26 protein-coding genes, 2 tRNA genes and 2 pseudogenes (1 of these 30 only partly in view) are annotated in these 41886 nt (G+C 71.7%); 12 read left to right on the top strand and 18 right to left on the bottom strand.

Annotated elements, in window-relative coordinates; all coding sequences use genetic code 11:
- The 8 genes and pseudogenes from BM414_RS28640 to BM414_RS31875 form a co-directional block, all read right to left on the bottom strand.
- Window positions 1–699 (bottom strand): superantigen-like protein SSL4 (locus tag BM414_RS28640; RefSeq protein WP_217644872.1); only part of this gene is annotated, 699 nt, incomplete at its 3' end.
- Between the two features lie 214 nt (window positions 700–913).
- Window positions 914–1477 carry a transposase family protein gene (locus BM414_RS21925; protein ID WP_245784899.1) on the bottom strand — a complete coding sequence of 188 codons (564 nt, stop codon included), beginning with the start codon at window positions 1475–1477 and terminating at the stop codon, window positions 914–916.
- A 2-nt stretch (window positions 1478–1479) separates the two neighbouring features.
- On the bottom strand, window positions 1480–2487 hold the full coding sequence (locus tag BM414_RS21920) for a polysaccharide deacetylase family protein (RefSeq protein WP_245784897.1): 1008 nt from the start codon (window positions 2485–2487) through the stop codon (window positions 1480–1482).
- 1060 nt (window positions 2488–3547) lie between these two features.
- Window positions 3548–3721: a hypothetical protein gene (locus tag BM414_RS29595; RefSeq protein WP_175551730.1), complete on the bottom strand. Its 174-nt coding sequence runs from the start codon at window positions 3719–3721 to the stop codon at window positions 3548–3550.
- Between the two features lie 134 nt (window positions 3722–3855).
- Window positions 3856–4035: a hypothetical protein gene (locus BM414_RS29590; RefSeq protein ID WP_175551729.1), complete on the bottom strand. Its 180-nt coding sequence runs from the start codon at window positions 4033–4035 to the stop codon at window positions 3856–3858.
- 33 nt (window positions 4036–4068) lie between these two features.
- Window positions 4069–4275: a hypothetical protein gene (locus BM414_RS29585; RefSeq protein ID WP_175551728.1), complete on the bottom strand. Its 207-nt coding sequence runs from the start codon at window positions 4273–4275 to the stop codon at window positions 4069–4071.
- 339 nt (window positions 4276–4614) lie between these two features.
- The gene (locus BM414_RS21910; protein WP_093582962.1) at window positions 4615–5469 is read right to left on the bottom strand and encodes an SAM-dependent methyltransferase; all 855 of its coding nucleotides are present in this window, start codon (window positions 5467–5469) and stop codon (window positions 4615–4617) included.
- Between the two features lie 133 nt (window positions 5470–5602).
- Window positions 5603–5728, bottom strand: a pseudogene (locus BM414_RS31875) (IS256 family transposase); the annotation flags it as partial.
- A 63-nt stretch (window positions 5729–5791) separates the two neighbouring features.
- On the opposite strand from BM414_RS31875, the gene BM414_RS21905 reads away from it, so the two are divergent.
- Window positions 5792–6621, top strand: a protein-coding gene (locus BM414_RS21905) for an IS5 family transposase (RefSeq protein ID WP_093582960.1) whose coding sequence is annotated in 2 segments (ribosomal slippage) — window positions 5792–6148 and window positions 6151–6621 — 828 coding nt in all. Because the reading frame shifts where the segments join, the coding sequence is not laid out codon by codon here.
- Window positions 6622–6692: 71 nt separating this feature from the next.
- On the opposite strand, the gene BM414_RS21900 is transcribed toward BM414_RS21905, so the two are convergent.
- The 4 genes and pseudogenes from BM414_RS21900 to BM414_RS28625 all read right to left on the bottom strand — a co-directional run bounded on the left by BM414_RS21900 (window position 6693) and on the right by BM414_RS28625 (window position 10190).
- Window positions 6693–7622 carry a transposase family protein gene (locus tag BM414_RS21900; RefSeq protein WP_245784896.1) on the bottom strand — a complete coding sequence of 310 codons (930 nt, stop codon included), beginning with the start codon at window positions 7620–7622 and terminating at the stop codon, window positions 6693–6695.
- A 131-nt stretch (window positions 7623–7753) separates the two neighbouring features.
- Window positions 7754–8518: pseudogene (locus BM414_RS21895) on the bottom strand (IS701 family transposase); the annotation flags it as partial.
- A 430-nt stretch (window positions 8519–8948) separates the two neighbouring features.
- Window positions 8949–9860, bottom strand: coding sequence for a DUF6338 family protein (locus tag BM414_RS28630; RefSeq protein ID WP_245784895.1), 912 nt, complete (start codon window positions 9858–9860; stop codon window positions 8949–8951).
- 9 nt (window positions 9861–9869) lie between these two features.
- Window positions 9870–10190 (bottom strand): hypothetical protein, encoded by a 321-nt coding sequence (locus tag BM414_RS28625; protein ID WP_139245981.1) that lies wholly within the window; start codon window positions 10188–10190, stop codon window positions 9870–9872.
- Between the two features lie 475 nt (window positions 10191–10665).
- On the opposite strand from BM414_RS28625, the gene BM414_RS21890 reads away from it, so the two are divergent.
- A protein-coding gene (locus tag BM414_RS21890; RefSeq protein WP_093582955.1) for an IS3 family transposase occupies window positions 10666–11831 on the top strand; the annotation gives its coding sequence in 2 pieces (ribosomal slippage) (window positions 10666–10960 and window positions 10960–11831; 1167 coding nt in all).
- Window positions 11832–12622: 791 nt separating this feature from the next.
- Here the strand turns inward: BM414_RS21890 and BM414_RS31480 are convergent.
- The 5 genes from BM414_RS31480 to BM414_RS29580 form a co-directional block, all read right to left on the bottom strand.
- On the bottom strand, window positions 12623–16240 hold the full coding sequence (locus BM414_RS31480) for an alpha-amylase family glycosyl hydrolase (protein ID WP_217644871.1): 3618 nt from the start codon (window positions 16238–16240) through the stop codon (window positions 12623–12625).
- Window positions 16176–17180, bottom strand: a complete 1005-nt coding sequence (locus BM414_RS21875) for a caspase family protein (RefSeq protein ID WP_093582951.1) — start codon at window positions 17178–17180, stop codon at window positions 16176–16178. The genes BM414_RS31480 and BM414_RS21875 overlap by 65 nt, the downstream gene beginning before the upstream one ends.
- 36 nt (window positions 17181–17216) lie before the next feature.
- On the bottom strand, window positions 17217–17915 hold the full coding sequence (locus BM414_RS21870) for a zinc metalloprotease (RefSeq protein WP_093582949.1): 699 nt from the start codon (window positions 17913–17915) through the stop codon (window positions 17217–17219).
- Window positions 17916–18035: 120 nt separating this feature from the next.
- Window positions 18036–19034, bottom strand: coding sequence for a DDE-type integrase/transposase/recombinase (locus BM414_RS21865; RefSeq protein WP_093582947.1), 999 nt, complete (start codon window positions 19032–19034; stop codon window positions 18036–18038).
- On the bottom strand, window positions 19031–19198 hold the full coding sequence (locus BM414_RS29580; protein ID WP_175551727.1) for a hypothetical protein: 168 nt from the start codon (window positions 19196–19198) through the stop codon (window positions 19031–19033). The genes BM414_RS21865 and BM414_RS29580 overlap by 4 nt, the downstream gene beginning before the upstream one ends.
- A gap of 360 nt (window positions 19199–19558) precedes the next feature.
- On the opposite strand from BM414_RS29580, the gene BM414_RS21855 reads away from it, so the two are divergent.
- The 5 genes from BM414_RS21855 to BM414_RS21835 are packed head-to-tail and all read left to right on the top strand — an operon-like array spanning window position 19559 to window position 36485.
- Complete coding sequence (locus BM414_RS21855; protein ID WP_093582945.1) at window positions 19559–21733, top strand: hypothetical protein; 2175 nt, start codon at window positions 19559–19561, stop codon at window positions 21731–21733.
- A complete protein-coding gene (locus tag BM414_RS21850) occupies window positions 21733–31005 on the top strand; it encodes a DUF6603 domain-containing protein (protein WP_139245980.1) in 9273 nt (3090 codons plus the stop codon). The genes BM414_RS21855 and BM414_RS21850 overlap by 1 nt, the downstream gene beginning before the upstream one ends.
- Before the next feature lie 28 nt (window positions 31006–31033).
- A complete protein-coding gene (locus tag BM414_RS21845) occupies window positions 31034–32221 on the top strand; it encodes a hypothetical protein (protein WP_093582941.1) in 1188 nt (395 codons plus the stop codon).
- 5 nt (window positions 32222–32226) lie between these two features.
- Complete coding sequence (locus BM414_RS21840) at window positions 32227–33156, top strand: hypothetical protein (protein ID WP_093582939.1); 930 nt, start codon at window positions 32227–32229, stop codon at window positions 33154–33156.
- On the top strand, window positions 33153–36485 hold the full coding sequence (locus BM414_RS21835) for a DUF3892 domain-containing protein (RefSeq protein WP_093582937.1): 3333 nt from the start codon (window positions 33153–33155) through the stop codon (window positions 36483–36485). The genes BM414_RS21840 and BM414_RS21835 overlap by 4 nt, the downstream gene beginning before the upstream one ends.
- A 625-nt stretch (window positions 36486–37110) precedes the next feature.
- Here BM414_RS21835 and BM414_RS21825 read toward each other — a convergent pair.
- A tRNA-Gly gene (locus BM414_RS21825) sits at window positions 37111–37184 on the bottom strand.
- Between the two features lie 45 nt (window positions 37185–37229).
- Between BM414_RS21825 and BM414_RS21820 the strand changes: the two genes are divergently transcribed.
- The 5 genes from BM414_RS21820 to BM414_RS21800 form a co-directional block, all read left to right on the top strand.
- Window positions 37230–38693: an amidase gene (locus BM414_RS21820; protein WP_093582935.1), complete on the top strand. Its 1464-nt coding sequence runs from the start codon at window positions 37230–37232 to the stop codon at window positions 38691–38693.
- Between the two features lie 14 nt (window positions 38694–38707).
- Window positions 38708–38781: transfer RNA gene (locus BM414_RS21815), tRNA-Pro, on the top strand.
- Window positions 38782–38867: 86 nt separating this feature from the next.
- A complete protein-coding gene (gene tig / locus BM414_RS21810; RefSeq protein WP_093582933.1) occupies window positions 38868–40367 on the top strand; it encodes a trigger factor in 1500 nt (499 codons plus the stop codon).
- Window positions 40368–40629: 262 nt separating this feature from the next.
- Window positions 40630–41265: an ATP-dependent Clp protease proteolytic subunit gene (locus BM414_RS21805; protein ID WP_425432366.1), complete on the top strand. Its 636-nt coding sequence runs from the start codon at window positions 40630–40632 to the stop codon at window positions 41263–41265.
- A gap of 17 nt (window positions 41266–41282) precedes the next feature.
- A protein-coding gene (locus tag BM414_RS21800) for an ATP-dependent Clp protease proteolytic subunit (RefSeq protein WP_093582931.1) crosses the window boundary here: on the top strand, window positions 41283–41886 show its 5' portion. Its footprint extends 26 nt past the window's final position; the window shows 604 of its 630 coding nt (coding positions 1–604); its start codon is at window positions 41283–41285; the stop codon falls past the right edge of the window.

Raw genomic sequence — 41886 nt, 5'->3', positions numbered from 1 at the left:
CGTGTACGGCGTCACCGTGGTGGTCACCGTCTCGCGGGGCTGGGTCGTCGTCGTCACCGTCTCCATCGGCGTGGTGGTCGTGGTGATCACCGTCGTCTGGGTGGTGGTGGTGTCGATCTCGGTCCGGTCACACCGCTCCACCGTCTGGTTGGCGTTGGCGTTGTTGACCCGGCGGCAGTTGATCGGTGCCCCCGGCGCGGTCGTGGTCACCGACTGGCCCCGGCGGATCTCCTGCTGCACCACCGGCGGTCCGGATGGCACGTCCTCGGAGACGACGGTCGCCGGCCCGGCGTCGCGGTCCGCCTGGGTGACCGTCGGCGTGCCCGGGACGTCGACGGTGGTCGACGTCGGCTCTCCGACGTTCTCGGTGCGCTCGGAGATTGTCGGTTCGCCGACGGGCACGGTCTCGGTGACCGAGGTCGGCTCCCCGACCGGTTGGGGCTCGCTGGTGGTCACCGTCGGGGTGCCGGAGGGGGTCGGCGGACCGTCGACCGAGGTGACCACCGTGCACCGCTGGTTGTCCTGCTGATTCACAGTGGGGGTCGCGGTACCGGGGCCCGAGAACGTGCCACCCGCCGCCGTGCAGATCTGCTGGCGGGTGTGGGTGACGTTGTGATCGGCGAGCGCAGACCCCGCCGGGATCACGGTGAGGGCCGCGGCGAGCACGGCCAGGGACGTAAGACGTCGACGCATGGTCATGTGCCTACGCGACCGGTGGCGCCACAGCCCATGTCACGCGATGAGAAACGATGCTGTACCGGAACGACGCTGGGTGCGCCCTAACAGCGCGTGGAAGATGAAACCACAGTCCGTCATGGGTAACTGTCTATAGGGCCCGATGATCGGCAATCTCCTAACGCCCTCGTGCGTAAATTGCGGCGAGCGGTCGTTCACCTGGTCAGGGCTGGTTCGATCACCGGGCGCTGCCGGCCAGTGGAGCTCTCGGCTGGCGGCGAGGCTGGGCAGGTCGTGGTGCTCGTTCCTGGCTGGAGACCAGTCCGGCGACCGCGGGCAGGAGCGTGTCCACGTGCTCGCGTCGGCCCAGGTGACGGGACAGGGCTCGCCAGTTCTTCAGGTGGCTGATGCCGTGCTCGACACGGATCCGCTTGGACGCGTGAGCTCGGCGTTCGGCCTCGTGCGCCGCGGCCACGGCGGAAAAGACCGGGATCTGGTTCTTCCGCCGGGCCGGTCGCGGCGTGATGACCGCGCCGGCGGTCCGGGTGCTCAGCCCCTGGTAGCCGGCGTCGGCGAGCAGGGTGACACCGGGGATGAGGGCCAGCAGCTCGATCAGGCCGGCCTGACGAACCTGGGTCGAATCGTGGATGGAGCCGGAGCGGGTCTGCCCGCAGCACAGCAGCCGCCCGGCAGGGTCGGTGATCACCAGGGCGTCGACGGTGGTGGCGCGGGCCCTGCCCGAACGGCGCTGCCCGGTCTCGGCTCGAACTCCTGTAGCGAGCCGTGGGACGAGACCGGACAGGGTCAGGCCAGGAAGGACTCCCAGCCGTCGGCCGGGGGCGTGCCCACCGGCAGGGTGCGGAGCCGGTCGAGGACGGCGGGGTCTTGCACGTCCAGCCAGGCCACCAGCTGACGGAAGGACACCAGGTGCACCTCGGGCCGGGCGGCGATGGCCCGCAGCGCGTCCTCCACCGCGTCCATGTAGATCCCGCCGTTCCACTGCTCGAAGTGGTTGCCGACGAACAGCGGGGCACGGTTGGTGGTGTAGGCCCGCTCGAAGCCGGCCAGATAGGCGTCGGTGGCCTGCTGGCGCCAGGTGTCATACATCGCCGGGTCGCCGGCCGTGTCCCCCTGGGTCTGCCGGTACATGAGGTTGTAGTCCATGGCGAGCGCGCTGGCGCTCTGGCTGGGGTCGGACGTCGGGAAGGGCACCGACGGCAGCGGAAAGTCCCACAGGCCCAGCTTCTTTGCGGGCCACACCTGCTGACCGCCGGGTGAGCTGGCGTCGTATCTCCACCCCAGTGCGGCCGCGGCGGGCAGCAAGCCGTCCTGGCCCTGCAGGCAGGGGGTGCGGCCGCCGATCAGCTCGACGTCGTAGTCGAAGGGCAGCGGCGGCAGGTCGCTGCGGCCGGTGGTGGTCTTCCAGGTCTGCACGAACCGCTTGGCCTGGGCGATCTCGCTGGCCCAGTCCTCCGGGGACCAGAGCCGGACGCCGTTCTCGCCGCAGGAGTGACCGTTGAAGTGGGTGCCGATCTCGTGCCCGTCCAGCCAGGCCAGGCGGACCTCGGCCATCGTGTCCAGCACCTCCTGGGTCGTCAGGAAGCCGATGTCGGAGGAGCCCACCGGATGCCGTGGCGGGGCGTAGCGCATCCGGGCATCGGCCGGCAGGGCGTAGACGCCGCTGAGGAAGAAGGTCATCGACGCGCCGAGCTCCTGCGCCAGCGTCCGGAACCGGGGGAACTGGCCGGTGGACAGATTGGCCGCGCCGTCCCAGGAGAAGACCACGAACTGGGGCGGCCGCTCGCCGGGCACCAACCTGCGCGGAACCGGCTGGTGGGGTTGCGGGCCGGTGTCGGCGGTCGATCCGTCGCCGATCAGCCGTACGGCGGGTGTCGGGACCGGGACGGGTTCAGGAGGCGGGACCGCCGAGGAGGGAGCAGGCGCGGATGTCCCCGCGACGGCCGTCGTGAACGAGCGGCCCGCGACGCCGCAGCCGGCGGCGGCGAGCGTGGACGCGCCCGCCCAGCCCAGCAGTGCCCGTCGGCTCAGCTCCCGCACGCGTCGTCACAAGTTGCACTCATGCATCCCCATCCCCCAAGGCCCGTGCCCGCGCCATCCATGCTGCCGCCGTCCATGCTGCGGTGGCTCCGTGACACGCCAGCGGCCCTCAGGGCCACCGGAACCTCGCCCGGCCTCCCGCCCACCTCCGACGGAGCAGCGGCATGCCGTGGCCGTGGCCGTGGCCGAGGCCGCGGCGGCACCGTCCCGGGCGGCTGGGACGGTCAGCGACCGGCGTCCAGCACCCCTCAGACCACTCGCGCGGCGACGCGCGAAAGGCGGCGCCGAAGCGCTGGCTGCAGTGGCTGATGTCGGCGAATGCCCATCAACGGGCGACGCCTCCGATGGTGACCCGAGCCGAGTCCGGAGAGGCAAGCCGCTGGCGCCCGGTGGAGGCGCCGATCGACGATCCACTGGGCTGATGTCCGGTCATGGCCCCTGCTCCCAGACGTCGTGAAGGTGCCGGTGGAAATCGCGCCGCAGCGACACCGACAACGGGAGAGGTCGCGGTCGAGATCCAGAACAAGATCGTCCCGGCCTGAGTATTTCAGGAACCGACTCCATCGAACCCCGCGCATCCCACCTGTGGCGATGCAGTGAGCGGATCGTCGTCGCCCGTGCCGAGGTCTGCGTTCGGCCTCGACCGCGGCGGCATCGAGGCTGTCGAGCGCTGTCGCCGGACTCATCGTGCTGTCTGCACTCAAAGCGGCGGACTCATCGGTACGAGGGCAGGCCTGCGCGGAACGCCCCCGATGCAGCATGGCTCAGTCGGCTTGATGAGGGTGGCTGGTGGGCTGCACCGCACCGCGCAGCGTCACGGCGGCACATCGCCATGGGCCAGCTGCTCCATCATCGCGGTTCTCTGCCCGACCTCCTCGCGCAACGCGGTCAGCCGGGCGTGCTCGTCGCGCAGCCAGAACACCCCGAGCAGGAAACCAGCCGCCAGCAGAACCAGTGCCGTGAACACCGTGAGCAGGAGAACCACCACCGGTTGCCCCCCGGTCGCGCGTCCTAGCCCGTGTACCGGTCCAGGTCCATCCGGTACAGCTAGCCCGCCTGGTGCAGATACTCGTCGAGCGCGCCGAACTCCGCCAACCGCGCCATTTGGCCGCGGGCGCCATCTCACTGCCTGACGAGCACGTACCAGCTGCTCTGCAGCCCGGGCCAGGTCACCCAGATCCGCAACGAATACGACAAGGGCGCCCAGGCGTCCTCACTGGCACCCAGGGCGTCGGCACCGCCCTCGACGCCGCCGAGCAGACCCCCACCGTCGTCACCGACGAAGACGAGGAGATCGACCACGATTCCCGGGGAGCCCGACGAGCTGGTGCACGCCTACGCCATCACCGTCCACCGCGAGCCGGGCAGCGCATAGCCCTGCGTCGCCATCCCGATCACCACCAGCGCCTGGATGCTGCAACGCAACCGACCCCACCCCGCCGTCACCGGCACCGAGCAACTCGTCGTCCTGATCGGCTCGCTCAAAGCCCTCAGCAGGCCGTGCGCGCTACCGGCTCCGGACGCCGACACGCTCTCGCCCACCCGCTCCACCACCCGGTGCGACGCAGGCCGTCCCCATCCCCGACCACCAGCGGATGACACCTGCAGAGCAGACCCCGAGGGCTGACCCCGCCGGCTCAGCACACGTCTATCCGTGCAGATGTCGTTGCTCAACTGCCTGGTCGCAGCCGCCCCGGCGCGCAAGCGGGTGATCACCTGCGATGAGGTGCAAGTGACCTATACGTGGCGGGAGGCTGAGCGGACTGACACCTCTCGAGCAGCCTGAACCCGCTCCCAGGGTCGGGGATTCGGCTCTGACCTTTCAGGCGTCCTACAGCCCGTCCTGTCCCCAAGCGGCCCACTCAGGGATAGCCCCCGGCATCAGGCCTTACGGCCCACAGCAGCGGCGATGCACCGTTGGACCTGATTGAGCGGACGCAGCCGGGGGCCGTCGGGCCACCACAGGTCGCAGAGCTCCAGCTCGCCCTGCCGGTCGGGACCGGGCGGGACGATGTCTAGGCCGGGCAGGAACCCGGTGATCTGGGCGCGTGTGCGGAACACTCCTGAGCGCATCGGGCTGTGCAGGAAGACCTGCTCCATGCGCCGCGCCAGTGGGCTGAGCTCATCGGTCTGAGGATCGAAGAAGTGCGCGATCACCACAAAGCCGCCGACGGGTAGAGCGTCGATGTACTGTCGCATGAGCTCGGCGCCGTCGTCTCCGGCGTAGTGGTGCAGTGTTCCCACCTGCAGTAGCGCCAGCGGCTGGGAGAAGTCGAGGTGGCTGCGGATGGTCTCGTTCCCGAGTACCCGGGCCGGCTGAAAAATGTCGGCGTCCACAACATGGCACAACTCGTCGTCGGCGAGTAGCGCTTCGCTCTGCGCGACAACCGCCGGGTCGTTATCGACGTAGACGACTCGGGTCGCGGGGGCAATCCGGCGTGCAATCTGGTGGGTGTTATCCGCGGTGGGCAATCCCGAGCCGCAGTCGAGGAATTGGCGGATACCGCCCTGGTCGGTGAGGAACCGCACGGCCCGACCCAGGAATCTACGGTTGGACCAAGCCAGGTCGTTGACCTCGGGTGCGACTTTGCGCACTTGCTCGAGTACCTGGCGATCGATCTCAAAGTTGTCGGTGCCCCCGAGGGCAGCGTCGTAGACGCGGGCGATGCTCGCCCGGGCAGACTGGTCGCCCAACGGCGCGGCGCTCGATGCCTCCGAGGCTTTGGGAGAGTCCATGGCCGCCTCGCATGCTCCTCGTCGTACCTAGTGCCCCGTTGGTCGACATGCTCGCAGGTTCCTCCCGTGATCGGTGTCATGTCTCCGGGCGTGGTGTAGCTCGCGACCGTGGGGGACGGTTTTGCCGGTTGGACTATGACGCGATCAGTGCCGGCTGCGCCACCTCCTCGGCCGGCTCGGGTCGGTTGAGAAGTGCCATGGAGCCCTCGAAGAGGTAGCGGCGGTCGGAGACCTTCCATTCGTCGTGCGCCTTCAGAAGACGTTGCGGAAGTGGGTCCTCGGGCTCTGTCCGCTGACGAGGTGTCGGCGCAGGTTGCCGGGCATGTCGTCATCGGCGTCTTCCCCGCCGCCGCGGTTGATCAGTGACGAGCTGTGGGCGCTGGTCGAGCCGCTGATCCCACCGCGCAAGCCGGCGGTGCACGGCCGCACCGGTCGGCCGCGTACCTCGGATCGGGACGTCCTCGAGGGCATCGCGTTCGTGCTCTCTACCGGGATCGGCTGGGCCAAGCTGCCGGTCGAGCTGGGCTACGGGTCGGGCTGGACCTGCTGGCGGCGGATGCACGAGTGGGCCGAGGCCGGTGTCTTCGATCGGCTGCACGTCGCCGTGCTCAACCAGCTCGGCGAGCGCGGTGAGCTGGACTGGTCCCGGGCCAGCCTCGACAGCGTCAGCGTCCGCGCGACAAGGGGGGTGAGCTGACCGGCCCCAACCCCACCGACCGGGGCAAGGCCGGCAGCGAGTACCACCTGCTCGTCGACGCCACCGGGCTGCCACTCAACGTCGCCGTCTCCGGCGCCAACCGGCACCACAGCATGCTCGTCGAGCCGATTCTGGACTCCATGCCGGCGATCAGGCGCGGCGGCCGCGGACATCCCCGCCGCCGACCGGTCAAGCTGCACGCCGACAAGGGCTCTGACGATCCGCGGGTCCGCCGCTACCTGCGCCGCCGTGGGATCACCGCCCGGATCGCCCGCATCGGACGGGACTCCAGCGCTCGCCTGGGCCGGCACCGCTGGGTCGTGGAACGCACGCTGGGCTGGCTGCTGTCCTACAAACGCCTGGCGCTGCGCTACGACCGCAGCGCCGTGACCATCACCGCGCTGGCCCGCCTCGCCGTCACGCTGATCTGCGCCCGACGGCTATCAACCAACTAATGCCACGTCCTTTTACGACCTCGTGCATGGTAAGCGGCGGGCGATCGTTGACCTGCTCGGGGCCAGTGCGATCACGCGGCGGTGCCGGCCGGTAAAGCCTTCGTCGAGCGATGGAGCGGTTCGGGGCGTGGGGCTCGTTCCTGGCTGGATACCAGTCCGGCGACCGCACGCAGGATGGTGTCGAAGTCTTCGCGTCGGCCGAGGTGACGCGAGAGGGCTCGCCAGTTCTTCAGGTGGCTGATGCCGTGCTCGACCCGGATGCGCTTGGACGCGTGAGCCCTGCGTTCCGCCTCGTGTGCCGCGGCGACGGCGGGGAAGATCTGGATCTGGTTCTTCCGCCGGGCCGGCCGCGGAGTGATGACCGCGCCGGCGGTCTGGGTGCTCAGCCCCTGGTAGCCGGCGTCGGCCAGCAGGGTGACCCCCGGGGTGAGGGCCAGCAGCTCCACGAGGCCGGCCTGGCGAACCGGGGTCAGGTCATGGATCGAGCCCGGACGAGTCTGCCCGCAGAACAGCAGCCGCCCTTCCGCGTCGGTGATCACCAGCGCCTTGACCGTGTTCGCGCGGGCCTTGCCCGAGACGAACCGAGCCCGGCCGGCCTTGTGGGCCGCTGGGCGGCGCACCCGGACCTCGGTGGCATCGAGCAGACCGACTTGCCCGGTGGCGCCCAGATGAGCGACCACATCGGCCAGCGTGCGCAGCCGGATCCCGCCCTCGACGGTGCAGCCGCGCTCGGCCAGCAGCGGACGCACCTCCCCGACCGCCCGGGTGATCGTCGACCGGGACACCCCGAACCAGCACGCCAAAACGTCGTGAGTGACCCCGTGCCGCAGGTGCACCAGGGTGGCCAGCAACCGGTCGATGAACACCAGCCGGTGCCTTGCACCGGCGCCGACCGCCCGCTGGCGCGGCCGATCGGCCAGCCGCGCGTCCTGGCGTGCCTGCCAGCGCGGCCCTAGCTCGGCGACCAGCTCAGCCAGCACTTCCCGGGACAGTCCGGTCACCCGGCGATCGGCGACAGCAGCGGCTCGGGCCAGGCTCCTGGACACACCACGACCCTGCTCCGTCCTTCACGAGCAAGCCGCCCGCTAACCATGCACGAGGTCGTTAGACCCTGAGAGTGCTCCGACAACGGCCGGATGGGCACCCGGGCCCAGTCATAGAACCGGGGACCCTTGGCGCCCTCGCCGGCCGACAATCGGGTCCAGGCCTCCTCGGGCACCGCGGCGGAGAGCGCGTCGACCCGGTACTGGCCGATCCGGCCCTCGGGGTTGCCGACCGTGTACTGGTTGACCGGCACGGCCAGCACGTAGGGCAGGCCGCGCTCCTCCAGGGCCAGGCGCAGGGCGGCGTTTTGCCCGTAGATCTCATCGGCGGTGGCCCAGCCGGCCGGAACTGCGGCGTCCAGCGCGCGGGTCAGCATCGCCAGCGCTAACTCCGGTTTCGTCCGGAACGGCACCTCTGAGCCGATGCCGGCTCCGGCGCACCGGTCCCGATCATCGATCCACGCCTTCGGCAGATACAACTCCCGGTCGAGGAAGGTCCGCCCGGCCGGAGTCACGTAGGCGAGGAACACGCCGATCTGGCAGTTCTCGATCCGCCCGGCGGTGCCGGAGTACTGCCGGCCCACCCCGGCGGACTTGCTGCCCTTCTTCACGAACCCGGTCTCATCGACCGCCAGCACCGCGGCCTCGTCCCCGAGATGCTCAACGACGTAGTTACGCAGGTCATCGCGCACCCGGTCGGCGTTTCAGCCGGCGTGGTTGAGCAGCCGCTACATAGCGTCGGGAGTGGCATCGCCGGCCTGCTCGGCCAGCGTCCAGCCGTTCTTGCGCTCCGTCTGCGACAACAGGCCCCGTAGGTACACCCCAGCTCGGGCCCGTGGTTCGGCACGCGCGAAACCACGGGCCCGATCCGCTCGAGCACCTCATCCAGCCCCACGGCCCAGCCGGCGACTTCGGCCACGGTGACATCCTCGGCCATCCGCCCACCGTGGTCAGCACCCTCGCCTCAGCCAGACAGGTACGCCGAACTTTGCCGAAACAAGTGCGGCTGTAGTGATAAACCGAGAGGTGATCAGATGAGGTTGGAGGGGGGACCTGGGGTCCACCCCTTGCCCGAGCGTCTCGACGGACCGCGGGAGGTGGCTCGCTTCCCGGGCAGCCGAATCGTGGGCCCTTGAAAGCGGCTGTGACCGTCCGTAAGGCCCCGAAGGCTCCTGCTGGCCTCGCTCAGGACGCCAAATCGCGCAGCGAGACATCGATCCTGCAGGTCGTCGGGGAAATCATGCGCTCCTCGACGTTCCCAAGGCGAGTACAGACACCCGTGCTTCAGTCGTCGACCGGCCGGCCCGACATACCCCTGCGGCGCTGCTGGCGTAACGGAGCCGTGCCGACCCCGCCGCGCACGCCGAGTGCCTTCGGTCGAACCCGGTCGCGAAGGCGGGCGAGCGATCCCGCCTTCGTGCCTGTCAGCCCTTGTTTGGCCGAGGGCGGTTTCCCTTGAGCTGCCTGTGGAGTCGATGTGCGGTGCAGCAGGCGCAATGTTCCTCGCTGGGCTGACCTAACGCCGGTCGGAACAGGCGCTATGGGGCGGTACTCAAGCTTCCAGTACTGAATCTCACTTCCAGGGACAACGACACGATCCCACCCATCGAGTCGCTCAAGGCCTGACCCGGCCTCCTGCGGCTGCAGTTTCATCCCGGTGTTTGCAGGGTTGTGCTTAAGGACCATCTCCCTGTCGTCGAGTTCCTTGCCAGTGCTATATCGAGCGACGTAGCCTGCGATATACGGTCCGTTCTTCAGCTTAAGGCTCACCCAAGGGACTTTATCGGCGGGCACTTCCGCTCGCAGCAATTGGTACCAGATCCCGCCGTTGGCCATGTCGCCTCGAGCCCGCTTGCGCAGCAATAAGTCAAACGCAATGGCGAGGGCTAGGGCAAGGACGACCTCCACCACCACCGCTCGGACGATGAGGCGATACTCGTCCTCCACGTAGGTTTGGCCAGACTCAAGCCAGCGTCTGGGGTCGGGCATCCAGGCGGGCTGCAAGATTCGGACTACGGCTAGGATACCCGTAGCAGTGCCGCTGAATGCCAAACTTGCCAACGCAATCCTGCTGGCCTCCCTGAATGTGGTTTCCTCCATGGCTGGGCGTCTGCGTTCTCTCAGTAATTCGAACAGCAACCCTGGCGCCACTAAGAGGAGAAAGGCCGCAAACGTGATGACTGACTCAGGAGTCATGGCCGTGGGTCACACTCGACCCTCGCCCTCGCCGCCCTCTCTGATGCCGTCTGAGCCCGTGACATAGCGATACGGACTTGAGAATCCGTACGTGGACCCCATCTCTACCTTGCTGATTTCAACCGGGACCGCCTCAGTCGTCACCCCAGGCGCCTCCTCGCGCACCGGTTCCGCGGCTTCTCCCTTCTCGTCGTCGCTGAGTGTTGGCTCGACGATGCGCTCAACTGCTACTTTCGCCTCTTTGGCAGCATCCGAGGCGGCGGTTGCTGCCTCTTGCGCTCGTCGAGAGGAGCGCAGAGCCTCGACCTCCGGCGTGTTCTCGTCAGACATGAGTGGGTCCCCCTCGCCGTGGATACCAATGGTTCGGCATTAGCCGTTCGGCGACCCCGCACGGTGCCACCTCACGTGACGGCGGACTAGGGGCACTAGCACCTCGACACGCCAGTCGCAGCGAGACTCGGCGCGCCTTTACAGTTTGTGTCTTGCGTCGCGACGCATGGCTCCAGTAGGCGGATGGAGGAGCCCTCAGGGCCGCCCGAGGCGTCAGTCCGCGCGATAAAGAAGATCCTGCTCCCACGGGCTCGGCGTGGTGCTCCACCCGGCGAGGCGGCGTGTTCTCGGCCGTCAGGCAGTGTCACAAGCAGGAGGCTCTGGTGCATGTCTTCGGCCGGCCCGTGACCGATGCCGCCGGTGCAGCGGACCTTGCGGTTCGGTCCGACGGTGACCAGGGCGGAGCAGGGGACTGCCCCCGGTTCGGTTGACTCCTCGCCTGTGAGGCTGCGGCCTCGCTGGAAGGATCAGCATCGTGCCCAAGCCGTTCCCGGCGGAGTTCCGTCGTGACGTGATCGCCGTGGCCCGCAAGGGCGAGGCGTCGGTCGCCCAGGTGGCCCGGGACTTTGGGATCTCGGAGTCCTGTCTGCAGCGGTGGCTGAAGATCGCCGACCGCGAGGACGGCCTCGCCCCGCCGACCTCGAGCGACCGCGGCGGCGGAAGCACGGACGAGTCCGCGGAGCTGCGCGAGCTGCGCCGGCGCAACAAGCTGCTCGAGCAGGAGAACGAGATCCTGCGGCGGGCGACGGCCTACTTCGCCCGCGACGTCCTCCCACAATGATCTACCCGCTGGTCCGTGAACTCGCCGCCGAGAGGATCCCCGTCGCGATGACCTGCCGGGTGCTGGGCTTCTCCAAGCAGGCCTTCTACAAGTGGTGCGCCGATCCCGTCAGTCGGCGCGACTGGGACGCCGCACACCTGATCAACGCCGCCTACGACATCCACCACGACGATCCGGCGTTCGGCTACCGGTTCATCGCCGATCAGCTGCGCGAACGCGGCCTGACCGCGGGTGAGAACCGGGTCACCCGGCTGTGCTCCCAGCAGCGGATCTGGTCGGTGTTCGCCAACAAGCGGGGCCTGAACCGCAAGGCCGGCCCGCCGGTGCACGACGACCTGGTCGACCGCCAGTTCACCGCAGCGGCACCCAACGCGGTCTGGCTGACCGACATCACCAAGCACCCCACCAGCGAGGGCAAGCTCTACCTCTGCGCCATCAAGGACGTGCACTCCGGGCGGATCGTCGGCTACTCGATGGACGCCCGGATGACCGCGGCGCTGGCCGCGACCGCGCTGCGCAACGCCATCGCCCTGCGGGCACCGACCGGCACGATCGTGCACTCCAACCGCGGCAGTCAGTTCCGCTCGAACGCCTTCGTCACCGCGCTGAAGAACAACGGCCTGATCGGCTCGATGGGCCGCGTCGGCGCCTGCGGCAACAACGCCGCGATGGAGTCCTTCTTCGCCCTCCTGCAGCGCAACGTCCTCGACCGGCAGCGCTGGACCACCCGAGAGGACCTCCGGCTGGCGATCATCACCTGGATCGAGAAGACCTACCACCGGCGCCGCCGGCAACGCCGCCTCGGACGACTCACGCCCATCGAGTTCGAGACACTGACCCGGGCCGCTCACGCGGCCTGACCGCCCCTACCGAACGAGTCAACTGAAGGCGGGGCAGTCCCGTTCGTCCTCCAGCGGGTCACCGGTACCGGGTCGAGCCGCCAGCCCAGAGCCTCAAACAGCCGGGGGGTGGGCGAGGAAGGCGCCCATGTCGACCCACCCGGTGCGCGTGACGTCCCCGACCGGCCTCGCCGCAACCCCGTCCCGCAGGTCGCGCGGAGCGGCGATCGCTCCGCCGTCAGGTAGAGGTGCAGCGTCACCTTCGCCGGATCGAAGATGCCCGCGATGAGGCGTGTCGCCCGCTGCGTGAAGTCGCGGCACAACCGCACGTCGTCCTGCAGTACCAGCACGGGTCGGTCGTCGTCGGCTGCAGCCCGCCGGTCGGCGAGGATCACGTTCCTCCACTGCCATGAGTGGCGGATGCCGTGGGTCGCCTACGTCCATTGCAGCGCGCACCCAAGCGCGGCCACCCATCGGTCCAGCGCCGCGCACAGCCGCGGCAATGCGTCGTTGCAGACGCGTAGCTTCGGCCCGGCGAGGCCCTCGCGCTCGAGGTCAGCGAGTAGGCGCCAGCCCGTCGGGCCGGTCGTATGCCCATGACGATGACGCGGAGCTCCACCCGCATCGCCACCCGCGCGGTACTCACGCCCCCAGTCAAGGATGAAGCGGCACGCGACGGTCGCGGCAACCGCCGACCCGTCGCGCCTGGGCCCTTCCCGTGGTCTCGCTCTGCGGGAAGTCGCCCGGTCCGCACTGTGGACAGGGTCGCCGACCGCGGCTCAGCCGTGACCGGCGACGCACGCCTACCGCGCTCAGGTAAGGGCATAGACCTTGGCCTCCCACGGATAAAGCGGCTCTCGCCCGACCCACTCCGGCGGGACGGCGCGGTCCTGCGTCACCTCCCGCCACAGCTCACCGCTCGGGGTGAGTGGCCAGTTCCCGATGACATACTCGGAGCGCGGGTCCTGCGGCTCGGGAGTGCCCCAGTCGCTGAAGTTGGCGACCGTGACCACTGGCCTCTGACCGGGTGCGCCGCGGCGCCAGGCGAACACACGACGGCCGGCGGTGAGGTCGACGTGGATGAACTCCGTGTCGTTGACCGACAGGGCCTCCGACGTCTGCCGGAGCCGCACCAGCCTGCTCACGTGGCGGAAGACCCGCTGCCTCCACTCCTCGGACAGCCGGTCGAAGTTCACCGGGTCCACCTGCTTGGCAGAGGCGATGGGTAGGTCGTGCTGGTCGGCGAACTCTTCACCCGCGAGGATCATCGGGATGCCCACGGCGGTCAGCAGGCAGACGAAGGCCAGCTTAATCCGCTCTTCGGTGCGCCCGACCCCGTTGTTCACCAGGAAGTCATACAGGCGCTCGTTGCGGTATCCCTCCACGTCGTGGGATGTCACGTAGTTGACCGCCTGGGCGCCGTCCGCGAATCCCAGCTCCCGGCAGTCCACGAGCTTGCGCACCGTTCGCTCGAAGTCATCATCACCCTCGCCGGTCTCGCCCAGGATTGCGGAGCGGATCGCGTGCTTGAACCGCTCGTTCCACAGGGCGTCGAGGCGCCCTTCCCGGACCAGCGCGACCGGGACGGACAATTCCTCGCCGACTACGAGGAACCGCTCGTCGGCGGCGCTGACAGGCAAGCCGGCCGCCACGGCACGGTCGCGCGCGAGCTCTCGGGCGAATCGGGTGAACTCCGCGATGAAGTCGAGGTTCCGCACGTTGTTGACGCTGTCGATCCGAATGCTGTCCATCCGGTTCTCGTGAGCCCACCGCGCAGCGTGGGCCAGCATGAAGCGGCGAGCGGGCTCGACCTCGGTGATTCGGCCTTCGATCGGGTCGTACCCGCGCGTTCGCCACCCGTATTTCCAGAGATCGCCGCCGAAGCCGTCCCGGTCGGACTGCTCCGGGTCCCCGCTGCCCCACTGGACGTGGAAGTCGAGAAAGTTGATCTCCGAATAGGGATCGCGCTGCCCGAACGCCATGACGGCGTCATATCCCACTCGGATGCCATGCCGGTGACATGCGGTGACCAGTCGGGCGAAGTCCCGGCTAGATGTGGGTGAGCTGCTCTGCGGGGGGCAGCCGAGGTCGTGGTCGGGTGCGAAGTAGTTGCTGGTGGCGTAGCCCCAGTCGCGTGTCACCCAACTGTCGGCGACGGGTGCCAGCTCGAGCGTGGTCACCCCTAGATCGACCAGGTGCGCTCGTCCGGGAGCGAGCGCCGCGACGCCGCGAAACGTCCCGGGGGCGGCGTCGGCGTCCACCAGGGCGAGCACGTCCTGGAACGTGCCGGCGGCGACCTCGATACCGCCCTCCGGAGAGCCGCGGGCCCAGCGGGAGGGCAGTTTGTAGTAGACGGTGCGATTATTGGCGGGCAAGGCCAGCAGCCCGCCGTCCCTCGACCAGTCCGGCTCCTCACCGCCGGGATCGCACTCCACGAGCAGCCCGCCGCGGAGCTTGATCACCGATGCGGGCCACCGGTCGTCCTGGGTGTAGGGCGGGGGCAACGGCGGTGACAGCAACCTCCAGTCGACCGTGCTCGCCAGCGGGTCGGTGCGCCATACGGTGAAGCCGGGCCGACCCGGCCTCGTGTCGCCGACCTGGAACCAGTAGTGATAGACCGTGCCCTCGGTGAGGTTGCACGCGGCAGCGGTGACCTGCCAGAGGTCGGGGATCGCTGGATCCGGGGTCAGCGGATGGAACGTCATGTCGTCCAGCGTCGGCGGGTTGCCCGACGCAGGGCGACCGATGACAAGTGTCGGAGGCGGGTCCGTCCGACCGGGGCGCCACAGCACGAACGACCCGAGCCTGCGCCGCGCGATGTCGGTGACCGGACCGCCCGGCGCCATCGACGCGCGGTCAGGGGCATCCGGCGCGAGGTGCTCCAACCGGGAGAGCAGCCGGTCGGCGACGGCGCCCAGTGCGCCCGCTGGCATGCCCAGCCCCGCAGCGATATCGGCGCCGCGCGCCGCCGGCCCACCGGGGGCCGATGTGGCGGACGGCATGCTCGCCGGGGCGTGCGGGGGTCGCGATCTCAGCTGGCCGCGTCCTTCGTGCCTCGTCGGTGGGGGGCCCGCGAGCCGGACGAGAAGGGCCTCCTCCAGGTCACCGAGCTCCTCGTCGACGAGCTCGCGCCACCGCTCTGGCTCCAGACGCGCCCCCGCGTCGGCGATCCGTGCCGCCACCTCCGCCAGTCCCGCGCCATCTGCAGATGAGTCCCCGGGCTGGAGCATCTCCTCGGTCTGCCACTGCAGCCACGGCCCGTTCCCCCACAGCGCCGGGGACACGCACGCGGCGAGAGAGCCGGCCGGCACCACATCCGGTCGGCGCGACGAGGCGTCGACGACCAGCCTCCAGCTGGCCGTGAGCATCGGGGGGATGGTGAACCGGTACGCCGGGTCGGCCACCGGGGTGATCAGGGCTAGCGCCTCCACATCGGGGTGCCGACCGAGGAGCGCGCGCAGCCTGGTGACCACGTCGGCGAGCAGGTCGGCGTTCGCGGCGCCGGCGAGCACCAGGGCGTGCCCGGCGAGGATCCCGAGCATCGGGTCGGCCTCGGGACCGCCGAGCATGTCCACGAGCTCCTGCGCGGGCACCACGCTCCGCCCGTTGACCAGCGCGAGGCGGGCCAGGTCGGTAAGCCGCTGTTGGTCGTGTGCTGGGTCGAAGCCCCGCCCCAGTCGTGACTGCAGGACCGTCGCGCGGGCGAGGTCGACGTGCCACGGTGGCGCGTCGTCGCGAGGGTCTTCCGCACCTAGAACGAACACTTGGGTCTGCCAGTGCGGAGCGGCGACGACCAACTGTTCCAGCCTGCCCCAGGGCGCCGCGTCGAGTCGCAACCGGTACGCGCCCGGGGTGACCTGCACGGTGCAGCCCGCCCACGGGTCCGCCGCTGCGAGGTTGGTACGCGACCGCGTCTCCAGCTCAATGAGCGGCGCTCCGCCGAGGTCGAGGAGCTGCAGGGCACGGGCGGGGTTGCCCCGCGGTGACGTGCCGGTGGGCGACCACGCTCGCGCGAAGACGAAGACCTCGCTCCCGTAGCCGACTCGGGCATGGACCTCGCGGCTGAGCGCCGCGGCGGCGTCCTGGTGGTACTCGTGGCTCTTTGCAGTGTCCGCGAGGGGGGCCGCGGAGGAGAACAGGAGCGGTGGCGCGGTCACGATCACCGTCCCGGCCCCGGGCTCGAGTGCCTGATGCATCTCGTGGATCGCGGAGCCTGACCGAAACTTCACCTTATAGAGACCGGGCTCCAACGCCTGCGCCACTCCGCCGATCCCTCGGGCGCGGAGCCGGAAGCCGTGGTCGATGACGAAGATCTCCGTGCCCGGGGGCGCGGTGGCGAGGAGTTGGACGTCGTCGGGGTGGGCCTCAGATATCGACATCGACGACCCGGCCCTCTCCGACCAGTTCGAGTGTCCGGTAAGGGCCGCCACGCGGGCCGTATCGGTACAGCCCCGGCCCCAGCGCCCACTCCCAGATCCTGCCGGCTCGGCTCACCGATGCCACCTGCGTGAACGATCCGTCCTGCAGCTCGGGGTCCGGGCCGGCGGCGCCGGCGGTGATGCGGATCCGGAACGGAGCCTGGTAGACCGGATTGGCACCGGCGAAGACGATCTCGTTCATACGGTCGTAGGAGAACTTCGGCTCTTGGCGCTCCTGGTCAGGCAGCGCCGTGGTCAGCTCGTTGTAGACGAACCGTTCGAGCCAGCTCCCGGTGATCGCCTGTCCACCCGCCGGTGGGGTCGCGAGCCCGTTCAGCAGGGCGCGGGTGAAGACACCGTGGACTACCCCGCGCTGGTCGGGCCGCTCGCGGGCGGCGCGCGAGAACTCCGTCGCCAAGCCGTAGAAGAACCGGGCCGGCTGCGTGCCGGCGATGTCATCGAGGTGCACGGCCTGCAGCGGCCTCCGCGGGTAGTTCTCGCGGCAGCAATCCATGAACAGCACCACCTCGTCGAAGTAGGGAGACTTGCGGAACCAGTCCGCATAGCGGCGCCCGGGCACGTGGTGACCGGTACGGCCTCGGGCGGCGTTTGCCATCAGCAGCGCCGTCTCCTCAAGATCGGGAGCGAAGCCGTGCCCCGCGAGAAAGAGGTAGAGGCGTCGCCCAATCCGGCCCGTCGTGTCCCCGAGCTCGACAAGATCATCGATGGCGTTGCGAAGAGCCTCCGTCGTGGGCTCTGCTCGATTGGGCCGCGCAGGACGCCGGTAGCAGCTCGAGAGGATGGTGACGACCTGTTCCTCGGGCACCTGCCCGCCCGTGCGCGACTCGAGCCAAGAGGCGAAGTCGCGAGCGTCGTTCTCAGGTCCGTCCAGGTCCCCGAGAGCAGGGTAGTAGGAGACCCCGACAACGATTGCATGGTCATCGTTTGCCATCTGCCCACCTCCGGCGCGAAGTCACCGCCGTCTCGCTCACCCGTAGGCCTCAGGACCGCCGATGAATCGCTTGTCCTGGTCGGACAAGTCCGTGTTGAGCCTGACCTCGAGTCCGTCGAGGGTGAACCGGCGGTCGATCGGGTACATCATAATCGATCGCGGGTCCACGCTGGTGTACACGGTCAGGTCTTTGTTGTAGACATCGAAGAGGTTGTGGTCTACATCTTCCTTGGACCAGTAGTTCGGAGGCCCGGCGTAGTAGGCGTAAACCGCGTCCTTGTTCCACTTGATCCCCCCGGCGGGATTCTGGTGCTCATGGAGGCAGCCGAGAGCATGACCGAACTCGTGCAACACCACGCGGCGGAGCTCCTCCTCCGGGCTCGTCGCGGACAGCCAGCCGAAGTTCATGGTGGGCCGGTCGCCGGTAATCGAGAGGCAGTCCGTGCCGATGTAGGACCAGGAGCCCCGCTCGGTGAAGGAGATGCGGATATCGGCTCTGCGGTCGACACCGTCCCTAAAGAAGAATCTCAACTGGGCGACGTAGTCCTCCCACTGCCGGGCGACGTCTCGAACCCGCTGGTGCAGGATCTCTTCTCCGTCGAGGAAGGACACCGTGACGCCAATGTTGGGTGGCCACAACGAGCCCTTAACGAGAGCCATCCGCTCGTTGGCGGTCTTGGGCGGGACCTTGCGGTCAATGCATACGCGAATGTCACGGAGCTCGATGTCGTCCATGTATGGCCGCCTTCCCTCGGACTCGGCCGCGGTGCGCGGAAGTCACCGCTAGCGGAGTGCTCCACGGAGTTCTCCCTCCGCCCGCTCTAGCGTCGTGAGGGCGGAGTGCACGGTCAAACCTCAGGTGGTCGCGCCTGCCAAGAGCCGCGATCGGAACTGCCTTCCACCGACCTCGCCCATATCCAGTGGTCCCACGAACCTCTTCGTGAGACCTCGACCACGTCGTCGGCTCTCGGTTGATTGATCACATCCACGCATGCTGTTGCAGTCGACGAGGAAGCGGGCATACGGAGCACCCCGGCTCGGCCATAGCCCCCATGACCTATGCGTGCCTTCACTGTCTGTCAGTCCCATGCGCCCCAGAGCCACGAGGCACGAGGCACGGCGGTCGAGCAGCTTGTTCTGCAGCAGTGCGAAGAAGGACTCCATGGCCGCGTTATCACCGGCTGCGCCGACGCGGCCCATCGATCCGGACAGCTCATGCCGGTTGAGCGCATGGACGAACTTCCGGCTGCGGAACTGCAAGCCGCGATTGGAGTGCACGATGCAGCCGGCCACGTCCGCGCCGTCGGCGTGGTGCCGGGCGACGGCGTTGTTCAGGGCGGTGACCGCGAGCCGCGACTTCACCCGGTCGCTGATGGAGTAGCCGGCGATCCAGTTGGAGTGCACGTCCTTGACCGCGCACAGGTGGAGTTTGCCCCCGGCGGTGCGGTGCTTGGTGATGTCGGTCAGCCACAGCTGGTTGGGCTCCTGCGCGGAGAACACCCGGTTGACCCGGTCGTCGTGCACCGGCGGTCCGGGCCGGGCGCCCTTGCCCCGACTGGGCTTGCCGAACGCGCTCCACCACCGGTTGGCCGCGCAGATCGCCCAGGCGGTGCGCGCGGTCATCGGCTGCCCGTTCGCGGCGGCCTCCTCGAGGAGCAGCTGGTAGCCGAACTCCGGGTCGTCCCGGTGGGCGTCGAACGGCGCGTCGGCCCGGTAGGCGGCGACCAGGTCGCTGGCGGTGACCGGGGCGGTCAGCCACCGGTAGTAGGGCTGGCAGGCAATCTTCAAGACCCGGCGCGTCACCGTCACGGGGATGCCGTTGACGGCGAGCTCTTGGACGAGCGGGTAGATCATTTTCCCGGCAGGTTCGCCTGGGACAGATGGGCCGCCGCGCGGCGCAGGACCTCGTTCTCCTGCCCCAGCAGCCGGATCCGCTTGCGGGCCTCCGGCAGGTCGGCGTTCTCCGCCGCCGTGGTGCCGGGCTTGACCCGTCTTCGACGTCGGGGGCCTTCATCCACTTCGTCAGGCAGGACTCGCTGATCCCGAAGTCGGCCGAGATCTTGTTCAGGTGCTGGCCCGGCTTACGGTTGCGGGCGAACTTCACGACGTCGTCGCGGAACTCCTTGGGGTAGGGCTTGGGCACGGTGAACACCCTTTCAGCGGCACCTCCAGGCACCACAGATCAGATGTCACCTGGTCGTGCAGCAATCCCCAGTACATGTCCCGCAGTCCATGTCAAGACGTGACATTCCGACCACGAGTGCGACAGCATTGGAACTACGGATCAGAAGGTTAGGGGTTCGAATCGCTTCGAATGAGCCAGACGTAACGACGCGCGCGACCGACGAGTTCGAGCGCGGGACCACAGGGGCGGGTGCATGCCGACGACGCTTGTGTCAGGTCTACTGGCGGCGGCCGGGCTCGCGGCCGCTCCGCTGCCGATCGGTCCCGCCGCGCGGAACGCGGACTTCCTGCCGGAGACGCCAATCGTGTTGACGATCGGCAGCCTGGTCAAGACTGGAGCCGGAGCGACCGCCATACCGGATCGGGATCGTCCGCTCCTGCAGGTGGTGCTCGGTCCGGAGGCGACGCCGCTGGGCGTGGCCGATCGGCTGTACGACCTAGCTCGCAACACGTTGCCGGCCGTGGACCGCGGGAAGTTGCCAAAGGTCGTCGACATGGCCGTACTGCTGTTGCGGCGACTGGGGTGGGACTCGGTGGCGGCCATGGACGCCAACTGGAACGTCGGCGCGCTGGTGCCCCTGCCCGTCCAGCACGTCGCGGCGGGCTGGGTGCTCGACGTCGGGGAGCTGACGGCGCCAGCCGGGGGGATCACCGACTACTCCCGGATCGGTAGGGTCGCGCGCCTATTGACTGGCGCTGATCCCTTGCGGCCCCCGGCGGACCAGGGCCCGGACCGGCTCCGCGCCCGGGTCGCCGCCGACCTGCTGACCGCGATCGGGCCGGCACCCGTCACGACGCTGCCGGGTATCGGCGCCGCCCTCGCGGAACGGCTGCGCCGCAACCCTTACGACGCGGTGATCTACACGGTCGAGGTGCTGCGGGCGCTGCAGGCTACTGGGCAACCGCCCGTCGATCGTCGAGCGGAGCTGGCGACCGCCTTGGTCGCAGCGTTGCGGGACCCGGAGCTGGACCTGGTCTCTGCGACCACCGGTGGGCACGGCGTGCTCCGTGCCTGCTTCACCGTGCTCGCGGCCGGTGCGTCGCGCGACCGGCTCGGCGCGGCGCTGCTGCAGCCGAAAGACGCCCAGCAGCGATACTTCGGGCTGGACCAGCGGCTGCCGGCCCGTGCGAAGGTCGAGCCGCCCCTCTCGGCGCCCGGGCTGCCGCGATCCAGCAAAGCTGCGATGGCCCTCGGGCGGCGCATCGAGGTCGGCGCCGACAGCGCGAAGCAGAAGAGGGACCAGAGCGTCTGGTTCGGCCCCGCCGTGCCCGGCGTGCTCAAGCCCGGGGACGTCTACGCCGCCTACCGTGCCTCGATCGGACGGCCCGGCCCGTCGGCAGGACCCGCGGCGACGGTGGCCGACAAGATTTTCGCCGCGAGGATCGCGGCGTCGCTCGCCATCGCTCCGCTGGAGGGACAGCTCGATGGGGTCCGGATGGCCGACATGGCATTGCTCTCCTTCGGCTGCCAGCAGTGGTCGTTGCACGTTAATAAGGAAGGTCCGGCGCTGCTGGAGCGGCTGCGAGCCCGCGAGCCGCTGCTGTTCGACCTGCACTTCGGCATGCACGGCCTCGCGGTGGCGATCTGCGACAGCAAGGGACGGATCGCCACGGACCCCGTCCAAACGGTCGTCGCGGACAACCCGCTGGCGTTCACGGGCGGTGCAGCCAACGCAATAGAGGAGTACTACCCCTCGTTTGCGACGGTGCTGCGGCTCACCGCCGGCGCCGATCCCGCCAACCTGCCCGAAGGCGAGCTGGCGCCGATCAAGGGCAAGAACCGTGGCCGGTTCGAGCTGCTCGGCTGGACGGTCGAGCTGGACAAAAACGGCGCGGAGACCCTCCGGCGCCGAGCTGCACCGGATTGGGCAGCTCGGTTCCGGTTGGCCATGACGACGACCCCCGAGGTCTGGACGACGCAGATGCAGCAGGCTGCGTTCCGCTTCACGCGCCTGATCGGCGAGGTCACCGTGACGGCCGGTCAATCGTGGTGCGGTCATCGGCACGAGTTGACCGAGCTGCTCTCCTCCGAGGGGGCCGCCGCCATCGCGGCCGATGTGCACATCAATGCCCCGTCGGCGCTCGTCGACCTCAACGCCGACAACATCATCACGGCCGCGTGGAACCGGGTCCAGGCGGCGCTGACCACGGAGGCGGGCTCGGTCGCCGCCGCCGTCGCCGCCGCGCACGTACCGGGGACCAATCGCCTCAACGACGCGACGCTGCAGCGCTTCCTGCTGGTCCTGGGCGGCCGGCGCAGCCGCCGCGGCGTCTCACCGGACAAGCGGCTCGGGTACGTGATGTCCCTGCTCGACAAGACACCCGACGGGCTCAGCGCCCGCCCGGGCTCGTTCGCCGGATGGCGGTGATGGCCCTTGACGCGGTAACCGCGGCCGGGACCGCACTCGGCGTGCTGGTCAACGGGCGGATCTCGGCCGACTTTTTCGCCGATCCGGCCGGTCATGTAGGCCGCCTGTTGTCCGACCGCGCGCAGCGCACCGCGTTGCTCGAGCTGTTGCCGGCGCTGCTGCCCAGCACCGGGCCGGCGGGAGCGCGCTACGTCCTAGTCCAGGAAGGTCCGCTGCAGGTCCTGATCACGGTTGACAGCTCCGATCTGCCCGCAGCGCCGGTCGTCGTGCTGGGGGTGGCCGCCGAGCTCGTCGACCGCACCGACGGGGTGACGGTATCTCTAGCGGTGCCCCTCGTGCGCGGATCGGGGAACACCGCGGTCTCGGTCGCGGCCTCCGTCGAGGTCCCCGCCCGCCTGGAGGTTCGGCTGGAGCTCCCCGGCGCGGTCGGCACCGTGGCCGCCGGCGCCGAGCTGGTGGCGCCGCCGCACGCCGACCGGTGCCGCTTCGTCCTGCGGATCGAGCGACCCGGGGCCCCGGTCGTCGAGTTCGACCCGCTCTCCGGTGCTGCCGTCGGCACGCTGCTGGCCGGAGTCGTGCAGCTGCTGCTCGGGTTCGTCGGACCCGAGGTGCCGGAGCAGGTGCGGATCGTCGCCGCCCACCTCCCGGGCCTGCTAGGCCTTGGTGACGACGTTCCTCCGCTCCCGCTCGTGCCCGGCGGCGAGGCCTTCCGGGCGTGGGTGGCCCGGCTGGTCGGTGCGCCGGGCGGCGCGGAACTGCCGCTGCGTGCCTGGCTCGACCATCTCGCCGGGCTCCTCGGCACCGAGGTGTCGGCGGGCGCGGGAGTGCCGACCGAGGCCGCTCCCGCCGTGGTGCGGCTGTTCGAGCTGGCCGACGTCGCGATCGACTTGGCGGTAGCGGTCCGCGCGGCCGCGCCGCCCACGCCCGCTGCCGTCCTCGTGAACCTGCAGGTGCGCTGGGCGTCCCCCACCATCGACGCGGCCGTCGTGGCCGCGGCGCGGGTGCTCACCCTGCCGCTGGACGCCGAGCTTCCACCGGGGCTGCTGGACTCTGTGGAGATCGTCGTCCACGCACCCCGGGGTGCCGGACCGCTGTACGCCGCCGGACCGGTGGCCGATCCGGATTTCCGGGTGGGCGGGGTGCGGGCCGGGTTGCGCTGGGCCGGCGACCGGATCGAGCCGCTACTGGCGCTGAACGAGGTCCGCGTCCGTCCCCAACCGGGAGCCCCGCCGGTCGAGATCGCGCTCCTGGACCTCTCCAGCGTCGACGCGCTCGTCGGCGGTGCGGCGACAGCTCTCGCCGACGCGTTTGTTGCCGGCACCGGTGCCGGCAACACCGCGGAGGCGGTGCTGACCCTGATGGGGCTGGCGCGGCCCGCGGGTGCTCCGGCGGTCGATGCCGCGCTCCTCATCTCCGATCCTGTGCAGGCACTGTCCCGCTACTACCGGGCGCTGCGCGCCGACGCCGCCGGCTTCGCCCCGCTCGTGCGCGCCGTATGGGCCCTGCTCGGTGGCGATCCCGGCGGCCCGCTCGACGCCGTGGCTGTGGAGGGCTCCGCAGCCGGTCCGTGGTTGATCAGGCTCGACCACCTCCCGGCGCCGGCCGGGAGCTTCGTGCGACTCGCCGTGGTCTGCCGGGACGACGGCGGCGGTGGCGCCGGGGACGACGTGCGGATCCGGTTGGGCCTGCGGGCCGACGTCGAGGTGGCGGCGACGCCGACCACCCCGTCGGTGGTCCTGCAGTGGCAGCCGACGCTGGTCGGCGCCGACCTGACCCCGGACGGTGGGGCGGTCGCCGTCGCACCGGGGGCCCAGCGGCTGGAGCTGCGGATCGCCGACCTGCCCGGCCCGGCGGCAGCCGGCGGGGTCACCGTCACCGCGGACACGGTGACGATCACGGTCGACTGGGCACCGGGCGCGTCCGCCAAAGTGGCGGCGACGATTGCGGGCGTCCACCTGGGCGCCGGCGGGGTTACGGTGGATCTCGGCGAGGTGCGTCTGCCCGGCGCGGGCGCGGACTCGCCGGACCTCGGCCTCGGCGCCGGACTCGGCCCGGACGAGCTGTGGGCCGCTGTCCGCATACTGGTCGTCGCCGGCGCCGAGGCGATGGGCGGCTCGATCGGCAGCCTGCTCGCCGCCGTGGCGGGCGCCCCGACCAGCCGGTGGCCGTCGCTGCCGACGGCGCCGCCGCCCGATCCGTTCGACCTGCGGACGCTGCTCGACGATCCGCTGGCGGCGCTGACCCGGTCGGTGCAGGCGATGCTGTTCGACGACGCCATCGGCAGCGACGGCACCCCGTTCCCGGTGACCGCCCTGCAGGTGGTGCAGGCGGTGCTTACCCCGGACGGCGTCGACGGCCCCCCCGGTTCGGTGCCGCCAGTGCAGGGCGCCGGAACGGCGGCGACGCCGTGGTCGGCACCCCTGCACCGCTCGGGGGAGAGTGCGGTCGAGTTCCTGTCCTGGCTCGCGCCCGACGGCCCGCCGTCGAGCTGGCCGTCGGCCGTGCTCGCCGCCGACGCCCCGCCGGCCGCCGTGATCGGTGCCGACCAGGAGGACGACGCCGACGAGGACGGGATCGGGTTCTGGGGAGCCGCCCCGACTGGCGCGGACCTGATAGCGCTGGCACGGCGGCTGCAGCTAGCCGGTGTGCTCGGGGCCGGCCTGGACGGCGTCACGGACGAGGTGGGCGCGGGCCTGATCGACCTGCTGGCCGACGCGTTGGCCGGTTCCGACGGCCTGATCGCGGTCGTGACCGCGCTGCCGGGCTCGCCGGCGTGGACGGAGTTGCTGGTCCAGGCGGACCACGGCCGGATTCCCGCGGCCGTTGAGGCGGTCGCAGCCGTGGCCGGTCTGATCGCCGATGCCCGGTCGGGCGGCGGCGATGTCGTGCTCGTCGCGCTGGACAGTGGGCTGGCCGAGTTGGGCGCGTGGGAGGCGCTGGTCGGGGTCGCTGGTCCGGTCGCGGAGCGGGTGTCCCTGCGTCGACCCGGGATCGACCCGATGCGGGCCGACCTGGGTGCGATCGGGTCGGCCGACGCCTACGTGGTGGACCTGGCCGACGACGGGACGGCCAAGGTCGACGCCGTCGTCGCCCGTCTCCTGCGGGTCGTCGAGCGGGTGCGTGCCGTGCGCACCGCAGGCACGCGCATCGTCCTGGTCGGGCACTCGTACACCGGGGTCGTGGCGGCCGCTTTCGCGGCCGCGCACGCCGACGCGGTCGCCGCGGTGGTGGCACTAGGTGCACCGCTGGCTGGCCCGGACGTGCTCGTGGGCGCGTCGTCGATTGCCGAGGCGGTGCGGCTCGTCGCGGTGCTGGGTGCTAATGGCCTGACCGGCCCGGCCGGCGCCGCCGTCACCTCGCTGGGGGTCCTGCTCGACGGGCAGGTGACCGAGCCCGGTATCGCGCCGGTCCCCCGGCCCTTCCCGGCCGCCGCGTTCGCGCGCGGTGCCGCCGCCCTTCCCGAGGTGAGCGTGCCCGCGGTGGCCGTCGCCGGAGTGGTTCCTGACGATCTGCGGTCTGCTCTGCGGTCGGCCCTGGACACCGCCGCGCCCCCGGCGCGGGCGACCGAGCCGGTCGAGCTGCGGTACGGGATGCGCTTCGGTCTCGTGCTCCCGGCCGCACCGGACGAGCCGGACGTCTCCGTCGACGTGCGCGTGGATGCCGGAGGAGCTCCCGGCGTCGAGGTCCGGGTCCGAATCATCTCCCCGGACGGCTGGGTGCTGGGTGGCCCGGGCGACGGCAGCGTTGCCACGACCCGGGTCCGCTGGGTCGAGATGCGCGGGTGGACCGCCGGCGGCGGCGGGATCGAGCTGGTGCTGCACGACGCGTGGTGGTCGGGGTTCGGGGCAGCGCGGGTGACCCTCGACCACCCGGCCGGAGGGCCGCTGCTGGACGCACTCGTCCAGCAGTGGCGCGCCGCCAGCACGGGTGGGGCGCTCCGTAGGGTGCTCGACGCGCTGATCGATATCGGGCTGGTCGCCCGGGCCGGTGGCCGAGCGACAGTGCTGGCCGACGCGGTGACGGCGCTGGCGACCGATCCGGCGGGCTACCTGGCGCCGCGCCTGCCGGCGTTGCTCGACCGCACCGCCGGTCTCTTCGGTTTGCACAAGGACGCCGGGGCGGCGGCCGGCGTGGGCCCCTGGCGGCTGATCCACCAGCGGCTGCCGGTCGAGCTCGTCGTCACGGCGGCGCCGTGGCGCGCGGAGGTGCGGACCACCGGTGCCGGGCTGCCGGTCGGCCGGACCACCCGCGTGCGGGGCGGGGTGGACGCTACGGCCGGCCCGGCGGCGGCCGCGGCCGGGGAGCTGGTCGTCGACACCGGCGCAACAGTTCTCCGCGCGACGAGCGACGGGCCCGCCGTCACGATCGGCCTGCCCGGTCAGGCCGGGCCGCTGACCCTGCTGCCGGCCGACGCGGCGACGCTGCGGGCCCGGCTGCTGCCGATCGTCCCGTCGGCCGTGGCGGGTGCCGTGCTCGGGACCGTGCTCGGCGAGCTGACCGGGATCGCGCTGCGCCCGATCGCGCCGCTGTTGGACGACCCGCTCGGCTGGTTGCGCGCGTCGCTCAGCTGGGACGGCGCCCTGGACCCGCAGCGGGTCCGGGCGCTGCTCGCCGCGCTCGGCGACCTCACCGGGCTCGACGGCGGGGAGGCGCCGATCGTTCTGCCCGGCGGCGTCGCCGTCGATGCCACCGCCACCGAGTCCGTGGTTCAGCTGTCGATCGGCACGGATCCCCCGTTGTCCACGGGCGACCCGAACGACCCGGTCACGGTCGACCTGGCGGTCGGGATCGGCCTGCCGCCGGTGGGCGCCGCGCGACCCTCGGGCAGCATCACGGCGCGGATCCCCCTGCCCGGCCCGTGGCAGCACCTTGAGATCGCGTTTGCGACCACTGCGACCGGGGTGAGCCTCAGCCTCCGCCCGGAAGTGCTCGGCACCACGATCACACTGCTGCCGACCGTGTCGGGCCTCGACGCGCTCGCCGGTGCCGCGGCCGGTCGGCTGCTGCCCACCGTGTTGGACGAGCTGGTCGCCGGGCTGTCGGCGGAGCCGGGGTCGCACGATGCGCTCGATGCTGCCGTCGCGGTGGCGTCGGCGCTCGGCATAGCCGACGCCGTCACCGGCACGTTCGACGGCGCCGCACTGGCGACGCTGGTGGCGGACGTGCAGTCGGGCGCCCTCACTGGCGACGGGCCCGCGCGCGCTGGCGCGGTAGCCGCGCTGCTCGGGCGGGTGCTTGGGCCGGCCACCGTGCAGCACACCGCCGGGGAACCGACCGTCGGGGTCGTGCTCGCCGGCGGCGCACTCGTCGCGGAGGCCGACCTGGCCGACCCGTTCGGCGTCGGCATCACCGCAACCGGGCTGCAGCTGGGGCTGATCACGGCGGACATCGCGGTGCGCGGCAGCACCGCGGCAGCGTCGGCGCGCCTCACCGTCGCCCCGTCCTTCGACGTCGGGCGCGGTCTCGTCCTCACCCCCGCGCTGGCCGCCGAGGTGACCGCCGCGGGAGTCCGCATCGAGCTGCGGCCGCTCGGCGACGATCAGGTGCTCGTGCCGTTGGCCCCGGCCGCCGCCCTGCCCGGCCCGCAGCAGCTGGCCGTGCTGGCCCGGCGGCTCGCGGTCCCGGTGGCCGTCCGGCTCGCGATCGAGGTGCTCGACCCCCGCCCGGCGCCCGCCGGCACCCAGGGCATGGACCGCCAACTGTGGGCCGGCGGCCCCACCGCGGCCGATCTCGTGGTCGCCGCCGGGGTCGCCACCCGCACCGCCACCGGCCTCGAGGTCCTGCCCGGTGGGCCGCAGCCCGCCGGCCTGGCTCGCGGTGTCGTCGACGTCCTACGCGGCCAGGAGGTCGCGCTCGGCGACACCGGTCTCGCCGTCGGACTGGCGGTGGACGGTGACGTCGTCGGCCTGGCCCTGCACGGCGCGGTCGCTGTCCCGGCCAGTGACCTCGTGGTCGCCGTGCGACTCGGCGTGCCGCCCGAGGCCGGACCCGGCTGGGACCCGACCGGTATGGGGCTGCAGGTCCTGCTGCTCTCGCTTCCCGCGGCGGGCGATCCGGTGGTGATGCCCCGCCTGCGGCTAGGTGGGGTGGGCCTGGCCCTGTCCCGGGCCGACGGCGCTCCGCTCATCGACACGACGGTGCTGCGGATCGGCGCGATCGCCGGCACCGTGCTTGTGACCGTGCCGCTGACCGGCCCGGGCGCGCTGTCGCCCAGCGACACCTTCCGGGGCGCTGTCGAGCTGACCGACATCGGGCTCCCGATCGCCGCGGGCGGGAACGGCGGCAACCCCGTGGCCGCATCGCTCCTGCAGAGTCGGGGGCCCGGGGACGCGACGCCGGCAAACCCGCCGGTCTCGATACTCGTCGGCACCACCGACGGCGGCCTGGTCGTCCGGTTCGCCGGCCAGCCATCCGTGCGGATCCCCGTCCACCGCACGTTCGGGCCGCTGACCATCGAAGAGTTGGCGTTCGGATTCGAGGGCGCGCCGGCCCCCGTGCACGGGCGGGTGGGCATCGGCGTGACGGGCGGCATTGCCGTTGGCCCGCTCGCCATCGGGGTCCAGGACCTCACGCTCGAGGTACCCCTCGGCGCCCCCGCGGACCTGGAGAAGTGGGGCCTGGACCTGGCCGGGCTCGCGCTCCGGTTCGAAGCGGGCGTCGTGAATGTCGTCGGTGGACTCCTGCGGACCACCGCCCCTAACGGTACGGTCCAGTACGACGGCTCGCTCGCGGTCAGCGTCGCCGGCCGCACTCTCAGCGCCGTCGGCAGCTACGCCCGACCCGTCGACGACATAGGCAGCTACACGTCGCTGTTCGTCTTCGTCTCGGTCCCGTTCCCGCTCGGCGGGCCGCCGTACTTCTTCGTGCTCGGGCTGGCCGGTGGCATCGGGTACAACCGGCGGCTGCGCGTCCCGGACGACCCCCTCGCCGTGCCGACGTTCCCCCTGGTCGCCGCGCTCAGCGGCACGGAGGGCGACCCGATGGCCGCCCTGCGCAGGGTGGCCACGGACGTGCCACCCAGCCGCGGGAGCTTCTGGGTCGCCGGCGGGGTGCGGTTCACCACCTTCGGGCTGCTGCAGGGCACCGCACTTGCCTACGTCGCGCTCGACCGCGGGCTCGAGCTGGGCCTGCTCGGCCTCCTGCAGCTGCAGCTCCCGCCGGGGGCGCCGATCGTCTCCGTCGAGCTGGCGCTCTCGGCCCGGTTCAGCACCGTCGACATGATGCTGTCGGTGCGGGCGGGGCTCACCCGCAACTCGTGGCTGCTGAGCCAGGACTGCCGGCTCACGGGTGGTTTCGCGTTCGTCGCCTGGTTCAACAAGCCGGAGGTGCTGCTGACGATCGGTGGCTACCGCGACGGCTTCCCGGTTCCGGCGCACTGGCCGCGCGTCGATCGGGTGGGGCTGCAGTGGGCGGTCGCCGACGGAATCGTGGTGAAGGGCGGGTCGTACTTCGCGCTCACCCACTCCGCGCTCATGGTCGGGGCCTCGGTCCAGGTGACCGCCCGCTTCGGCCCGATACGCGCCTGGCTCACCGCCGGGTTCGACGCGACGATCACATGGGACCCGTTCGCCTACGACGTCACGGCGTGGATCTCGATCGGAGTCGCGCTGCACATCGAGATCTGCTTCATCGGCTGCATCAGCAAGGACATCGGCGGCGAGCTCGGCGCGTGGCTGCACATCGAGGGACCACCTCTGCACGGGTCGGTCCGGGCGTCCTTCCTCGGGTTCACCATCCCCGTGGAGTTCGGGCAGCACAGCCCGCAACCGTTCCTAACGTGGGCGGAGGTGGTGACCAAGTACCTCAGCACCGGAACGGCGGGCCGACCGGCGACGCCCGTCGCCGTCGCCTCCGGTGTGCGGCCCGGTGCGGGTGAGGCGAAGGGCGGGCCCGCTGATCCGTTGCCCGTCGGTGCCGAGGTCGTCCTCACTGTCGGCTCCACGATGCCCGCGCGGACCTGGCGGCTTGTGGGAGCGACCGCCGGCGAACAGGGCCCGCCCTTCGCCGTCCCCGACCGGGTCGACGTGGTGCCGGCCGGGCCGGCCTTCGCCGCGTCGGCGGGGAGGGTGCGGGCCGTGCTCACGGTCATGGTGCAGCGGTTCAACGGCGTCGACTGGCAGACGCTGCCGGCCGCCGAGCTGGATCGGGCACTGGTCACCGCAGCTCCCGCGGGATTCCCGGCCGCGGTGTGGAGCAGCGCGCTCGCCGTCGACCCGCTGGCCCCGATGGTGACGGCACTGGGTTCGGTGCAGGTGCGGTTCCCCAGCGCGCGGGAGGAACGGACGGGTGCCCTCGGCGCGGCGTCGTCGATCGCGCTGGCGACGCTGGTCGAGGAGACGCCGGTCCGCGGCCTCCCGCTGCCGGCCCCGCCCGTCCCGGCACCGCCGGACAACGCACCGCCGCCCGCCGCCCCGCCGCCGCTCGCCCCGCCGCTGCCTGTCGCACCGGTCGCCGTCTCGTCCCGGCTGCACACGGTGCTGGAGGCCCGGGCCGCGCGGGTGCGCCCCTCCGGTGGACCGGTGCGGCTGGCCGCCGGCGCCGCGGCGGTCTGGGACGTGCCCGGCGCTGCGCGCCTGCGGCTGCGGGGAAGCGGCGGGCGGGTCCGGTTGGTGGCCCTCAGCGGTGCCGGCGGGCCGCTGGCCGACCTGACGCTCCCGGGCCGGCAGGTGCCCGCCCAGGCGCGCAGGCTGTCCGCCGAGGCGTCGCGGATTGTGGTCGTCGGTGGCGCGGACACCGGCCCGGCGGGCTGGCAGTCGCACTCGATGCTCGTGCAGGTCGGCCCGGCGACCCTGCTGGCGCCGGGGGCCACGGTCCTGGCCGCCACCGCGCTGCGCGCCGTCGCGGTCACCCCGGGCGCTGGTGAGGTGCGCCGGCTCCCGGCCTCGGCGGTCGTCGCGACCCAGCCCCGGCTGACCACGATCCTGCCGGCCGGCACCACGGTCGTCATCGTGCAGGCGTTCGCCAGGGCCGGCGCGGCGACCAGCGCCGACGGCGTGTCCGTCCGCCTCGACGACGCGATCGGTGACCCGCAGGAGCTCACGGACGGGTCCCGGCTCGCGCTGGTCGTCGCCGTGGACCTGCCGGAGGCCGTCCAGGTCGTGGTGGACTGCGATGAACGGTGGTGGCCCGCCGGAGTGGTCGGGGTCACCGGCGATCCGGCCACGTGGGCCGATCGGCTCCGGGCCGAACCGGACGCCGTGCTCGTGACCAATCCGGCAGGCAGTCGTTCGGTACCCGTGATCGAGGAGATCGAGGAGCGCACGCGTGGCTAATGAGACGGACGCACCTCCGGTTGGTTCGATGCGCCTCTACGATGCGGTCCGGCCCGGCCTCGTCGACGGGCGCTACCGAGTCCGCGCCCGGCTAGAGGTGAGCGCCGACCACGCCCCCGCGTTGCCGGCCACCCCCGAGGACGCCCGGTACGTCGCAGTCGGCTCGGACCGGTTCGTGCTGCCCGACGACCGGATCGCGTCCGTCCATCCGGCCGCCGGGGCCGAGGGCGCGTTCGGACAGCGGCTGCCGCACGTCGCGCTGCACCGGCTGACCCTGCCGTGGGAGCGGACGGTGGTGGGCCGGCCATGGCTGGCGCTGCTGGTCGTCGCCGAGGGCGACGGGCGGCTCGAGCGGGTGCCGACTGCGCGGGCCGCGGTGGGTGACCAGGCGTTCGCAGCCCTAAATGCCACCGAGCCCGTCGACGGTGACGGGCCACCCGTCACCGTGCTCCGGATGGCCGATCCGGTGACGCTGATGGGGCTGCTCCCGCGCGCTGCGGAGCTCGACCTTCTAACCCACACGCGCCAGGTGAACTTGGCCGACACCGCGCTCGCCGGCGCAGACGACGACGGCTGGTTCGCGGTCGTCACCGCGAACCGGCTCCCCGTCTCCACCGGCGGGTACCACGCGTGCCTGGTCTCGCTCGAGGGGCACGACGCGCTGGTCGCCGGGATCGCGCCGCCGGTGGTGCCGCCGCTCGTCGTGCTGCACAGCTGGGCGTTCACCGTCTCCGCCACGGGTGGCCTCTTCGATGCGCTGTGCGCAGAACTCGACGTGGCGTCCTTCGCCGCCGCGGCCGCGGTCCTGGAGCGCGTCGACCGCGGCGGCGCGGCCGGGTGGGCGACCTACCGCAGCGCGTTCACCGCGGCGGCGCAGGACGGCGGAGGCGACGCGCCACCGGACGTGACCCTCGACGCGGCGTTCGAGCTCGGCCGCCTGCTCGGCGCGGCCGACGGCCAGTTCACCCGCGAGATGGTCGACTGGCACCGGGCCGCCGACGACGCCGACGCGTCCACCGTGAGCCTCCGCGCGATCGACTCAGCGCTCGGCGCCCTGAACCAGGACCCTCCCATGCGCCTGGTCCGCGAGGCCCCAGTGCACGGACGGAGGCCGCTGGACTCGGTGCCGGCCGTGCTGGACCAGGTGGTGCGCCGGACGTTCCGGCGCGGCGACGTGTGGGGTGTTCCGGGATCCGTGGGTGGGGTCCGCCGATGAGGAGCATGATCGACCCACGGGACGTCCTCACGGCCCTCGCCCCGTCAAACCGGCTTCACGCACGGCGGTCGATGGTGGGGCCGGCCGCGCTTACCGCCGCGGGCGTCGGCGCGACCTCGCCGGCACTGCCCGACCACGTCGTCGAACGGTTGGCGGCCTGGCGGCTCCTGCACGACGTGCCGTTCGGCTACTTGGTGCCCGACCCGGCGGCGCTGCCGATGGAGTCGATCAGGTTCTTCCGGATCGACGCGGCGTGGGTGGAGGCGCTCGTGTCCGGGGCGCTGGCCGTCGGCGCGGTTGCGGAACGCGAGCTGGCCCGTGCAACCGACGCCGAACCGCAGGCACGCAGGGCCGCCGACCGCAAGCTCCGCTCGGTGCGCGACCGCGCCCGCGGCCGGACCGCGGCCGCAGAGGTCGACGCCGAGCGGATCGGGGGCGCGGACGAGGTCTGCGGGTTCTTGCTCCGCTCGCTGCTCGTCTCGCAGTTCCCCGGGCTGTCGGTCCGGGCCTACCGCACCACGGCCGTGCCGCTCGGCGCCGACCCGGCCGTCTACGACCAGGAGCATCCCGAGGACGTGGTGCCGTTGCTGCGGATAGAGCGGCTCGCGCCGACCGTCATGATCGTGCTCCTGCAGGGCTCCCCGAAGCTGGTGTGGCTGCAGGAACCCCACCACGGCGTCCAGCAGGGCGTCGACCCGGCTCCCGGCGGAGGTCTCCAGGTCCCCGTGCGGGACGTGACCGGTGCCGTCACCGCAGAGCCACCGGTACCGCTTCCCCTCCGCGGGAACGCCCCGCCGGGGGTCGTCGACGTCGCCACCCTCGTCGAGCGGCTCGACGCGGCACACCCGCTGGGCGGGCCGGGCCGGGGTGGTGCGGGTCTCGGACTGGCATTGCTGCAGCCGCCCGCCCGCCAGCGGTTCGAGGAGGGCCCATGACGACCCTGCTCGTCCCGGTCACCCTCGACGTGCTGGTAGTCCGGCCGGGGGACGACGACACGTGGGCGGAGACCCGCAGCCCTGACCCGGCGCCCGAGCCCGGCAAGCGCCTGCGTCAGAGCCTGGCTCCCGAGCCGTTCACCGATCTCACTAAGGGCCGCAAGCCAGGCGCCTACGTGCAGTGGCTGCTCCCCGACGGGCTCGGCCACGGCGAGCGGGACGGTGACCGCGTGCGGTTCCGGCCGCTGCCCAACCGCTGGCTCCTGGTGCGGCTGTCCGGCCCGACCACACCGGGCCCCCGGGCCGTGCACGCGTGGCTGCTGCCGGACACGTCCACCGAGCAGCCCGCCCGCCTCGACGACGCCCTCGTTGCGACGACGCTGCCACCCGCGGGCGTCCCGCTCGAGGACCCGCTGAGCGCGGCCGGGCCGGGTGACCCCGCCTGGTCGTCGTACTTCGACAACGTTCAGGGCCGCTTCGCGCTCCACGACGATCTCGCGGGGGTGACCGGCCCGGTCGCGTACCTGGTCTGCGGGTGGTATGTCGACCCAGCGGCCGACCCGCTCCACGGTGCGACGGGCGTGGACTTCTGGATGCGGATGGACGCCCTCGGCTGGGACGTCGACCGGGACCGCCCGATGCCGACCGTGCCCGACCAAGTGCTGCTCCACGGTGCCGCGGTGGCGATCGGGTGGCCGGAGCAGCGCTGGCCGGGCGGCGGGGACCTGGGCCTCGAGGACGAGCTCCGCCCATCCGCCGACACGGTCGAACTCGGCATCGGCGAGACGACGACCGAGGCGGTCACGGCCCTGCTCGGGGACGGTGGCACCGCCGGGCGCATGGTGGAGGGCTTCCTCGCGGGCCTGCTCGGCGAGCTCGGCGCGCCCGACGGACCGGCACGGGTCGACGCCGAGCTGCACGCACGCCGGTTCTCGTCGGTGGCGAGCGAGTCCGGAACCGAAGCCATCTGGGACCCCGCCACACCGACCGCCGTGAACCCGGGCACGGGTGGTTTCCGCACGGTGGCGCGGCCGGGCCCGCGCAGCTTCCAGGCCGTGGATCCCACCCTCGTCGTGCGCGGAGGCGGGCGCAGCCTGCGGTTCGGCGGCGACGGACGGTTCGACCCGCTCGATCGCCTGCGGTGCCGGGTGGACGGCGACCAGGTGAGCTCCTTCGGCCCGGCCGGGGGCGATCCCGGAGCGGGGGCCGCCGTGCTGCCCGTCGACGTGTTCGCGACGTTGCGACCGCTGGCCGGGCTGCCCACCGCCTGCGACGCGCTGCTGGTCGAACTCGCCGCACTCGATCCCGGTTCGGCTCCAGACCTCGCGGCCGCGGCGCTCTCGCCGGTGGCGGATATCCGGTCGCGGTGGTGGGGGAGCTGGGATGTCGCGGCTGATCCGGATCTCATGGCCGGCGCGACGGTCGTCGGCCTGCTGCCCAGCCCGGTCGCCGTGGCACCACCCGTGCGGCCATGGGCACCGGTGCACCTTGAGCTGGCCGGTACCTACCTCGGTTCGCCGCGCGCCGTGCACGACTGGGTCCTCGGCGACCACGACTTCACCGAACGCCCCGGCGCCGCAGCGGGCACCGACGGCCGCAGCGTGGCGGGCCGGGTTCTGCTGACGGGCGGAGCGGCGCAGGCCCTGGCCGGTGCGGCCGTCAAGGCCATCGCCGTGGCAGGTGCGGCGGGTGAAGAGATCGCCGAGCAACTCCTCGACGAGATCGGCCCGGACCGCCCGCTGGCGGTCGCGCTCGCCCATCAGGACCTGCTCTCGGGCGTCCTCGAGACGCTGACCGCGCAGCTGCGCCGCGACCCGACCGGGGCGCTGGTGCGGGCACCCGACGTCGAGCCCGGCGACGTCGCCCCGGGCAGGCGGCCCGCCGGCTTCACCGCGCTGCGGGCGGGCCACCTGCGGCTGGACCGGCTCAGGCTGGTCGATGGCTTTGGGCGCTACCTGGAACTGGCACCGGACGCGGTTCGGCGCAGCGAGGGCATGGCCGGCCCGGAACCCGGACTCACCCAGCTTGTGCCCAGGTTCACCGCGCCCGCCCGAGTCCTGCTGCGGTACGTCGACGCGACTGGTGCCACCCGGGACGCCTCCGGCGGTGTTAGCCCGGTGTGCGGCTACCTGACGCCCAGTCCCCTCGACGGCACGCTTGCATTCGCCGACGCCGACGGCCAGAGCCGCGGCCGGCTAGTCCCGGCGACGGGGGGCGCGCTGTGGGAGCCCGAGGCCGGCCGCTCGGCCGCGCTCGGCACCCGGCCGAGCACCGACCTCGCCAACCCGACCCTCGGCGTCCTCGCCGACGCGCTGTTCACCGCGGATCGGGCGGTCCCCGGGCCCGACGGCGCGCTCGCGTCAACGGTCGTGCTGCTCGACACCACCCGATGGACCGTCGACCGCACGGGCCGGGCTGGCACCGAGCACCTGTCGCTGCTCCTCGGACACCCGATCGTGGTGCTGCGGGCAGCCCTGCGGATCGAGATCGAGGACCCGCGCCGACCACCGGAGAACCTCGCCGTCGAGCTGCCCGTGCGGCTCGGTGAACTCACCAGGCGCACCGACGGGCTGCTCGCCTACTTCGCCCACGACGACTGGAGCCACATCCGGGCCGTCCACCCGGCGCTGGTCGACTACGTCGGCGATCTGCCTCCGTTCGTCGACGCGTCGGGCTGGTTCACCGTCCAGCCGCACGTCACCGTGCCGTTGCTGCTGCTCGTCGTACCCGGGGCCGATGTCCACGTGACGACCGGGCTGCTCCCCCGCAAGGAGATCTCGATGGAACGGGAGTGGACCGCGACCGCGCTGGCGCGGCTATCGCCGTCACTGCGCGCGGGTCCGGTCCTGCGCGACGCGGCGGTCAGCCGGCTCCCCGTCCCCTCCGACATCCGTGGCGAGTGGACCTGGCACCGCCGCTCCGATCCGTTCACCTGGGCCGCCGACACGGTTATTCCGGCAACCACTGATGCCCTGCTGCCGGACTACCCACCCCAGTTCAGCGACGGCTGGCTGACCGTCAAACTGCTGCCCAACGCCGTCTACCCGGCGCTGCAACAGTCGAACGAGATCGTATGCGCCCGGCGGCGCGGCGGCCGGATTGAGGGGCTCGGGCTGCGAAACCCGGACGGAGTCGTGGTGGTGTTGAAAGTCGCCGAGGTCATCAGGCTGTTGGGGACGGGGCGGCATGCGTTCTTCACCCGCGATGCGGCAGGCCGGAGGGCCGGCCTGACGGTCGTTCAGCGCCGGGACGGATCCCGCTACCTGCGCAGCGAACAGGACAGAATCGAGCCGAACAACCTGATGCGGCTGCCCGATTGCCCATCCTGAGCAGCAGGTGGAGCACGGGGTACCGCTGGGGTTTATGCGACGCCCACGTCGCGCCGCCCGCGAGGCCCGCGTGGAGGTCCTCCTGACCTGACGGGGCGGTTGGGCGTGGGTGACTCGGGCACGGCCGGACGTGACACCCGTATCGGTTCGCGGCGGAGTCGAGCGCCGCACTGGCCCGGATGAGCTTGTAGTCGCTCAGTGGCTCCAGCTGGGTGCGCAGGTCGTCGGCGGCGGTCACCAGCGTCGCCTTGAGCGCGGTCATGGCCGCAGTGCGGGCCTTGACCGCGGTGTCCCGAGCGATCTTCAGCAGGCGCAGTGACTCGACGTCGCCATCGGCGGTCTTCGGGGTGCCCAGCTTCGCGCCGGCGACACAGAACGAGGCGTCCGCCTGACGGGGGTCACTTCAGCACGGCCTGGCGCTCACCGCGTGACCAGGTTGTGGTCACGAGGCCCCGGGAGAGGTGAACGAGGGCTGCGGCCTGCCTGTATGGGCTGCCCCGCGTGACCAGTTCATGACCAATGGAGGGGAAAACAGGGGTCTGCAGGGGCCTAGAACGGGCCTTCCAGACGGTCCTCCAGCACTCCTTCAGAGGACCTAACAGGCGGCCTGACCTGGATTTTTGCTTGGAGCGGGTGACCGGGATCGAACCGGCATGGCCAGCTTGGAAGGCTGGGGCTCTGCCATTGAGCTACACCCGCGAGGTGCCCGCCCAGCGTAGCGGGTGCGGCCGATAGCGTCCGGGCGTGACCGAGCCCACAGAGCTGGACGCCACCGCACAGGCCGACCTGGTACGCCGCGGGGAGGCCAGCCCCGCCGAGCTGGTCGACGCCGCCATCGCGCGGATCGAGGCCGCCGACGCGCAGCTGTCCGCCGTCATCCGCGACCGCTTCGACGCCGCCCGCGCCGAGGCCGCCGGGACGCTGCCCGACGGGCCGTTCCGCGGCGTGCCGCTGCTGCTCAAGGACATGGGCGCGCACATGGCGGGGGAGGAGACCGCCTACGGCCTGGGCCCGCTACAGCAGGCCGGGATCCGCTGGCGGCGCGACAGCCACCTGGCGACGTTGTTCCGCGCCGCCGGCTTCGTCGTCCTCGGCCGCACCAACGTCCCCGAGCTCGGGACGACGGTCACCACCGAGCCGGCCGCCCACGTGCCGGCCCGCAATCCCTGGGACCCCACCCGCTCGACCGGTGGCTCCAGCGGCGGGTCGGCCGCCGCGGTCGCGGCGGGGTACGTGCCGGTCGCGCACGCCAGCGACGGCGGCGGGTCGATCCGCATCCCCGCCGCCGAGTGCGGGCTGGTCGGGCTCAAGCCCAGCCGGGCGCGGGTCAGCCAGGGCCCCGACGTCGGCGAGGGCTGGGCCGGCGCCACCATCGACGGTGTCGTCACCCGCACGGTCCGCGACACCGCCGCCGTCCTCGACCTGATCGGCCGGCCGATGCCCGGCGACCCCTACGCCGCGCCGCCGCTGCCGCGTCTGCTGCTCGAGGAGGTCGGCGCCCCGGTCGGCCCGCTGAGGGTCGGCCTGGTCGCCTCCCCACTGGACGAGCGCTATCTCGATGACCCCGAGTGCCGGGCCGCCGTCGCCCGGGCCGGCCGGCTGCTCGAGGACCTCGGCTGCGCCGTCGAGGAGGCCTCCCCGGCGGCCCTGTTCGAGGATGACTTCTCCCGGCACTTCAACGCGACCATCGCCGCCGACACCGCCCGCACCCTCGCCGACATGGAGCGGGTAGTCGGCCGGGACATCGCCGACGACGAGCTCGAGCCGCGCAACGCGTACTACCGGCTGACCGGGAACCGGATGACCGCACCGGAGTACCTCACCGCCCGCGCCTGGCTGGGTGCCTGGTCGCGCCGCATGGCGTCCTTCTGGACACCGGCCGAGGACGGCGGCGAGGGCTTCGACCTCCTGGTCACCCCCACCGTGGGCGCCCCGCCGCCGGAGCTCGGCTGGTTCACCGCGGCCGGCCCGCGCGAGGAGGGCCGCCGGATCTCCGCGTTCATCCCCTGGACCGCCCAGTTCAACGTGACCGGGCAGCCGGCGGTCAGCCTGCCGCTGCACACCACCGACGCCGGCCTGCCGGTGGGCGTGCAGCTGGTGGCCGGCGCCGGACGGGAGGACCTGCTGGTGCGGGTGGCGGCCGCGCTGGAGGAGGCCGCGCCGTGGGCAGGACGCCGTCCGGCCGTCGCGTCCGGAGGGCGCGCCTAGACTCGACGCCGCCACGGGGTGTGGCGCAGCTTGGTAGCGCACCCGCTTTGGGAGCGGGGGGCCGTGGGTTCGAATCCCGCCACCCCGACCCCGCCCCCGGCGTCTCTAGACTCGGGGGTCGACCCGGCGCCGGTCCCGGCGTCCCCTTCCGTCGTACCGAGGAGCACTGCCGCTGTGAAGAGCACCATCGAGGAACTGGGCCCCACGCGGGTCCGGATGGCGATCGAGGTGCCGTGGGGGGACCTAGACCACGCCTTCGGTGAGGTCTACAAGGAGCTCAAGACCCAGGTCCGCGTCCCCGGCTTCCGCCCGGGCAAGGTGCCCAACCGCATCCTCGACCAGCGCATCGGCCGCCCGGTCGTCCTCGAGCAGGTCGTCCAGCACGCCATCCCGGAGGTCTACTCCGAGGTCGTCCGCGAGAACCAGGTCCGGGTCCTCGGCCAGCCCGACATCGAGGTCACCCGCCTCGACGACAACGACACCCTGGCGTTCACCGCCGAGGTCGACGTCGCGCCGAAGATCGACCTCCCCGCCCTGGAGGACCTGTCGGTCACCGTCGACGACGTCGAGGTCACCGACGAGGAGATCGACCAGCAGGTCACCGTCATGCGCGAGCGCTTCGCGATGCTGACCGGCGTCGAGCGGGCCGCCCAGGACGGTGACTTCGTGTCCATCGACCTCGAGGCCCGCGTCGGCGACGAGGTGCTCGAGGACGGCACCACCAGCGGCATGTCCTACGAGGTCGGCTCCGGCTCGATCATGGAGGGCCTCGACGACGCCGTCCGCGGGCTGTCGGCCGACGAGTCGGCCACGTTCGAGACCCCGCTGCAGCAGGGACCGCACGCCGGCGAGCAGGCCCAGGTCACCGTCACCGTCCGCTCGGTGAAGGCCAAGGAGCTGCCCGAGCTCGACGACGAGTTCGCCTCCACCGCCAGCGAGTTCGACACCCTCGAGGAGCTGCGCGACGACGTCCGCACCCGGCTCTCGCGGGTGAAGGTCATGCAGCAGGGCGCCCAGGCCCGCGACAAGCTCGTCGAGCACCTGCTCGAGGCCACCGAGGTGCCGATCCCCGAGGGCCTCGTCGACCGCGAGCTGGAGTACCGCGACCAGGCCCTCGGCAACGAGCTCACCAACGCCGGCATGGACTGGGACACGTTCCTGTCGATGTCGGGCACCGAGAGCCGTGAGGCCTACACCGCCGAGCAGCGCAAGAACATCGAGGAGGCCGTCCGCACCCAGTTCGTCCTCGACGCCATCGCCGACGCCCGCGAGATCACCGTCGACAACGACGACCTGTCGGCGCAGATCATGGCGCAGGCCTCGCGCAACCGGATGAGCCCGGAGCAGTACGCCCAGCAGCTGCAGCAGGGCGGCAACATCGCCGAGTTCGTCGCCGACGTCCGCCGGACCAAGGCGCTGGCCCAGCTGCTCGAGCAGACGACGATCACCGACGCCTCGGGCAACGTCGTCGACCTGGAGTCGGTGCGCCCGCAGACGGTCCGCGCGGCCGAAGCGGCCCCGGCCGCCGACGAGTCCGCCACCGACGAGTCCGCCACCGCCCCCACGGACGTCGACTCCGACGACGAGGCGCCCGACGCCGAGGTCGCCGACGCCGTCGCCGTCGAGGCGGTCGAGGGTGCCACCGAGGACACCGAGGACGTCACCAAGGCCTGAGCCGCACCACTCCCCGACGGACGCCGTCCTGCCCCGCGTGCGCGGGGGAGGGCGGCGTCCGTCGTCACCCGGCCCGTCGCGGCGGGGGTCCGCTGCGCCGACGGCGAACAGGGCCCGCGCCGGGACTCCCGGCCCAGGGGTGCGCGTTAGGGTCGACGTGACTCGGGGCGGACGCCGGGGGTACGGCCCGCCAGGGCCGCCGGCCCCGCTCCCCGCCCACCGAGACCGACTCGATCCACCGCCAACGGAGGTCACACCACCCGTGAGCACCGACCCGAACCCGGCGTACAGCCCGCTGATGCGGGGTGCCGCCGGGGGGATGAACCTCAACGACTCGGTCTACGAGCGCCTGCTGCGCGAGCGCATCATCTTCCTGGGCACCCAGGTCGACGACGTCATCGCCAACCAGCTGGCCGCCCAGATGCTCCTGCTCTCGGCCGAGGACCCCAAGCAGGACATCCACCTGTACATCAACTCGCCCGGCGGCTCGGTCAGCGCCGGCATGGCCATCTACGACACGATGCAGTTCATCGACTGCGACGTCGCCACCTACGGCATGGGCCTGGCCGCCTCGATGGGCCAGTTCCTCCTGACCGCGGGCACTGCGGGCAAGCGCTACGCCCTGCCGCACGCGCGGATCATGATGCACCAGCCCTCGGCCGGCGTCGGCGGCACCGCCGCGGACATCGCCATCCAGGCCGACCTGTTCCGGCGGACCAAGAAGGAGCTCAACGAGCTCCAGGCCCAGCACACCGGGCAGTCGCTCGAGCAGATCGAGCGCGACTCCGACCGCGACCGCTGGTTCACCGCGCAGGAGGCCCTGGAGTACGGCTTCGTCGACCACGTCGTCAGCCGCGCCACCATGACCGACAGCACCAACCCGGTCGCCGACAACTGACGGTTCGGAGAACTGACGTGAGTTTCGAGATGCCCTCCAGCCGCTACATCCTCCCCTCCTTCGTGGAGCGGACGAGCTACGGCATGAAGGAGTCCAACCCCTACAACAAGCTCTTCGAGGAGCGCATCATCTTCCTCGGGGTGCAGATCGACGACGCGTCGGCCAACGACGTCATGGCCCAGCTGATCACGCTGGAGTCGGCCGACCCGGACCGCGACATCACGATCTACATCAACTCGCCCGGTGGCTCGTTCACCTCGCTGATGGCCATCTACGACACGATGATGTTCGTCCGGCCCGACATCCAGACCGTCTGCATGGGCCAGGCCGCCTCGGCCGCCGCCGTCCTGCTCGCGGCCGGGACCCCGGGCAAGCGGCTCGCGCTGCCCTACTCCCGCGTGCTGATCCACCAGCCCTCGGGCGAGGCCGGCGGCCAGGTCTCGGACCTGGAGATCCACGCCGCCGAGATCGAGCGGGTGCGCAAGCAGATGGAGGAGATCCTCGCGCGGCACACCGGCCGGACGGCCGAGCAGGTCCGCTCCGACATCGACCGCGACAAGATCCTGACCGCGACCGAGGCCAAGGAGTACGGCATCGTCGACGAGGTCATCCAGAGCCGGA

Source organism: Geodermatophilus amargosae (genome assembly GCF_900116515.1).
GTDB classification, from domain to species: Bacteria; Actinomycetota; Actinomycetes; order Mycobacteriales; family Geodermatophilaceae; genus Geodermatophilus; species Geodermatophilus amargosae.
This window is presented reverse-complemented; position numbering and strand designations above follow the sequence as displayed.

Coding starts and splice junctions, on each gene's coding strand:
- BM414_RS21875 (WP_093582951.1), bottom strand. CDS start 17,180: ATGGCAAACGATGACCATGCAATCGTTGTCGGGGTCTCCTACTACCCT.
- BM414_RS21840 (WP_093582939.1), top strand. CDS start 32,227: ATGATCGACCCACGGGACGTCCTCACGGCCCTCGCCCCGTCAAACCGG.
- BM414_RS21855 (WP_093582945.1), top strand. CDS start 19,559: ATGCCGACGACGCTTGTGTCAGGTCTACTGGCGGCGGCCGGGCTCGCG.
- BM414_RS21870 (WP_093582949.1), bottom strand. CDS start 17,915: ATGGACGACATCGAGCTCCGTGACATTCGCGTATGCATTGACCGCAAG.
- BM414_RS28625 (WP_139245981.1), bottom strand. CDS start 10,190: ATGTCTGACGAGAACACGCCGGAGGTCGAGGCTCTGCGCTCCTCTCGA.
- BM414_RS28630 (WP_245784895.1), bottom strand. CDS start 9,860: ATGACTCCTGAGTCAGTCATCACGTTTGCGGCCTTTCTCCTCTTAGTG.
- BM414_RS21850 (WP_139245980.1), top strand. CDS start 21,733: ATGGCCCTTGACGCGGTAACCGCGGCCGGGACCGCACTCGGCGTGCTG.
- BM414_RS21845 (WP_093582941.1), top strand. CDS start 31,034: ATGCGCCTCTACGATGCGGTCCGGCCCGGCCTCGTCGACGGGCGCTAC.
- BM414_RS21835 (WP_093582937.1), top strand. CDS start 33,153: ATGACGACCCTGCTCGTCCCGGTCACCCTCGACGTGCTGGTAGTCCGG.
- BM414_RS21865 (WP_093582947.1), bottom strand. CDS start 19,034: ATGATCTACCCGCTCGTCCAAGAGCTCGCCGTCAACGGCATCCCCGTG.
- BM414_RS21910 (WP_093582962.1), bottom strand. CDS start 5,469: ATGGACTCTCCCAAAGCCTCGGAGGCATCGAGCGCCGCGCCGTTGGGC.